Source organism: Planctomycetaceae bacterium, from assembly GCA_041398785.1.
GTDB lineage: Bacteria > Planctomycetota > Planctomycetia > Planctomycetales > Planctomycetaceae > JAWKUA01.
Genome location: JAWKUA010000006.1, coordinates 288356 through 346026 on the forward strand (window position 1 = coordinate 288356; position 57671 = coordinate 346026).

39 protein-coding genes (1 of these 39 cut by a window edge) are annotated in these 57671 nt (G+C 60.8%); 13 read left to right on the plus strand and 26 right to left on the minus strand.

The features are described 5' to 3' along the window. On the minus strand, positions 1-406 hold the 5' portion of the coding sequence (locus R3C19_09600) for an SMP-30/gluconolactonase/LRE family protein (GenBank protein ID MEZ6060604.1). It extends 659 nt beyond the left edge of the window; 406 of the gene's 1065 nt are visible here — the first part of the coding sequence; its start codon is at positions 404-406; the stop codon falls past the left edge of the window. A gap of 330 nt (positions 407-736) precedes the next feature. On the opposite strand from R3C19_09600, the gene R3C19_09605 reads away from it, so the two are divergent. Next, positions 737-1573 (plus strand): SDR family oxidoreductase, encoded by an 837-nt coding sequence (locus R3C19_09605; protein ID MEZ6060605.1) that lies wholly within the window; start codon positions 737-739, stop codon positions 1571-1573. 63 nt (positions 1574-1636) lie between these two features. Here R3C19_09605 and R3C19_09610 read toward each other — a convergent pair whose 3' ends face one another. The 5 genes from R3C19_09610 to R3C19_09630 form a co-directional block, all read right to left on the minus strand. Beyond that, a complete protein-coding gene (locus R3C19_09610; protein MEZ6060606.1) occupies positions 1637-3073 on the minus strand; it encodes an Nramp family divalent metal transporter in 1437 nt (478 codons plus the stop codon). Positions 3074-3144: 71 nt separating this feature from the next. Then, a complete protein-coding gene (locus tag R3C19_09615; GenBank protein MEZ6060607.1) occupies positions 3145-3819 on the minus strand; it encodes an Ldh family oxidoreductase in 675 nt (224 codons plus the stop codon). Then, positions 3738-4256, minus strand: a complete 519-nt coding sequence (locus tag R3C19_09620) for an Ldh family oxidoreductase (protein ID MEZ6060608.1) — start codon at positions 4254-4256, stop codon at positions 3738-3740. Before R3C19_09620 ends, R3C19_09615 begins: the two co-directional genes overlap by 82 nt. Further along, a complete protein-coding gene (locus R3C19_09625) occupies positions 4253-4675 on the minus strand; it encodes a hypothetical protein (GenBank protein MEZ6060609.1) in 423 nt (140 codons plus the stop codon). The genes R3C19_09620 and R3C19_09625 overlap by 4 nt, the downstream gene beginning before the upstream one ends. Further along, positions 4668-5294, minus strand: coding sequence for a hypothetical protein (locus R3C19_09630; GenBank protein MEZ6060610.1), 627 nt, complete (start codon positions 5292-5294; stop codon positions 4668-4670). The genes R3C19_09625 and R3C19_09630 overlap by 8 nt, the downstream gene beginning before the upstream one ends. An 858-nt stretch (positions 5295-6152) precedes the next feature. Here R3C19_09630 and R3C19_09635 point away from each other — a divergent pair. The 4 genes from R3C19_09635 to R3C19_09650 all read left to right on the plus strand — a co-directional run bounded on the left by R3C19_09635 (position 6153) and on the right by R3C19_09650 (position 15124). Beyond that, entirely contained in the window at positions 6153-9092 is a 2940-nt protein-coding gene (locus R3C19_09635) for a DUF1549 and DUF1553 domain-containing protein (GenBank protein ID MEZ6060611.1), read from the plus strand. A 91-nt stretch (positions 9093-9183) separates the two neighbouring features. Next, positions 9184-10620 (plus strand): DUF1501 domain-containing protein, encoded by a 1437-nt coding sequence (locus R3C19_09640; GenBank protein ID MEZ6060612.1) that lies wholly within the window; start codon positions 9184-9186, stop codon positions 10618-10620. Between the two features lie 81 nt (positions 10621-10701). Next, on the plus strand, positions 10702-13725 hold the full coding sequence (locus R3C19_09645) for a DUF1549 and DUF1553 domain-containing protein (GenBank protein MEZ6060613.1): 3024 nt from the start codon (positions 10702-10704) through the stop codon (positions 13723-13725). Positions 13726-13762: 37 nt separating this feature from the next. After that, complete coding sequence (locus R3C19_09650) at positions 13763-15124, plus strand: DUF1501 domain-containing protein (GenBank protein MEZ6060614.1); 1362 nt, start codon at positions 13763-13765, stop codon at positions 15122-15124. A gap of 270 nt (positions 15125-15394) precedes the next feature. Here R3C19_09650 and R3C19_09655 read toward each other — a convergent pair whose 3' ends face one another. Beyond that, positions 15395-16015, minus strand: a complete 621-nt coding sequence (locus R3C19_09655) for a DUF1080 domain-containing protein (GenBank protein MEZ6060615.1) — start codon at positions 16013-16015, stop codon at positions 15395-15397. 270 nt (positions 16016-16285) lie between these two features. Here R3C19_09655 and R3C19_09660 point away from each other — a divergent pair, with 270 nt between their 5' ends. The 4 genes from R3C19_09660 (at position 16286) to R3C19_09675 (ending at position 20612) form a co-directional block, all read left to right on the plus strand. Beyond that, positions 16286-18334, plus strand: coding sequence for a DUF1549 domain-containing protein (locus tag R3C19_09660; GenBank protein ID MEZ6060616.1), 2049 nt, complete (start codon positions 16286-16288; stop codon positions 18332-18334). Continuing rightward, positions 18261-18635 carry a DUF1553 domain-containing protein gene (locus R3C19_09665; protein ID MEZ6060617.1) on the plus strand — a complete coding sequence of 125 codons (375 nt, stop codon included), beginning with the start codon at positions 18261-18263 and terminating at the stop codon, positions 18633-18635. Before R3C19_09660 ends, R3C19_09665 begins: the two co-directional genes overlap by 74 nt. A 40-nt stretch (positions 18636-18675) precedes the next feature. Next, entirely contained in the window at positions 18676-19005 is a 330-nt protein-coding gene (locus tag R3C19_09670) for a DUF1553 domain-containing protein (protein ID MEZ6060618.1), read from the plus strand. Between the two features lie 215 nt (positions 19006-19220). Then, positions 19221-20612, plus strand: a complete 1392-nt coding sequence (locus tag R3C19_09675; GenBank protein ID MEZ6060619.1) for a DUF1501 domain-containing protein — start codon at positions 19221-19223, stop codon at positions 20610-20612. Between the two features lie 30 nt (positions 20613-20642). On the opposite strand, the gene R3C19_09680 is transcribed toward R3C19_09675, so the two are convergent. Continuing rightward, complete coding sequence (locus tag R3C19_09680; protein MEZ6060620.1) at positions 20643-22016, minus strand: DUF1501 domain-containing protein; 1374 nt, start codon at positions 22014-22016, stop codon at positions 20643-20645. 213 nt (positions 22017-22229) lie between these two features. Between R3C19_09680 and R3C19_09685 the strand changes: the two genes are divergently transcribed. Both R3C19_09685 and R3C19_09690 read left to right on the plus strand, forming a co-directional pair. Then, positions 22230-24416 carry a S9 family peptidase gene (locus R3C19_09685; GenBank protein ID MEZ6060621.1) on the plus strand — a complete coding sequence of 729 codons (2187 nt, stop codon included), beginning with the start codon at positions 22230-22232 and terminating at the stop codon, positions 24414-24416. A gap of 280 nt (positions 24417-24696) precedes the next feature. Continuing rightward, complete coding sequence (locus tag R3C19_09690) at positions 24697-26244, plus strand: sulfatase-like hydrolase/transferase (GenBank protein MEZ6060622.1); 1548 nt, start codon at positions 24697-24699, stop codon at positions 26242-26244. A 24-nt stretch (positions 26245-26268) separates the two neighbouring features. On the opposite strand, the gene R3C19_09695 is transcribed toward R3C19_09690, so the two are convergent. The 6 genes from R3C19_09695 to R3C19_09720 all read right to left on the minus strand — a co-directional run bounded on the left by R3C19_09695 (position 26269) and on the right by R3C19_09720 (position 32787). Continuing rightward, positions 26269-27138 carry an alpha/beta hydrolase gene (locus R3C19_09695; GenBank protein MEZ6060623.1) on the minus strand — a complete coding sequence of 290 codons (870 nt, stop codon included), beginning with the start codon at positions 27136-27138 and terminating at the stop codon, positions 26269-26271. 57 nt (positions 27139-27195) lie between these two features. Further along, entirely contained in the window at positions 27196-28284 is a 1089-nt protein-coding gene (locus R3C19_09700; GenBank protein ID MEZ6060624.1) for a serine hydrolase, read from the minus strand. A gap of 256 nt (positions 28285-28540) precedes the next feature. Continuing rightward, complete coding sequence (locus tag R3C19_09705) at positions 28541-29659, minus strand: hypothetical protein (protein ID MEZ6060625.1); 1119 nt, start codon at positions 29657-29659, stop codon at positions 28541-28543. Next, entirely contained in the window at positions 29649-29858 is a 210-nt protein-coding gene (locus tag R3C19_09710; protein MEZ6060626.1) for a hypothetical protein, read from the minus strand. Before R3C19_09710 ends, R3C19_09705 begins: the two co-directional genes overlap by 11 nt. A 393-nt stretch (positions 29859-30251) precedes the next feature. Beyond that, positions 30252-31352 (minus strand): DUF2156 domain-containing protein, encoded by a 1101-nt coding sequence (locus R3C19_09715; GenBank protein ID MEZ6060627.1) that lies wholly within the window; start codon positions 31350-31352, stop codon positions 30252-30254. 367 nt (positions 31353-31719) lie between these two features. Continuing rightward, on the minus strand, positions 31720-32787 hold the full coding sequence (locus R3C19_09720) for a GNAT family N-acetyltransferase (protein ID MEZ6060628.1): 1068 nt from the start codon (positions 32785-32787) through the stop codon (positions 31720-31722). 342 nt (positions 32788-33129) lie between these two features. On the opposite strand from R3C19_09720, the gene R3C19_09725 reads away from it, so the two are divergent. Next, complete coding sequence (locus tag R3C19_09725) at positions 33130-34236, plus strand: sulfotransferase (protein MEZ6060629.1); 1107 nt, start codon at positions 33130-33132, stop codon at positions 34234-34236. A 74-nt stretch (positions 34237-34310) separates the two neighbouring features. Here the strand turns inward: R3C19_09725 and R3C19_09730 are convergent, their stop codons facing one another. Further along, entirely contained in the window at positions 34311-35222 is a 912-nt protein-coding gene (locus R3C19_09730) for an alpha/beta hydrolase (GenBank protein ID MEZ6060630.1), read from the minus strand. Positions 35223-35477: 255 nt separating this feature from the next. Here R3C19_09730 and R3C19_09735 point away from each other — a divergent pair, with 255 nt between their 5' ends. Further along, positions 35478-38378 (plus strand): alpha/beta hydrolase domain-containing protein, encoded by a 2901-nt coding sequence (locus R3C19_09735; GenBank protein ID MEZ6060631.1) that lies wholly within the window; start codon positions 35478-35480, stop codon positions 38376-38378. 189 nt (positions 38379-38567) lie between these two features. On the opposite strand, the gene R3C19_09740 is transcribed toward R3C19_09735, so the two are convergent. The 11 genes from R3C19_09740 to R3C19_09790 all read right to left on the minus strand — a co-directional run bounded on the left by R3C19_09740 (position 38568) and on the right by R3C19_09790 (position 57450). Then, positions 38568-40061 (minus strand): CoA-acylating methylmalonate-semialdehyde dehydrogenase, encoded by a 1494-nt coding sequence (locus R3C19_09740; protein ID MEZ6060632.1) that lies wholly within the window; start codon positions 40059-40061, stop codon positions 38568-38570. A gap of 9 nt (positions 40062-40070) precedes the next feature. After that, positions 40071-41348, minus strand: a complete 1278-nt coding sequence (locus tag R3C19_09745; GenBank protein MEZ6060633.1) for a hydroxyacid-oxoacid transhydrogenase — start codon at positions 41346-41348, stop codon at positions 40071-40073. Between the two features lie 99 nt (positions 41349-41447). Further along, positions 41448-41996 carry a transposase gene (locus R3C19_09750; protein ID MEZ6060634.1) on the minus strand — a complete coding sequence of 183 codons (549 nt, stop codon included), beginning with the start codon at positions 41994-41996 and terminating at the stop codon, positions 41448-41450. A 188-nt stretch (positions 41997-42184) separates the two neighbouring features. Beyond that, positions 42185-43546 (minus strand): MFS transporter, encoded by a 1362-nt coding sequence (locus R3C19_09755; GenBank protein ID MEZ6060635.1) that lies wholly within the window; start codon positions 43544-43546, stop codon positions 42185-42187. Positions 43547-43554: 8 nt separating this feature from the next. Then, complete coding sequence (locus R3C19_09760; protein ID MEZ6060636.1) at positions 43555-45093, minus strand: CoA-transferase; 1539 nt, start codon at positions 45091-45093, stop codon at positions 43555-43557. Next, entirely contained in the window at positions 45090-45842 is a 753-nt protein-coding gene (gene fabG / locus R3C19_09765; GenBank protein MEZ6060637.1) for a 3-oxoacyl-ACP reductase FabG, read from the minus strand. The genes R3C19_09760 and fabG overlap by 4 nt, the downstream gene beginning before the upstream one ends. 31 nt (positions 45843-45873) lie before the next feature. Beyond that, positions 45874-46980 carry a Gfo/Idh/MocA family oxidoreductase gene (locus R3C19_09770; GenBank protein MEZ6060638.1) on the minus strand — a complete coding sequence of 369 codons (1107 nt, stop codon included), beginning with the start codon at positions 46978-46980 and terminating at the stop codon, positions 45874-45876. Positions 46981-47263: 283 nt separating this feature from the next. Further along, positions 47264-48379, minus strand: coding sequence for a prenyltransferase/squalene oxidase repeat-containing protein (locus tag R3C19_09775; protein ID MEZ6060639.1), 1116 nt, complete (start codon positions 48377-48379; stop codon positions 47264-47266). Then, positions 48379-54024, minus strand: coding sequence for a DUF4175 family protein (locus R3C19_09780; GenBank protein ID MEZ6060640.1), 5646 nt, complete (start codon positions 54022-54024; stop codon positions 48379-48381). The genes R3C19_09775 and R3C19_09780 overlap by 1 nt, the downstream gene beginning before the upstream one ends. Positions 54025-54040: 16 nt before the next feature. Continuing rightward, positions 54041-56827: a hypothetical protein gene (locus R3C19_09785; protein ID MEZ6060641.1), complete on the minus strand. Its 2787-nt coding sequence runs from the start codon at positions 56825-56827 to the stop codon at positions 54041-54043. Next, positions 56824-57450, minus strand: a complete 627-nt coding sequence (locus tag R3C19_09790) for a hypothetical protein (protein MEZ6060642.1) — start codon at positions 57448-57450, stop codon at positions 56824-56826. The genes R3C19_09785 and R3C19_09790 overlap by 4 nt, the downstream gene beginning before the upstream one ends. Between the last annotated feature and the right edge of the window lie 221 nt (positions 57451-57671).

The following is a 57671-nucleotide window of genomic DNA, read 5'->3' on the forward strand; positions in this document are numbered from 1 at the left end:
GCGTCACGCGGCGACCGCCGTAATCGGCTCCTTCCGCGGCTAACAGATTCCCGGCGGCGTCGAACTTCAGACCGTTGGACATGCCGCTGGGCGACCGAAAGATCGTGGCCTCCTTTGTCTTCGGATCAAGTTTCCAGATGTTGCCGGCTTCCACATTGCCGAAATCATCACGGCACTTGTGCGAGAATGTGATGTCACTGAAGTACAGCATCCCGTCCGGCGCGACAGCGACACCTTCGCTCAGAGCACAGCAACCGTCGAACAGCAGTTCCAGCTTCGAGTCGGCGGGGACGATGTCGTGCTGCGTCGGCGGCAGATCTGCACGTCCTGCCTGGCCGCAACACAACAGCGCCGCGGGCAGCAGCAACGCAGGCAGCATCACAGAAACATTCCTGATTTTGAACATGGCGAGACTCCCGGTGAGAGACCTGAAGAAAGCGATTTCGCTCGACGACACCGTTTCGGCATTTCGCGACAACATGCTGACCGGCTTCCGCTCGCGCTGCAACCGAACACGGCCGCCCGGATTGTCAGCTGTGTCGTTGAAGTCGAAAGCCGTTCGTTGACGTCCGATGCCGACTTCCGGAAGTCCGGACTCCGTCGGCACTTGCCCGCATGCGCTGCACTGCGTCGCAGACAGCAGCGAATACGTTCCCTTCGTTGACACACTCGGTGGCCGCGAACATTCTGCACGCTGACTCTGGCTTTGAATCTTACTGCAGAAAGTAAATCGCGAATGACGACAGACAGCAGGCCGCTGGCCGAACAGGTCGCATGGGTCACAGGTTCGTCGCGGGGACTGGGTCGCGTGATGGCGGAAGAGCTTGCCCGGCTGGGAGCCTCGGTCGCCGTTCACGGAACTCGCCCCGACAGCCCTGCCACGTTCAACGAAGGCAGCACCATGGACGAACTTGCCGGACAGATCGCAGCGATGTCCGGAAGCCATGTGATGGCGACGTGGGGCGACGTCACCAGTGAGGACGACGTTGAACGAATCGCCGGCGAAATTCGCGCCAGGTGGCGGCAGATCGACATCCTGGTCTGCTGCGCCGGAGGTGATATCGGTGCCGGCGGAACGAGTACCGGACGCGGAGGCAGGCCGGCCGGCGATGACTGCCTGGAAATCTCGCTGGACGACCTGAAGAGCGTGATGGACCGGAATCTGCTGGGCACAATGCTGTGCTGCCGCGCGGTCGCAAAGCCGATGATGACTCGAAAGTCGGGCCGGATCATCACCATCGGCAGCATCGCCGGCTGTGTCGGACGCCCGGCGGGTTCGATCTACGGCGTCGCCAAAGCGGGTGTTCACGCGTGGACGCGGTGCCTGGCCGAACAACTGCGGCCCTTCAACATCCCCGTGAACTGTGTCGCTCCGGGAGGCACGGTCACAGAGCGCTTCCTGCGGATTCACGAAATCGATGACCGGCTGCTGGCGACCGAAGGTACTCTGGACCGCTACGGCCGCCCGGAAGAAATCGCTTCTGTCGTTGGATTCCTGTGTACCGACGCCGCACGATTCGTCAGCGGACAGATCATCCGCGTCGACGGGGCCAGCCAGACGTTTGCGGGCTGAGTTCCGGCCGCGAAAGAGACAATTCGACGGCCAACCCGCCTGACGCATAGTTGCCGTTTGCTGCTATGTGCTCCCGGCAACTGCGGCGATAAAATCGAAGAACGCCTTGCCGCCAATGGCCGTCAGAATCGCGCCGGAAACAACCGTGGCCACCAGCAATGGCGGCTTCATTCTCAGCGGTGCCGGAAGCTGGCGGCGATCCAGCCAGATCATTCCAAAACACCACAGTCCGCAGGTCAGAACTCCGCCGACGAGCGACGGAAAGGTGATCAGCGTGATGGGATTTTCCGTGAGCCACGTCAATGTGATCCCGCCAAGTCCGCAATAAAGCAGCACGTACAGGCGAATTGTTCCGGTCCGCATGTGCCTGACGCGTTCGCTGATCGGACGCAGGCACTCATAAACGGTGCGCGAATAAACTTCATACGCGCCGTAGATCGTCCCCCAGAATGCCATGAAGACACCGATTCGGTACAGGTGCAGCAGCGCCGGATGCAGTCTGGTCAGAAACTGCGCCTGGTGAGTCAGCAGCTCGCCATTCTTCGCGGGGATGATTTGTTGAGGATGCAGGATGGAAGCCCCCAGCACCACGAAACAGACGCTGAAGATAAACACGCAGACAAAACTGGCCGTGACGTCAATGGCCGGTGCCCGCAGCCAGGTCAGTCCGCGCCGGACGTTGTCGGCATCGGAGGAGATTTCGGTCGGCTGATCTGTGACGCTGCTGTCGCCGATGGCTCCCCACGACTTTTCACGCAGACATCCCACGTAGCCGAGGTAGTCGTACGTGCCGCCGCCGATGAAGCCGATGATCGCCGTGGTTTCCACCCATGCCGTTCGATTCGAAAACTCGTCCGGGTACTTCTCCAGCAGCCAGGAGGCGTACGACGGAGCTGCGGGAACGAACAGGCCCTCGATGGCTGCCAGCCAGTCCGGATTCGACGCAATGCACGCGGCTCCGATGCAGATCAGCAGCAATCCGATCACAGCCGTCTGCACTTTTTCCATCACGCCATAACCCTGAATCAGCGTCAGGATGATTGCCACCACCGCGGAGGCCGTGGCCCAGATGCGAGTCCACGTGCGAAAGCCGGGATCGTCCGGCGCAGCGACATGAAACATCTCGTTGATGATTTCGCCCAGCACCAGAGTCAGAAAGGCCAGCAGGAACGGAAAACACCAGGCACACAGAACCAGCAGGAACCACGGAACGGCGCGAGTCGCGCGAGCCCAGTCTTCCATCGGATGCCGACCGGTCAGCGTGATATGGCGGGCGGCCGTATAGACCTGCACACATTTCGTCACGGCCGCAGCCAGCACAGCCCACAGAACCGAATATCCGAAGACTGAACCGCCCCGCGACGCCATCAGTGTTTCGCCGCTGCCGATCGTGACCGACGCCAGCACGGCTCCCGCGCCGAAGTAACGCAGCATCTTCCAGTTGATCCTGCCGGCCAGAGTTTCAGGAACCTCCGGATATTCAAGCGGCGCAATGGGCATCTGATATTCCAATCAGGGATCGGTACTTAACCCGACCAGCGGAGTTTTCGCCGCGGCCGGGCCGTCCATAGTCAGCGTCGGTCGGTCGGGGCGGCTTCGGAACCGGGAATGACGACTTCCGCAGCGCCGGATGCAGCGGAACCAGGCCGGGCAAAACTGTGTTCGACACCAAGCCGCTCACACGTCTCGTGAATCTGCCGCCAGGTCGTTTCGTCCAGCTCAATACCACTGCTCAGACGGCTGGCTTTCGTCCGCTGCTCGATCTCGCCGGGAACCAGAATTTCTCCGTTCGGAGCGACAGTCCGCGAACTCTTTACGAATTCGATGAACCGAGCGACTTCGGGAAAGAACTCTTCGGCGGATCCAAAGCGGCTGCGGTCGATGATGATCGACAGCATGCCGTTGACAACGCGCCAGTTGTTTTTCGGGTTGGTGCAGGAACTGCCCGTCAGCGCCCCGGCCAGCATTTCGATCATCACGGACAAAGCGTAACCCTTGTGTCCGGCAATCGGCAGAATGGAACCCGGTTCGGTGTAGAACGCCGCCGGATCGTCTGTGGGCCGACCGGTGGAATCAATGATGCAGTTGTCAGGGACGCGTTCGCCCTTATTGAGCGCCACGCGGATCTTGCCTTCCGCAATCGTGCAGGCCGACATGTCCAGAATCAGCGGTTCGCCGTTCGTGGGAACACCGGCCGCCATCGGATTCGCGGACAGTCGCCGGTCGATCCCTCCGAACGGAGCCACCAGCATTCCCGCGCGCTGGTGTTGACGAAATGCAGCGACATCATGCCGGCGTCGGCTGCCTGGATCGCCCAGTCTCCGATCCGTCCCAGGTGGCCGGAATTCCGCAGAGCGATCACTGCCACACCGTGCCGGCGGGATTTTTCAATTCCCAGATCAATGGCCTGTTCGCCGATCGTCTGCCCAAGACCAAACTGCCCGTCGACAACTGCGATCGCGTCGCTTTCCGTGACGATCTGAATCGACCTGTTGGCGAAGATCTTGCCGTCGCGCAGCCAGTCGACGTATGACGCAACCCGGATGACGCCGTGCGAATCGTGTCCGACCAGATTCGATTCCACCAGATGCCGGGCAACACGCTGCGCTTCTTCAGTCTGACAGCCGGCGGCCGAAAAAATATCGGCCGTCAAAACTGCCAGATCCTGGTATGAAAGATTCATTCCGAAGCCCCTTCGGTCAATCGCACAAATTTCTGAATCGTGTGACAGCCGGGATCAACCAGGCCCCGGTTTCCGCCAGCGGACATCGTGACTTCGCTGACGTAAAGGTCCCCGCGAGAATCGCACCAGACGTCGTGCGGCGCGAAGAAATCTCCCGCTGCACACGGGTTGTCACCGCCTCCCCATCGGGCCAGCAGTTCGCCCTGCGAGTTGAAAATACTCACCCGGCCTCCCGTCGCATCTTCCGACGGAGCGGACGTTCCGGGCCACATCCCCGCGCGGTAACCCAGTTCCGCGACGCAGACGTTCGCATCGCCGTCGATGAACACCTGGCACGGGCGAGCCACATCGGTCCATTCGCTGATAAACCGGCCATCGTCGGAGAAGATCTGAATTCGGCTGTTCTCCCGGTCAGCCACGTACACAGCGCCCGGCCGCGTCGACGGCGATGCCGTGGGGCACATGAAACTGTCCCGGCTCGTCACCGGCTTCACCCCATGACAGAACCAGCCTGCCATCCGCTGTGAACCGGTGAATTCGCGCGTTGCCGTAGCCATCGGCGACAAACAAGTCGCCGTTCGGAGAAATCGCCAGATTCGTGGGAAAATTGAACGGCGGCCCCGCACGCTGAATCGTGCGGTAGTCGACGGTCGTGGCCCCGGTGTCGGACGACCGCCCGCTGGTTCCCAGCGTCAACAGCAGCCGGCCGTCGGGAGAAAACTTCTTCACGGTGTGATCGAGATCATCGACACAGTACACCGAATCATCAGGCCCGATGGTGATCCCGTGGGCTCGCGCGAAGACACCTTCGCCCCAGGAACTCAGAAAGTCGCCGTCCGGAGAAAAGATGATCACGGGATGGATGCCGCGGTTGAACACGTAGACGCGGTTGTTCGAATCGGTTGCGGCGGCCGTGACTTCGACAAAATCCCAGCCCGACGGAAGCGCAGGCCAATGCGCGGCGACGCGATATCGAAAACCACTCGTGCCGACAACAACATCCGCACTTTCCGACGTGTCAGCAATGCCCGGTTTCATCGTTCGCTCCGCATTTCGGCGACAACGTCCCGTGGTCTTGTCCCATCCCAATCGCCGCGAATGGAAACGCCGACCGCAGCCGGCATCGCAGCCTGTCGTTCACAGCGGGACGCAACAAACATAAAGCGGCTTTCGACGACGGGTCGCGGAACGCATCAACCGGACTTCAACAAGCGGTGCAATCTAATCTGCCCCGCCGCCGGCTGCCACCACCGCGAATTCCACCGACGCGGTGTTGCAAATGCCAACGGGCTCCCGATTCAGCGGCGGCTCGGCGGGAGGGCGAGGCTCCTGCCGAGCCATGCGTGCCAAAGCGCGCCCGATGCGGCAGCGGGCCGGCGGGAGCCTCGCCCTCCCATTGTTGCCATCGGTGTGAATCGGTGAAATCTGTGGTCAGAACCCGCAGACAGACGACCTGCCGCGTATTCGGCACAATCAATCCAGCACGCCCCAGAACGCTTTCCGACGGCTGCGCCGCACAGCTTCTGCGAAGACGTGGTACCCGTGACGAGCGCATGCCCGGCGGACGAGGCTCCTGCCCCTGGATACAGGGCGATTTTTCGGGTGCGGCGGTTTAGTATCGCTTTCCTCTGCACGGAATCGGTGTTTGCCGGCAAAGCGAACGACAGTTCAGAACTGACAATTCCGCGAAAAGGAAAGCGACGACGAGTCGCCGCACTCCAAAGGCGTCGCTTGTTCGAAGACCGGCGCCAGCAGGCTCGCTGGCAGAAAGAGCCCACGGACATTGCACACGGACACATACCCGTCCCGAACACACAGATCCTGATTTCATCGGCGGCGATTGCTGGTAGACTCATGACGATTGAGCGATCGGAAACTGCGGACACGGACCTACTGATGTCGCACAGACGCGCAACTCAAATCGCAATCTTCTGCGCTGCCGTGTTTCTCGCGAACGCCCTGCATGCACAGTCGCAGGACGAGCGACCGTGGCCGTTCTATTCGCCGAAAGCAGCATCGCCGCCGGACGTGCCGTCGGATTGGATTCGAAACGAAATCGACTCGTTTGTCCTGCGTCGGCTGCACGATGCCGGGCTGCGTCCGGCGCCGGAGGCCACTCGTCAGCAGCTGATTCGCCGGCTGTACTTCGACCTCATCGGTCTGCCGCCGGCCCCGGAGGACGTCGACGCATTCGTCAGCGACAAATCGGAACAGGCCTGGGCGGACCTTGTCGACCGGTTGCTGATCGATCCTCGTTTTGGAGAACGATGGGCGCGGCTGTGGCTGGACGTGGCTCGCTATGCCGACACGGCCGGATACGAGGGTGATCCGGATCTGCCCCACGCCTGGCGATACCGCGACTACGTCATCGACGCGTTCAACAGCGACAAGCCGTACGATGAGTTCATCAGGGAACAAATCGCCGGTGACGAATTCGAAGAAATCATGGGAGCCGGTGATTTGCCGGAAACTCCCGCGGAACGCGTTGTGGCGATGACGTTCCTGCGACTCGCTCCGTTCACGGAACCGCGGGGCGATGAATCGCGCCACGAATTGCTGAGCGAGATGACGTCGACCGTCGGTGCCGTGTTCCTTGGACTCACCGTCGGCTGCGCGAAGTGTCACGACCACAAGTACGATGACATCCCCACCAAAGACTTCTACCGCCTGAAGGCATTCTTCTCGACGGTCTCCCTGCCCCGCCCCGAACCGGGCGACGGCTTTCAGATCGGCGGTTCGCTTCCCGCCACGTTTTACCGTGATGGCGAACAGGAATGGGCAGCCGCCCGCCGCACTGCGCTTCAACAGGAAGTGGCCGACGCGAAGCAGCAACTGGAAGAACTCAAAGCGGCACTCACCGACAAGCTGGACGACAAAGCAGGGTTCGGTCTTCAGGCGATGGGCGGTGGTCTCGGGAACAACTACATCTTCGGCCGCACGCCGGTCAGCGACGGCACGCTGCACGCTTCAATCGTGAACTGCGACGCAAACGAATGGGCGTTCTTCACGGACTTTGGTTCGCGAGAACAGACTGGCAGCAATGCCGGCTCCAATCAGGGACAGTGGTTCGGCGATGTTCCGAACGTGCAGCACGTTGCACTGGGGCAGTATTCCGAAGGCACAGGTCGCATCCGCGCTGAGCAGGCGCATCACGTGGGAGCGTTCGCTCACGTGCTGATCTACGACCATCCGCTCAGCGTCGATGAACGGACGGCACTGCAGTCCTGGCTGACAGCGGGATGCACGTGCGATCCGCCGCACAGCGGACTGCGGTTCTGGCTGAATGCAGCTGATCTCGACGGCAATCCGGACACCGACAATCCCGCGACGGGCAGTCAGGTCGCGCGATGGACCGATCGCTGCGGCGGAATCACGTTGTCACAGACAGCACCACAGCTCCAGCCGACATTGACGACAGTCGCCATCGGTGGTGACGGCACCGTCAGCGGTGATGAGCGCCAGGCGGAGATTCCGGCCGTTCGTTTTGATGCCGATTTTCTTGTCGGTGCAGCCGCAGACGCGTCCTTCACGCAGGATCAGTCGGGATCGCTGGTTGTGATCGGCACGGCTGAGCATGCTCACGAAGGCTACGGTTTTGAAGTCGGCGGCGACGGGGCGTTTCTGAGCACATTCATCAATCCCGGCGCGTCGGCACGGACGGATGTGGAATCGCTGCTGACCGCCCAGGACAACGAACTGGTGTCGCCGCAGGATCGGGAACGTTACCGGTGGCTGTCGAACCGCGAACACTTTGTGGCTCAGCACCTGAAGCGCCTGCAGCCCGTGGCGATGTCGGTGCGGCATTCGTATGGTCCGCCGTATGAACCCGGAGTTCCGACATCACGCGTGTTGATTCGCGGCGAATACGACAATCCGGGCGAAGAAGTCCAGGCCGGTTTTCTAAGCTGCATCACGGGCAACGACGAGCCCGCCGAAATTCGCCTCGACCCGTTCAAACGCTGGCCCACTCGCAGCCGACGAATGGCTCTGGCGAACTGGATCGCCAGCGCTGAAAACCCGCTCACCGCGCGCGTGATTGTGAACCGGCTCTGGCACTGGCACTTCAGTCGCGGGATTGTTGCTTCACCCAGCGACTTCGGACAACTCGGCGGCGGTCCATCGCATCCGGAACTGCTCGACTGGCTCGCCCTGCGGCTTGTTCAGAACAACTGGAGCCTGAAAGCCATCCATCGGCTGATCGTGATGTCGGCGGCCTACCGACAGACGTCACTGCGAGTCGATGCGGACTGTTCCCGGATCGATCCGGAAAACTCCCTGCTGTGGCGATTTCGACGACGGCGGCTGGAAGCCGAAGCCGTCCGCGACAGCGTCTTGTCCGTCAGCGGCCGGCTGAATCCCGAACAGTTTGGCCTGCCGATTTTTCCACCGCTGCCGGACGACATCGAAGAACGAGTCAAATACTCAAACAGCAAGTGGGATACGCAGCACGGTCCGGAAGGCCGCAGGCGAAGCATCTACATCTATCAACAGCGGACTCTGACGATGCCGCTGATGCAGTCGTTCGACTCGCTGGTATGCGACGAATCGCGGCCGCTGCGCCGTTCCTCAGTAACTCCGCTTCAGGCGCTGGCGATGTACAATGGCCGGTTCGTCAGCGAAGAAGCAAAACACTTCGCATCACGCGTGCTCCGCGAAGCAGGGGATGATGCCGGCGTTTCAGAACAGATCTCGTACGCGTTTCGGATCGCGCTGGGCCGATCACCGGACTCCACTGAACTGACGGAACTGCGAAGACTGGCAGATGACAGTAAGTCGGGGCTTGCCGCCGTGTGCCGTGTCCTGCTGAACAGCAGCGAGTTTCTGTATGTCGACTAGGAACCCCTAACAAGACCTGCGAGACCTCGGAGGTCTTGTCAGGGGTTCTAAGAACGAGGAACCCGCAGATCATCGTCAGGAACTGACAGGCATGATTCCCACAACGTCCCTGCGACGCACCTTTCTGAAAACGGCGTTCAACGGACTTGGCGCGGTCGCGTTCCATGACCTGCTGCGCGCGGAGGAACGGGCGGCGGCGGCGACTGATCCGCTGGCCGAGCGACTTCCGCATGTGCCTCGGCAAGCACGCCACTGCATCTTTCTGTTCATGCAGGGCGGTGTCAGTCAGCTTGATTCGTTCGAATACAAGCCGGAGCTGACGAAGGTTCATGGAAGTCGGCTGCCCCGCATTCCGGACATTTCCGGCGAACTGCAGGGACGTCTGTCGTTTCCTCACGTCGCAATCGGCAGTCCGTTCAAGTTCCGTCAGTACGGCGAATCGGGACACTGGTTTTCGGAACTGTTTCCGCATCTGGCGCAGCACGCCGACCGGCTTGCGATGGTTCGGGGCATCAAAACGGACAATCAGAATCACGGCCCGTCCACACTGCATGTGACAACGGGAAGCCAGTTTCCCGGAAGCCCGTCCGTCGGTTCATGGGTCAGCTACGGTCTTGGTTCACCAAACCGCAACATGCCCGGATACATCGTCATCCAGGACCCGCGCGGAGCGCCCGTGAATGGTGCCGCGGTGTGGGCCAACGGTTATCTGCCGGCTTCGTACCAGGGAACGCTGCTGCGTTCGACCGGTACGCCGATTCTGAATCTTGCGCGGCCCGATGGTGTGTCCGCCAAACAGCAGCGGCGGGAATTCGATGTGCTGGCATCATTGAATCGGCGACATCACGAAGCCCGGCCCGACGACACGGAACTGGCGGCACGCATCAACGCCTACGAACTTGCGTTTCGCATGCAGTCCGACGCGCCGGAACTGGCGGACCTTTCCGGAGAAACGCAGGCGACACAGCAACTGTACGGTCTGGACAATCCGACGACTTCGGGATTCGGTCGGCAGTGTCTGCTTGCCAGAAGAATGGTCGAAGCGGGAGTCCGCTACACACTGCTGGTCCACGGCGTTCAGATCGGACCGCACAGTTGGGACGATCACGGCAACGTCCGGGACGGGATGAAGCGTCATTCACAGGAAGTCGATCAGCCCGTCGCCGCGCTGTTGACCGATCTTCATGTACGCGGTCTGCTGGAAGACACGCTGGTCGTCTGGGCGTCGGAGATGGGTCGCACTCCTTTTGTAAACGGCGCGATGAGCCGCACGCCTGGCCGCGAACACAATTCCTGGAATCTGGTCATGTGGCTGGCCGGCGGAAACGTCAAAGGCGGCGCGTCAGCCGGTGAAACGGACGACTTCGGGCTGCGTTCCGTCGGCGACGAAATTCCGGTTCGTGACGTCCACGCAACCATCCTGAACCTGATGGGACTCGACGACGATCGGCTGCGGTATCTTCATGCCGGTCGTCTTCGGCAACTGACGGATATCGGCGGCAATGTGCTGCATGATATCATCGCCTGAGACAACCGCGGCAGTCCGCTCGTCAATTCGAACAGGCGAGTGCGGAGCTGCTGATAGTTCTGATTTTGAGCGGCTGATCCCATGATGAAACTGTCAACAACGCTGACGCTTTTCGGAATCTGTCTTTGCTGGGCACTTCCGGCAGCACATGTGGTGTCCAGCGATTCCGAGCATGATGATGCTGCGTCCGACGCAGCCGACTCACCGAGGGACCCGTGGTGCTTTCGACCGATTCCGGACATCGAACAGCTTGATCCGCGAGCCGACACCGGAACCGCGACCCTCGATGTTTCTGTCATCGATCACTACATTCGCCGCGAACTGCAGAAGGTTCCCCTGTCGCCGGCCCCGCGTGCAGAACCGTATCGCCAGGTGCGGCGACTCAGCCTGATGCTGACGGGGCTCCCGCCCGACCCCGAAACCGTGGACGCCTTCGTCGACGACCCGACCGACGAACACTATGCCAGGCTGGTCGATCACTACCTGAATTCACCGCAGTACGGCGAACGCTGGGCACGGCACTGGATGGACGTCGTCCGTTTCGCGGAAACGTGGGGCTACGAATGGAACCATCTGGTGCGCGATGCGTGGCGATATCGCGACTACCTGATTCGTGCGTTCAACAGCGACCTGCCCTATGACCAGTTGATTCGCGAACACATTGCCGGTGACCTGCTGGACGCTCCGCGGGTCAATGAAGACCTGGGCATCAACGAATCACTGATTGGAACGGCGTTCTATCGGTTCGGTGAAACGGGCCACGACGACTGCGTGCTGTATCCGGAAATCAGCCTGGACGTTATGGACAACCAGATCGATACGCTGTCCAAGGCCTTTCAGGCTCTGACGGTATCGTGTTCGCGATGCCACGATCATAAACTCGACGACATTCCTCAGCGCGATTACTACGGGCTGCTGGGAATTCTGGCAAGTTCGCGTCAGGTGATTCGAACGCTTGATCTTCCGCATCGTCAGGACGATCGCAAGGCGAAGCTGGCCGCGTCAAAACGAGAGATCCGGCGAATGCTGAGCGGGTTGTGGATGAACCATGCCGACACGCTCTCAGCGGAACGCCTGAATGAGCTGCTGCGGAATTCTGCGGCGAACGGACACCAGCCCGCCGGCTCCGGCGACATCACGCATCCGCTGTTCGTCTGGCAGAACATGACAAACTCGGCGGGTGAAAGCACCTGGCAGGATCGCTGGAACGAAACTCGCAACACAATGACGGCGGAAAACGACCGGCGCGTCGCGTTCAATCGTAAAAACTATGTGTTGTTCGGCGATTTCTCTGACACGGCCGGCGACTTCAGCAACTGGGGATTCGAAGGACTCGCGGTTGAAGATCACGAATGTTTCACGCCGCATGGCGACTTCAGTGTGCTTCCGGCCGGCCCGCAGGTCATTTCGAATCTTCTGCCGGCGGGTTGTTTTTCGCACGGCCTGTCGCAGAAGCTGAATGCCGTTGTCCGATCACCGCTGCTGCCGGAAGACAGGAAATACGTCAGCTATCAGGCCATGGGACAGCGTCGAAGCGTCTGCCGTACCGTCATCGCCAACTGCACGCTGCCGTATTTCCACACCAACCGGTTTGATTCGGCGAAACTCGCCTGGGCCACGGTTGACCTGACGCACATTCGGAAGTCGCGGCTTGTTCCGCTGCGGTCATGGCTGGAATGGGCAACGGCGCTGGACGATCAGGGTTATCCGCTGCTGAACATGCCGCAGACCGAATATCAGACGATGCTCGACAATCCGCGGTCATGGTTCGGCGTGACGAAAGTGTTCGTCCACGACGTTGAGCAGCCACCGTTTGAAGAACTTCACGCACAACTGAAGGTGTTCGAATCACCGGCTGCCGGTCCCGATGACCTGGCGGTGCGGTATCGCGAGATCCTGAAGAACGCGGTTGCTCGCTGGTCGGCCGGAATGTCGGTCGAGTCCGACGTGTTCTGGCTGAACGCATTCATCGACCTGGAACTGCTCAGTTGCGACAACGATCAGTCAACGGAACTGGCGGAGCTGGTGTCGGAGTATCGGAAGCTTGAAGACCGGATCGAAACGCCCCGGCGAATCGTCGGCATGTCCGACCAGGACAGCGGCTTTGACGTTCCGCTGCTGGATGGCGGCAACGCGGCGACTCCGCAGAAGCGCGTCCATCGCAGTTACCTGACGGCCGTCGAATCACGGATGTCCAGGCATCCCGCGCAGCGCGGCAGTGGCCGCCTGCGCGTGGCGGAACTGGTCGCCGATCCCGAAAACCCGCTGACGGCACGAGTCATGGCTAACCGAATCTGGCATTACCTGTTCGGTGCCGGAATCGTGCGGTCCGTCGATAACTTCGGAAACCTGGGAGACGCGCCCAGTCATCCGGAGTTGCTGGACTATCTCGCGCGGCGACTGATCGATTCCGGCTGGTCCGTGAAGGCACTGATCCGCGAAATCGTGCTCAGCGACACCTTTCGGCAGTCGTCCGTGACATCCGGCGACGGACGGCAGAAGGATCCTGAGAATCGGCTGTTCCACCGCTATCCCTCGCGGCGCATGGAAGCGGAGGTCATCCGTGATTCAATGCTGTGTGTGTCCGGCCGCCTGGACCTGACAATGTTCGGGCCGAGCATTGATCCACACCGCGCCGAGGACATCGACAGCCGCAAGCTGTACTCCGGACCTCTGGACGGCAACGGTCGCCGAAGTCTGTATCTGAAGGTCACGCGAATGGGACCGCCGAAACTGCTGGAACTGTTCAACTTTCCGGATCCGTCCATGACGCGCGGACGTCGCGACAGCACCAACGTGCCCTCACAAGCGCTTGGCCTGATGAATCACCCGTTCGTCCATCAGCAGGCACACGTACACGCCGCGCGTCTGATTGACGAATCCGGTGCGAACATCACCTTCGAATCCGCACTGGACCGGCTGTTCCTGACCTTGTTCAGTCGGCGGCCGACAGAAGTTGAGCGAAACGAATACACACAGTTCTTTGGACAATTGGCAACGGCGCACGGCGATTCCTCCCCGGAAGATGCTCTCCACAATTCGGCCGTTTGGCAGGATCTGATCCATACGCTCTACAATCTCAAGGAATTCACGTATGTCCTCTAAAGTCCGCACCGGGTGTTCGCCGGTTAGCAGGCGGACAATGCTGAAGTTGTCTCTCGGCACGGTGGCAACCGCGGGTGTGACGCCGCGCGTGACGGGTTCGGATTCGTCAGTTCGCATCCCGCATTTTGTCCCGCAGGCAAAGCACGTCATTTTCTGTTTCATGCAGGGTGGAATGTCGCACGTCGACATTTTCGATCCCAAACCCGTGCTTGATGAATATGACGGCCGGAACACGATCAACGACAACATTCAGTCTCAGGGCCCCGGAAGTCGCCAATGGCTGGCCAGTCCCTGGAAGTTTCGTCAGCACGGAGAATCGGGAATTCCGTTCAGCAGCCTGCTGCCTCACCTGGCTGCGTGCGCCGACGACGTGACCATCATCCGTTCGATGCGCGGCGGCCTGCCTCTGCATTCGGTGGGCAATCTGTTCCTGCATTCCGGCCGCAATCGCGCGGGGTTTCCAAGCTGGGGTGCGTGGATCAATTACGGCCTGGGCAGCGAAAACTCAAACCTGCCCGGCCACATCCTGATGCACTACGACGAAGTGCTGCCGGGCGGAATGGAGAACTTCTCGAATGGATTCCTGCCGGCTCAGCACCAGGCGACGCCGCTGCGAGCGGACGGCATTCCGCTCGACAATCTGCAGTCGCGCGACCGGTCCGCCGCTGCACAGCAAATCAAGCTGGAGTTCCTGCAGTCACGTGACCGGACGCTGTCGGAAGAACTCGGAGGTCAGCGGGATATCGACGCGGCCGTGCTTAACTATCAGCTTGCCCGGCGGATGCAGGATCATCTGCCGCGAGCACTCAACATCGAAGCGGAAAGCCGGGCCGTTCAGAAGCTGTACGGTCTGGGGTCGGGAGATCCGCAGAAGGAACGCTACGCCACGCATTGCCTGCGAGCACGGCGGCTGATCGAAGCAGGAGTCCGCTTCATCGAAATCGTCACGCCACCGGGATTCAGCGCCAATGGTTCCTGGGATCAGCACGGCGAACTCAGAAAAGGGCATGGAGCCAACTGCTTCATCGTTGACCAGCCCATCGCCGCTCTGATCCGCGACCTGAAATCGCGCGGACTGTTCGATGAAACGATCATTGTGGTCGCTGGCGAAATGGGCCGGACTCCGCATTCCGCCGGCCGCGACGGGCGAGATCACCACACGTCGTGCTATTCGATTCTTGTTGCCGGCGGCGGATTCCAGCGTGGCTTCGTCTACGGTCGAACTGACGACTTCGGCATGAGCGTCGTCGAAAATCCTGTCACGGTCCATGACCTTCACGCGACCGTTCTGCATCAACTTGGTATCGACCATGAAGCGCTGACCTACCGATTCGGTGGTCGAGACTTCACGCTGCCCGACGTCGAAGGACGCGTCAACGACGACCTGATCAGGGCGTGAACGGAATGCGTTCTCCAGCGCGCACACCAGGCACCGCGCCAACCACCTCTCCCAGCGCAGCGGCAGGGAGAGGTCGCACGAGCGAAGCAATGCGCGGGAGCGAACGCGCAGCCAACGTCGTGCGCTCGCAGTGCAACCAACGCGCGGACTGCCCTCCCCCGAACTTGCTCCGCTCGTTCGACCCCTCACCGCTGGCCTTCGGCCGGGAGGGGTTCAGAGGAGCCACTTGTGCGAACCAGGCGGTCGAAAGGGGGAGCATATGAGGCTGCGTTATGGAAGCGGCATGACTTCGATTTTGCGGATGTTGACTCGGCTGCCGGGGTCATGCTGCTGGAAGGCGAAATGTCCTTCCCGGAAGGTCTGAGCGAAGTCGAGATATTCGTACAACTCGTGACCATCGACCGTCACCTTGATGCGGGTGACGTCTCTGCCGCGCCACACATCGTCGCGGACTTCCAGATCATAGGTGAACCACGTATCCGGCTTCACATGCTGCTCGTAGACATGGCACATGCCGTACAGTGAACCCGTGCGGATCGGGTCGGTATGTGTGCTGTCGATCTGAGCCTCATAGCCATCCGTAAATCCGGGCATGCGAGTTGTGCGGAAGTAAAGCCCGGAGTTCCCGCCGTCGTTGATCCGGATTTCCGCGCGGTAACGGAAGTTCTTGTACGGCCCTTTTGTGCAAACCAGCATGGAGGCAGGCCCGGATCCGCTGATCGCGCCGTCTTTGACCTCCCAGACGCTTTTTTCGTTGCCGACCTTTTCCCAGCCGTCCAGCGTCTTGCCGTCGAACAGGGATATCCATTCAGCATCCTGGGCCAGAGAATGCGTCCCGAGCGACAGAACCAGTGCGGCGACACAACCACGGATGATGCGACGGGCGGACATGGAGAATCTCCTTGTTTCAACGGATAGAAGTTTCAACGGATAGATTTCGGCGGACGAGTTTTGCCAGTCAGATGACCAGGTGCGGATTGTTGCGAAATCAGCGGAATGATGACCGGTCCCGTACAGGCGCGACCACTTTACCAACGTCGCATGGCGATACAATGATGCGATTGTGCCATGCGGAGCCTTCGGAGATCTGGCCGCTTCACAACGCCTGGCTCGAAGGTGACAATGGCAGAAGTTACGAATCACGCTCCCGGAACCCGGAAAATGCCACCCACCTGCCATCCCCGCCAGCGTTTCCTGCGCATCATCCTGATTGCGGCCGCGACAGTGATCTCCGCAGTGAGTACCGCACAGCAGAATTCCGCCGACGACGGGATTGAATTCTTCGAAAAGCGAGTTCGCCCGATCCTTGCGGAACACTGTCTTCACTGTCACGGTCCGGACGAAGCGTCGGGGAATCTGCGACTCGATTCAAAATCCGGCTGGCAGCGCGGCGGCGAGGCCGGTCCGGCGATCGTGCCGGGCGATCCCGCGGCCAGTGCACTGATTCGAGCAGTTTCGTACGAAGATCCGGAACTCAGGATGCCTCCGCCCGATGACGGCGGTCGCCTGAGCGAACAACAGATTCAGGATCTGGTGACGTGGGTTCGAAACGGAGCCACAGATCCTCGCACGGGTCCGCGAGTCGTCACGGATATTGAAGCGGCGGCGCGCGATCACTGGGCGTTTCAGCCGGTTCAGGCCCCCGTCGTTGATTCCACCGACAATCCGATCGATGTGCTGATCGAACGAAAGCTGCTGGAATCAGGCATGGTCCCAACGCAGCCGGCGGATATGAAGACGCTGATTCGCCGTGCTGCTTTCGACCTGATCGGACTTCCTCCCACGATTCAGCAGCTCGCCACGCCCCGCGAACAATTCCCGAAGCTCGTGCAGCAATTGCTGGCGTCGTCGCGATACGGAGAACGCTGGGGCCGGCACTGGCTGGACGTGGCACGCTATTCCGATGCCAAGGACGGTGTGCTGATGTACGGCGACGCCAGAATTCGTCCGTTCGCCTACACCTATCGCGACTACGTCATTCGCGCCTTTAACGATGACAAGCCGTTTGACCGATTCATCCGCGAACAACTTGCCGCCGATCAGTTGGATCTGCCCGAAGACTCACCCGACCTGGCGGCCATGGGGCTGCTGACTCTTGGCAGGATGTTTGACGGCAATCGCCACGACGTTATCGACGACCAGATTGACGTCGTCACTCGCGGATTCCAGGGACTGACCGTCGGCTGCGCCAGATGCCACGATCACAAGTTCGACCCCGTTCCGACGGCCGACTACTACTCGCTGTACGGCGTCTTCGCGAGTTGCGAGGAACCTCTGGAACGACCGCGCATCCAGGACATTTCGGAAGCCGGCACCGCCTTCGAAACAGAATTCAACGCCAAACGAGACGAAGTGCTGGCCGCTCGCCAGGCTCATTATGACGAAGTGCTTCAAGTCGCCCGCGATCGGACTCCCGACTATCTGGTGCAGGTTGCGACAACGGAACCCGATATTTCCGAAACGACGATCTTCTTCCTGTCACTGATCCCGGACCAGCTTCGACCGCAGGTCACCTGGCGATGGCGGCAGTTGATTGCCCGGCGAGCCTGGGCCGACGATTCGGTTTTCGGTCCCTGGCACGACATGATGAACGAACCGGTGCTGCGGCCGGACGAATGGCGGCAAAGCGGCGTCGATCAGCGAATCATCGACGGACTGGTGGCAGCGGAACCGAAGACTCCCGAACAGGTCGCTCGCGCGTATGGCAACATCCTCCGCGACGTCTGGTTGCAGCATGTCGAGGCATCCCGATCGGAGTCGCCCCCGTCGGACTCGGCGGTTGAGAACGACCCGCTGCTGTCTCTGCTGTTGACTCGCTCCGGACCCGTCTGGTTTCCGATTGAAGACACCGCCCGATATCTGGAGCGACAGCAGGCGGACGCATTTCGCGGCCTGGTCAGTCAACTGGACGCAATCGCCGTCAAACACAACGACGCGGCCGCGGCGAGCGATGGTGCTGATGGATTCCGACGTCCTCTGCGACCCGGTGATCTTCCAGCGAGGAGATCCCGGAGCTCGCGGCGCTCCGGTTCCGCGGCGGTTTTTGGCCGCGGTGACCGGCCCCGGACGAAAGCCGTTCTCCAGCGGCAGCGGCCGGCTGGATCTGGCCAATGCAATTGCGTCACGCGACAATCCTCTGACCGCGCGCGTCTGGGTGAATCGCGTCTGGATGCATCACTTTGGAGCGCCGCTTGTCGAAAATCCCGATGATTTCGGGCTGCGGACGCAGCAGCCACTGCAACACGAACTGCTGGAATATCTGGCGGCCTACTTTGTCAGCAACGGCTGGCGAACAAAGCCGCTGCACGAGCTGATTCTGTCGTCGCGCGCCTACCAGCGGGCCTCGATCATTCCTGACGATCAACGCATGGCGATGCAGCGGCAGACAGACCCCGACAATCACTCATGTCTGGCACGCAATCGGCGCCGGCTCGATCTGGAACAGATGCGAGATACCATCCTGCGGTTTCCGGGCGGCTGGATGAAACCATGTACGGCCGGCCGCCGCTGATCACGGACGCAGACAACAACCGCCGAACGGTCTATGCCTCGTGGAACGGCAGAACATTCCGTCGATGATACAGACATTTGATTTTGCCAACGCTGACACATCGACAGCCCGGCGAGTCGTCACGACGGTTCCGCAGCAGGCGCTGTTCGCGATGAACTCAGCGTTCATGACGCAGTCCGCTGCCGCACTTGCCGCCCGACTCGATGCCGGGACCAATTCGCAGCGCGTCGCCCAGGCATATGAGATTGTGCTGGGACGGCAGCCTTCGGACGAAGAGCTGTTGCTGGCTGAAGAGTTCTTAACCACCGCTTCGCTGGAACAGTTTGCTCAGGTGTTGCTGATGAGTAACGAATTGATGTTTGTGGACTGACAAGCTGACGATGATTTCGGCTCAGTCCGATGAGTCCCCTTCCTGCCAACCCCGGATTTCGCGAACGCACTCAACGAACAACCCTCCACACGCGACACGGTCAGGCAACGCCCGACTGTCTGCGCATTAGCACCATTGCAGTGGCGCTTGGCGATCAACTGCACCCTCCTTCGAATGAACCGAACTCCCGCCGAACTGAAAAACGGGCAGCAATCATGAACACGGAATTCTCACGACGTCAACTGCTTCGCGGCATGGGCACAGGGCTGGGCATGGTTGCAATGCCGGCGCTGCTGCGTGCCGCGGACGGGCCGCTGGCAGCGAAAGCTCCACACTTTCCCGCGACGGCAAAGCACATCATCCACATCTATCTGAACGGCGGCCCGTCGCAGGTCGACACCTGGGATCCCAAGCCGGAACTCACACGCTGGGGCGGCAGAAAGTTGCCGACGGGAAACCTGACGACGGAACGCGAAACCGGCGTTGCTCTGCCGTCGCCGTTCCGGTTCCGGCAATACGGAGACAGCGGCCTGTGGTGCAGTGAGATTTTTCACGAAACAGCGTCACAACATGCCGACCGAATCTGCGTGATCCGATCGATGTTCGCCAACACGCCGAATCACGAACAAAGCATGAGACTGATGAATACGGGTGACGAACGTCTGTCGCGGCCCAGCTACGGTTCGTGGCTGACGTACGGGCTTGGCTGCGAGAATCAGAACCTGCCTGGGTTCGTCACGCTGTGTCCCGGACTGCCGGTGGCCGATTCATCCAACTGGCGCAGTTCGTTTCTGCCGGGAATCTTTCAGGGCACCTATCTGGATACGCGCAAGACGGAAATCACCGAACTGCTGGCGAACATTCGCAACGACAGCCTGTCACCGATTCAGCAGCGCCGGCAATTGGATCTCCTGGCACGACTCAATCGGCGTCACCAGCAGCCGCGAAGCGACGACGCCGCTCTGGAAGCAAGGATACAGTCCTTCGAGCTGGCCTTTCGCATGCAGATGCAGGCCACCGACGCGCTGGACATTTCGAAGGAATCAAAAACCACGCATGACCGGTACAGGGCCGATACGGTTCACGGCCGGCAGCTTCTGATGGCGCGGCGGCTGATCGAACGGGGAGTCCGCGTTGTTCAGTGCTACCACGGCGACGTGCAGCCATGGGATTCCCACGGTAATATCGCCGGCGAGCACCGCCGCCTGGGAAATGAAATCGACGGCCCGACCGCCGCGCTGATTTCCGACCTGGCCGACCGCGGGCTGCTGGACGAAACGCTGATCATCTGCGGCGGCGAATTCGGCAGGACTCCGGCGGTCGAAATTCCCATCGGTCAGACCGCTCCGCCGACGGGACGCGATCACAATCACCACGGCTTTTCCGTGTGGCTGGCCGGCGGCGGTGTGAAGGGTGGCATGGCGTACGGAGCGACCGACGAATTCGGTTATCGCGCCGTCGAGAACCGCACTCATGTCCACGACCTGCACGCCACGATGCTGCGACTGATGGGATTTGACCACGAGCATCTGACGTATCGCCACGCCGGTCGCGACTTCCGGCTGACCGATGTGCATGGCAACGTCGTGACCGACATCATCGCCTGATCGCCGACCCCGTTTCCGGACCGGCCGTCGTCAGATGATTTCAGAAATCGGTTCGATGCCTTCGTCGACCAGATACTGCGGCACGCCGCTCTGGTCGAACATCCGGAAGCCGTGGACATCCAGGCCGATGTTGTGATACAGCGTCGCGAAGATTTCCTGGAACTTCACAGGACGCTCCGACGCGTATTCGCCCAGGCGATTGGTCGCCCCCAGAACCTGGCCGGTCTTCATGCCTCCGCCGGCCAGCATCGCACAGGATACCTGAGGCCAGTGGTCGCGGCTGGCGTTCTGATTGATCTTGGGAGTCCGGCCGAACTCACCCCAGACAACCACGGAGACATCTTTGTCGAGACCCCGTTCATGCAGATCCGTGACGAGCGCAGACAGTCCCTGATCCAGCAGCGGAAACTCTTCGCGCGAGCGGGGAAAGTTCATGCCATCGCCGCCGTGCCAGTCCCAGCGGCTGTAGTTCAGCGACACAAAGCGAGCACCGGCTTCAATCAGACGTCGAGCGATGCAGAAGTTTTCGATCATCTTCGGAGCACCGTCGCGCTGAAACGTTTCGTCACTGGTGCCGTAGCGAGCCACGATTTCCGGATCTTCCTTCGACAGGTCCAGGCCATCCGCCAGGGCAGAATTTGTCAGAATCCCCATCGCCTGCTGTGTGTAAACGTCCATGCTGTCCATGACGCCGCGAGTATCCGCGGCCCGGCGGAACTGATCGAAGCCGGACAGCAGTTGCCGACGGTCGCGAAGCCGGTCCAGCGAGATTCCCTGCAGCGTCATCGAATCCGCCGACGTTCGCGGCTTGCGTCCCACAAGATTGAACGGCGTGTGAGCGACGCCCAGAAATCCACCGGTGCCCGGTTCACCCCAGGTACGGTTGCCGGTTTGATACATCAGCGCCACGTTCGGCGGCACGGCGGAATTGACTTCGCCCTGAATCGCCGAAACCCAGGAACCTGCGGCCGGCCAGCCTCCCGGCGGCTTGCGACTGTCGAATCGGCGTCCGGTCATGCACTGATAACAGTCGTGCCGGCCGTCGGCGTCGCAGATCGAACGGACCGGAATGAACTTGTCCATCATCGCCGCCATGCGCGGAAACAATTCGCAGATTTCGATTCCCGGCACGTTCGTGCGGATCGGATTGAACTCACCGCGAATCTCGCTGGGAGCCTCCGGCTTCAGATCCCACAAATCCAGATGAGACGGACCGCCCGGCAGATAGATATTGATGATGCCCTTGTGAGATCTCGGAGCGCTGCCTTCGGCTTCAGCTCGCAGAACCTGAGGCAGCGAGAGACCTCCCATTGCCAGGCCGCCAATCGTCAGGAAGCCCCGACGCGAAATCCCGTCGCAGAAGTTGCCCCGCAAAGATCCGCCACGACCTGTGATCGTCAACATGGTGCCGAGCCCTGTGCAGCCGAGTTCTGTGGATAAGGAAGTGCGGTGGCCATCTTATCCGAACCGACTCAGCAGGATCAATAAGAACGGACCCCGGCGAACGGTCCGGAGGCGTGCCGACGAACCGCGAGACCGTGGAAGTCCTGCTGTTCCTGCCGTATAAGTCACGGCTGCCGACTTCACCGATGTGATCCGAACGTAAGGACTCTTCAGATGACCATCAAGACACTTCTGACCAGCGCATGGATTTGCTTCGTTGCCTGCGCATCAACAGCCTTCGGCCAGGAAACGCGGATGACTCCGGAGCTGCTGTGGAAGCTGGGACGACTCAGCAGTCCGACATTGTCCGCCGACGGAAACCTGGTGGCATACACCGTTCGCCGGTATGACCTGAAGGAGAATTCCGGAAAGAGTACGGTCTATGTCAAAGACCTGGCATCGGGAGGTCAGCGCGAACTGCTGACCGACTGGAGTTCCATTTCCGATCTGCAGTTCGGACCCTCACCCTTCGGCGAACGACTGTTCTTCACGGGCCTGTCGGGAACAGAAGAAAACGCGTCGTCGCAGGTCTGGGCGATGAATCCGATCGACGGTGCTTTGTTGCAGGTCACTGACTTCACCGCGAAAGACTTTCCATGGACGAACGAGAAGGACACGAAAGACGCCACCGACGCCGAATCTTCCGATGACGACGACAGTGAATTCAGCGGAATCGCAAATCTGAAGGTCTCTCCCACCGGACATCACATCGCTTTCACCGCCGATATCAAGCTCGACAAGACCGTGCAGGACCTTTACGAAGACCTGCCGAAAGCCGATGCGAGGATCATCGATTCCCTGATGTTTCGTCACTGGAATGCCTGGCACGATTACAAGTACAGCCACCTGCATGTGGCCGCGATTGGCGACAACGGTCGCTCCGGAAAACCGACGGACCTGATGAAGAATCAGCGAGTCGACTGCCCGGTCCCGCCGTTCGGCGGCAGTGAACAGTTCGCGTGGTCGCCGGACGGACAGGAAATCGCCTATACCGCAAAGGACGTGAAGAACTGGGCCGAATCCACTGACAGCGATGTGTATCTGGTCAGCATTGCCGACCCCGCGTCCGCGAAGAACATCACGGAGGGCATGGAAGGTTATGACAACGACCCGTCGTATTCGCCGGATGGAAGGCTGCTGGCGTTTCATTCGATGCAGCGTGCCGGGTTTGAATCGGACCGCAACCGGATCATGATCTATGACCGCAGCAGTGGTGCCATCACCGAAGCCACGGCAGGACTTGATCAGACGGCTCACGGAGCCCACTGGACTCCCGACAGCAGCGGTATCCTGTTCACTTCGGAACGCAACGGAACCGTTCAGGTCTTTCGCGTGAACCCGTCGGGCGGGGGTGCTCACGAAATCAGCAGCGGACGTTTCGACTGGGAAGCGTACGACGTATTCCCGGCGGGAGATCGCGCGCTCGTCACATTCAGCAGCATGATCCGGCCGAACGAACTGGCGGTGATGTCACTGACTGACGGCAAAGCCACGACAATCTCCGGCATCAACGACGAGATCTATAAAACGCTCGAACTGCCGACAATCCGGGAACGCTGGGTCAAAGCCACTGACGGAAAACAGATTCACACGTGGGTCATTTATCCGCCGGACTTCGACGAGAAAAAGCAATGGCCGATGCTGACGTACTGTCAGGGCGGTCCGCAGGGCCAGATCGGTCAGTGGTTTTCCTATCGGTGGAATTTCCACCTGATGGCGGCCAGCGGCTATGTGGTTGCCGCTCCCAATCGACGCGGCCTGCCGGGCTTCGGTCGGGAATGGAACGACCAGATCAGCGGCGACTGGGGCGGACAGGCCATGCAGGACCTGCTGTCGGTGACGGACGAACTGGCCGCGACCGACTACATCGATGAACGGCGCGTCGGCGCAGTTGGCGCCAGCTTCGGCGGCTACACCGTTTACTGGCTGATGGGCAACGCAGGCGATCGCTTCGCCTGCATGCTGGCCCACTGCGGCGTGTTCAATCTGGAATCCATGTACGGCTCAACCGAAGAACTGTTCTTCGTCAACTGGGATCTGGGCGGTCCGTACTGGAAGGCAGACATGATTCAGCGCGACTATGATCGGTTCTCGCCGCACCGGTTTGTGAAGAACTGGAAGACACCGCTGCTGATTGTTCACGGCGAGAAGGACTTTCGGGTCCCGGTGACTCAGGGCATGGAAGCATTCACCGCCGCACAGATTCAGGGCGTGCCTTCGAAGTTCCTGTACTTTCCGAACGAAGGTCACTGGGTGCTGGGACCACAGAACGGAGTGCTCTGGCACCGAGTGTTCTTCGAATGGCTCGACACATACTGCAAGCCGGCAGCGGCGCAGGGCGTGTCTGCATCTGTTCGATGACGATCGTCTGCCTGACAGCGTGTGCCGTCGCGCATGCTGGTTCGTCGCCCGGGACCTCAGCGTCCGGCGACATGGCAGGCGGCCGACATCGCTCAATTGCGGCGGACCAGTTCAGCGGGCATCCGGGCGCGTTCCGACAGGCGTCCCGGTTCGGCAGACACTTCGGGATGCGTGTTGGCTTCTGCTGAGTTCCGCATGACGATATCTTCGCGGGAGTGGTGCTGAACACAGGCATCGCTCTGACCCGAATTCAATCGCAACACTGCCGGAGGTATTGCAGATGAGTCGCTGGTTCACGCTTCTGACGCTGGTGCTGTCAGCGTCCATGGCAGGCCGTGTCTGTCAGGCCGAACGGCCCAACATTCTGTTCATTTACGCCGACGACCAGTCCTACAAGACTCTGTCGTGCTATCGGGAAGCGCCGGACTGGGTGAACACGCCCAACATCGATGCGCTCGCGCGCGGCGGAGTTCGCTTTGAACGCTGCTATTTCGGAGCGTGGTGCATGCCGTCCCGCGCCAGTTTTCTGACCGGAAGGCTGCAGCACGGAATTCAGACGATGCGAATGGAAGGCACCTATCCGGCCAGCACCTACGATCCCGAACAATGCCCGTTCGTGCCCGCGGAGTTCCGAAAACAGGGTTACCACACGGCACAGATCGGAAAGTGGCATACCGGCGTCGACACCGGTAACGGACGCGACTGGGATCACCAGATCGTCTGGAACCGTCCCGGACATCCGGAGAATGCCGGCAATTACTTCAAAGAGCAGATCGTCACGTTCAACGGTGTCGATCGAAAGGTGGAAGGGTACTCCACGGACAACTACACCGACTGGGCGATCGAATACATCAATGGAAAGCACCGCGACGTCAACAAGCCGTGGTACCTGTGGCTGTGCTACGGCGCCGTCCACGGACCCACAACACCTGCGGAACGACACGAAGGCAAACTTGCCGGAAACCCCGCACCAGTCCCCGCCGATATCTTCGGACCGTGGCCCGACAAACCACGATTTCTGAATACAACGGCGGCCTGGGAACGCGGACCGGACGGCAGCGCGTACCGCCGCAGAAGAGTCGTTGATGCCGCCAGCAACTTCAACACAAATACCGCCGGACAATCCTTCGAAGCCTGGGTCCAGCAGGTGAATGAATGCGCAATGGCAATCGACGAAGGCGTCGGTCGGCTGGTGGCCGCGCTGGAAGCTTCCGGTCAGATTGAAAACACGCTGATCGTCTACACGGCCGATCAGGGCTTTGGCCTGGGGGAACACGGCTTCAACCAGAAAGTCGCCGCCTACGACTCTACCGTCGCCAGTCCGCTGATCATCCGCTATCCGGGAAAACTTCCCGAAGACAAGGTCTGCCGGCACGCGATCAACGCGCCGGATGTGGTCCGGTACTTCTGCAGCGCCGCTGAAGTCACGATTCCGTGGCAGATGCACGGCCGCGACATGCGTCCTCTGCTTCAGAATCCCGAAACGGACGAATGGAATTCCGCGATGCTGATGACGCACACGGCGCGTTCCTACGGCAGCGACACAAACACGATTCCCACCGACGAAGCGCTGACCATCGTCGGTGAGGTTCCGTGGTACGCGCTGCTGCGAGACGGCCGCCACAAGTACATTCGCACGTTTGTGGAAGGCGAAGTCGAAGAGATCTACGACCTGGACGCCGACCCGGAAGAACTGAACAATCTCGCTGTCAGACCGGAAAACCAGGAACTGCTGGTCCGCCTCAGAAATGCGGCGGTCCGGGAGCTTCGGCGAACTGACGCGAAGTTCGTCGATGCCCTGCCGGCGACCGCGGCGATGAAACAGTGACGTTGCGGGCGGACGCTTTGGTTTTCACTTCTTCTGCGCGCCGTCAACGAACTCAAGCAACACCTTCGTCGACGGATCATCGGGAAGACCGAGTTCGTCGTTCAGTCTGTTGTGGTTCGTTTCTCTGGCGCCGGACAGTTTCGCCCAGATCCCGGCTTCCGACAGCACCGCCCCCAGCCGCTGCGCCTGGGCGGAGTTGTCGGGGTGATCGGCAACGTAAAGAATCAGGAACGGAGGAATTCCCTTGTTCGGCGCAACGTGCGTGACGGCGGAAAAGTCGATGTGCTTTTCGGGATTATTGCCGAATTTTTCGCGATGCCCGAACTTCGCCTGTGGCTGACCATGCACGCGGCGGCGAGTCTCCGCGGTGACGATAATCGCCGGAATGTCGTACGTGTCGCCGTCCACCGGCACGCAGCCGCGGATGATGTCCAGTGGCAGGCCCTCCGCCTTCAGGTAACGATCGTCGGTGCAGATTAACGCCGCTAACTGCGCGCCGGCCGAATGACCCATCACCAGCAGGCGATCGGGGTCACCGCCATATTCCGCAATATGATCGTGGACCCACCGCACGGACTTCGCGACATCGCGGATAATCGTTTCCATTTCGACGTCGGGCAATAGTCGGTAGTTCGTGGAGACAAACACGAATCCCCGGTCCATGAACAACTGCGGCTTCAGCCGAACGTCGGACTTGTCCCCGGTCTGCCAGCCACCGCCGTGAATCCAGAACACCACCGGCAGGTTCTTTGCATGATCGGGTGAGTAGACATCCAGCACCTGAAGTTCGCCGGCCGGCTCCGAATACGGAATGTCACGCTGGACGACCTGTGCCTGCACGGTCGTTATGAATCCATATGTGATGACGAAACACAGCAGCGCGAATGGTCTCATACGGAATCGTCCACCAGGAGAGTATTCACAGTCCGTCACGAAACAGCCGCGACGGCATTACCGTTTGGCCTTCAGTCGGGAAGTAACTTCCTTCAGCCTTGCCACTGCCTCAGGATTTTCCGCCAGCGGCTTGTCATGAAACGCCGGCAGCAGTTTGTCCCAGACGACATTCAGCTCGGCCTGCATGTCTCCCGTGTTGGCCGTAATCGCCACGACGGCATCCTGATCGGGAATGACAACGCAGAACTGCCCGTCCTTACCGTCGCCGCGAAAGGCGTTATGACGACAGCGCCAGAACTGAAATCCGTAACCCTGATCCCAGTCACGTTCCGGATCACTGCCGTTGGAAACCTGCTTCGACGTGGCCTGTTCAATCCAGCCGGCCGGTATGAGCTGCCTGCCCTGCCATTTGCCCTTCTGCAGATAAAGCTGACCGAACTTAGCGATGTCTTCCGTGCGCAGAAAAAGTCCGTACCCGCCAATCGAAATCCCCTGCGGACTTTCGTCCCATCGCGGCTTTTCAATTCCAAGCGGTTCGAACAGTCGCGGTGTCAGGTAATCAACCACCGTTTCGCCGGTCACCTTCTGCACGATGGCCGACTGCATATACGTCGCCGGAGTGTTGTACCGGAAGTGAGTTCCCGGCTTGTGAGGTACCGGATGATTCAGAAACGCACGCACCCAGTCCTTCGCTTCTCTCAGGTTCACCTCGTCCTGATGACCGGCCGACATCGTCAGCAGATCCCGGACTCGCATCGCTTTCAGATTTGCGGAAGGCTCGGCCGGAGCTTCATCCGGAAAGAACTTCAACACCGGGTCATCGATGCTCAATCGGCCTTCGGCAACCGCCAGCCCGACGGCGGTTGACGTGAAGCTCTTGCTCAGCGACCACAGCACATGTGCCTTGTCTGCCGATTCCGGTTCCCACCATGCTTCGGCGACAACATGACCGTGACGCACCAGCATAAAACTGTGCATCGAATTGACGTGTTGATCCGCGGCCTCAAGAAATTCCAGAACTCCGGCCGACGACACGCCCTGAGCTTCGGGAGTACTTCGCGGCAAGCCGGACTCCTGACCGACCGCCTGGTCGGAAAGCCATGCAATGACAGGTACCGCCATCAATACGAATCTGACCAGTTTCATGCATCGCGGTCCGTGTGAAAAGGTGCCGGCGATTCCGGCCTGACGCCTGGCACTGACGGAGAAGTTTTGCCGGCCGAACTGCAGGCTCAATCATCGTCGAATCATCACATCCCTGCAATGAGACAGGCGACTCATGTTGCGAACGAAATCCGCGTCAGCGCCTGTTTTCAAAGAACCCCTGTCGCCCGCGGGACGAGCGATGTCAGAACCGCGCGCGAAGGTGTGGGAAGTTGCAGGCAAGGCAGCCGCGATGGATTCACGGCGCTGTTGCTTTGGCGTCCGAATCCACGAAACGGAATGAATACAGTGATGCATTCTTCAAACGAAACTGCAGCCGCAGCGGCTGATTCGGCAGACGCCCGAGATCGGTTGCGGATTTCCAGGCGGCGACCAGATCCGTGTCATCACCCGTCAGGGGCAGGCAGTCGTCGAAGGAGAATCCCGGCAGTGGCGTGTCGTCGGGGCCGAGCACCGCCACCGTGATTTCACCGTCGTCGGCAACCTGCGCGTTGAGCACCAGTCGGCAGTTCTGAGTGTTCGGCACATGCAGCGGCCGCGTCACAAGTTCACCGCCGTCGCGTCCGGCGTCCAGAGACACGAAGCCGTCGCGTCGCAGCACCGCCAGACAGACGGCTCCGGATTTCTCGTCGCCGTCCTGCGGTTTGGCTCGGTACTTGATGCCCGTGTAGTAAAACCACAATTCGTCGTCGCGCAGAACGGGAGAACTGGGGGGCAGCAGTTGCGTGCGGTCCCAGACGTCCGGTCCGACGGGAGATGGGCCGATAAACGGCCGACGGTCGCCCAGCCGTTGCCACTGCCGCAGATCGCGGCTGCAGGCAAGCTGGATCAGGTGAAAGCCATCCGTGTTGTTTTCGTGCTTGCCGGTGGCGTGATATACGGCGGGGAGTCCGATGTAGATTCCTTCGTAGTTGAAGATTCCGATGTTGTAGATGTCGGCGTTGTAGTCTTCGGGACGGTTTTCCACAGGCCGCTGCAGCGACGCGTCGGCGAACCGTTCGGCAATGGCCGATTTTGCAAGCTGCTGATCGGTTTCGTCCGCATGAAACAGCGATCCGGTGTCGTTCCAGTGTATGAAGTCGGAACTGGTCCAGATTGCGTGAGACCTGCCGAACGGCCCGCCTTTCTTCAATGAGGCAATAAATAACCCGTTTGCTTCGTCAAAGCTGAGGTTGGATTCATCGGACGACGGAAGCTCCGCGACATCAGACAGCGACCAGTGCAGACCATCCGGACTGAACATCGGACGCCGGCCGATGGCTCCATAGAACCCCTTGTAGCGTCGCGCGGGATCGGAATCGTGCGGGTCGCGGACGACGTTTTCCACCGCATTCGCCGGCCAGTTGTCACCCGGCACGACGGAAATGAAGTTGTTGTCCGGTGCCTGGGCACTTTCCAGCTGACCGAGTGACGGCTTCGTCCAGCGTGATTCCGTCTTCGCTTTCGGCGTAGGTGGTTCCGGCCAGACCGGGCACGGTTGTCGACGTAATCAGCCACATCTGCCAGACGCGACGTTCCGGGTTCCAGGCAGGAGCACACCGGGTCTGCAGAGACAATTCCCATGGCCGATCCGGACGAATGACGCACCCCGTTTTTCGGGCCGGTGCATTGTGCGCTGCAGCCCAGTCATTCGTTGAACGACATGATCGTCAAGGAACAACTGCCGCTGGTTAACGCAGCATGACGGCATCGGGTTCCGCGGCGGCCGCAATTCCGGCGGCGGCCACGAACGCACCAATGACCACCAGCGCGCGGTGGCACGAACTTCGCCACGTTTGGCATCCCGCGGACTGGCGGTCGTCTCCTGAAGGAACGCAGCTTCCATCGACTTTACACTCCCGTCGCGGACAGGATTTGATATGTCTGGTTCATTATGGTTGCTCGTGAGCAGTGCATTGCGGTCGCTGACCCCGCTGCGGAACGATGGCGGAGCGTGCGGATCATTCGTGTCACGCGCTGACCTTGATTCGCGGCACGGTGCTTGGCGCTGTGGAGTGCTTCCACAGATTGCGAGCAAGGTTGCGGAGATCCGGCCGGACGGCCCCGCTGACCTGAAGAAACGATGTCATCGACCGCAGAGTCGTCGTCGGTGTGACGCAGATGTAGCGATTCTGAAACCGCGGACGAAACCGGCTCTTGAAGTAATCCTGGCCGCGCGCGTTGAACAGGAATTCGAGCCGTTTGTACCACGTCGACAACGTCCACTGCACCAGCCGCCGAGCTGTCGGACTCGAATGTTGCGGAATGTTTCTTCCGGGGACCAGACACAATGACACCTGTCGAACGCCTTCGGCCTGCAACCGGTCGATTGTCTCCCGAAACAGAAACGGCATCACACCGCGAGGAGCGCCGCTGCGGCGACGATAGCTTTCGAACCCCCAGCTCTGACCGGCCTGCATCGGACTGCAGGCAAGAAACGCTTCCGTCCGTCCGGTCCGAATCGATCGCGCGACGAACAGCCGCCGGCGAAACAGAGCCCGTGCGTCGAATTCACCTTCCAGCAGTCTCAGAGGCCGGGAATAAGTCCGCCACGCAAGATCTTCCCGCAGGATCTCCAGCAGATCGTCCGCCAGCCGGTGCTGTTCCGATTGGTCGGCGATCTCCACAACTTCCAGTCCGGCGCGACGGCAGAAGTTTGACTGACGCCGCACCCACTCAAACGGTTTGCCGCGCCAGGTAATGTCACCCAGATCCAGCACCGGTTCTTCGCCGAACTTCGTGACTTCAAACCCCGCGTCGACGAATGCCGGAACATCCTGTTCACGCACGGAATACAGAATCAGTGTCACCCGGCGGCGTTCCGCAACTCGCTTCAGCCATGCAACCGCGTCCCGAATCAGCTCGGTCGGACCCAGAAGCCCGCCGGGAACATGCCAGTAACGCCGGTGCGGAAGGACGCTGACCATCACGCTGCCGCACGCGGAACTGAGAAAGGAACCGTCCGATATCGCGATGTCGTACGATTCCGGTGCGGACCCCCACGTCCACGCGTGCTGTTCCACACGACGCCAGTCTTCCGGTGATATGCTGCGGCGGCACCTGAGCGCCACGTCGGTAGCTGTCCAGTCCGGTCGGCTGGAACTGACGGTGCCCGATACAGAGGGCGATCGAAAAACCGGAGTGACCGTTTGAGTCATCGCAAGACCTTACCTGCCATTTGCCTGCCAATGTTGAGCGTGCGGTAATTCAGAGTATACCGGTTGGCGCTGCACAACATACCTGCCGACCGCGGAAGTTGCGTCGCCAACTAAGAACCCCTCGCAAAACCAATGAGGATCTCATAGGTTTCGTCAGGGGTTCTTAGAAGACTCCGCGCGGACGACACGTCGTCGGTGCTCGCGCAGCATTCGAAGATCCGCCGGACAACTTGAACCAGGCGCCTGTTGTTGATTTCCGCTGGTGTTATTCCCGATTCATTCATCGCCACAGAACGTGCATCCGCCGCAATCGAGGAATCTTTTCCGATTCCTGTGCCCAGTTAACAATCACGTCGGAATCCGCCGGCTTGCAGAACCATCCGCGTGAAAGAAACGTCCCCGCCGGATAGTCGCCGGTTCGCAGCTTCAATGCCAGGACAGCCCCTTCGTCGCGAAGTCGCCACAGAACGGACTTCAGCAATTCGGTGCGTCCGGCTTTCGACAATTCGGAGAGAAACACCAGATCCAGAATTCCCACGCGTTCCACTGTTCGCCCGGCAATCGGAATGCAGTGATACGCAATGCAACCCCGGACCTGCCCCCGCTCTTCCGCCACCAGTGCCTGACTGAACCCTGCCAGCCCCAGGTGCCGTTCCAGCGCGTCCGCGTCCCGGACCAGTCGCAGTTGGCAGTTTCGTGTGGCGACATCGGCCAGTTCCAGACAGCGCGGCACGTCGGAATGTTGGGCCGGGCGAATGATGATCCCGGACCGATTTCGTGGCCGTGACAATCGCAGGAACGGCCCCGCCAGCGAGGTCAGGCGACTTTCGGGAAGATTGACGTTCCACGCCGCCGCCCGCCGTGCGTCGAGCACTCGGACCCAGAAGCCCGCGCGGCCGACAAATGACGTTGCGCTTCGGTCCCGCTGCCGCTTCCAGAAACGCGGTCCCAGCGAGACTCTGGAACCCGTGTATCCAAATCCCAGACGCAGACGCAGATTCTGCTTAAGCAGCGCTGCCTGTGCTGCATCAAACAACAGCGTCGCGACTCCCCGGCCGCGGTGTTCCGGCACAACGCTCAGCCAGCTCGACTGAACACCGGGGCACGGCCGACCGGCGATTTCAAACATCACGGGAAATTGAAGCATGACACCGACAGGCTGGTCGCCTTCGTAAACGGCAATCGAGTTCTCATGGCTGTCCGGTTCGTCCAGCCGCAATTGCCAGCGAAAGTAATCTCCGCTCCAGTGCGGAACCGGCATTTTTCCGGCGTACGTGGATTCCCACGCACCAACGACGAACTTTGCCAGTTCCTCCGGAGTTCCCGCGAATGGTCGAGCTTCATACATTGCCGATGCCGCAGGAGCCCGGAAGGACGAAATCTGACTTGTGAATGGAACTCGGTGCGATCCCGCCCGATGCGAACATTCTCGGCGCATGCCCGTTCGACGGGTAACGGTTCGACGGGTACCAGTCCCACACGCGCCGGCCGGCCCGGCGCGGGACGCGTGCGTTCGATCCTCGCAGTCTGTGGGTCCCGTTTCAAACCCGTTCGAAAAAAAATCCGGGGAACGTTCAGTTCGGATCCCGCGTTCTCCGTACTCGCACGTCTGAAAACACCGCAGTCGCCGCATTATTTCCGGCGGCACTTCGACTCAGTCGTGAGCGGACTTCGAATTCCGCCGAAAGCCATGAAAAACAACGCATTCGTGAAATACTTTGGCCCCGCCTGCCTGGCGGGCATCACGCTGTCCGACTGGATCAGACTGCTCGCGCAAAACCGATGGCGAGTTGCTCCGCGATACTGGGGAAAGGCGGCCTTTATTTCCACCAGCAGTCTGCTGACGTCGATCCTGCGGCCGCTGGAATCGGTCGTGTACCGCAGCCGTCTGCAGCAGTTGCAGCCGGAGGCTCCCATCTTCATCGTGGGATGCTGGCGAAGCGGCACGACACATCTGCACAACCTGCTGTGTCTGGACGAACGCTTCGCCGCGCCAAACATGTATCAGACCATGTATCCCCACACGTTCCTGCTGACGGAAGCGGTGCTGCGGCCGCTGCTCGATGCGATGACGCCGCACAAACGGTTTATGGACAACATGCCTCAGGGATTGCAGGAACCTCATGAAGACGAAATGGCCCTGGCCATCATGACTCTTTGTTCGAACATGCTTAGCTGGGCATTCCCGCGAAATGCCGCCCGCTACGACGTCTACCTGGATTTCGCCGATGCAACCGAACAGGAACTCTCGCTGTGGAAGTCCTGCTTCGATCACTTCGTTCGCAAGATCGCACTCAAGACGAACAAGCGCGTGATTTTGAAGTCTCCCAACCACACCGCTCGCCTGCATTCGCTGCGACAGCTTTATCCGGACGCGAAGTTTCTGCACATTCGCCGACATCCCTGCGACGTGTTTCGGTCGATGTGTCACATGGCCGCACAGGTGCAGCCCGTCTGGGGACTTCAGGTCCTGCCGTCACCACAGATTCCCGATATGGTGATCGACACGTATCGGCGCCTGTACGACGCGTATCGGACTCAATCCGCCGACGTACCGGCGACGCAACTGCATGAGATCGCCTACGACCAATTGATCGCCGATCCGGTGGCGGTTCTGGAACGCGCGTATGACGCTCTGGAACTGGGGGAATTCGCAGCCGTCAAACCGAAGATTGAAGAGTACGCGGCCGCAAACTCCGGCTATCAGCGAAACACCCATGCCGATCTTCCGGACGCCGATCGGGAACGCCTGCGAAGGGAATGGGACCGCTTTTTTCACGACGACGAACGGCAGTGACGCAACCACGAATCTTCGCGGAAACGAACGTGCCGGATTTCATTTCGCAGGGGAGTCCCCGTCACCAGGCTTACTCACGGCTTTGGTTTCAGGTACCGGTCGAAGAATTCCAGGCGAGCGTTTTCGATGTCGGCTTTCACTTCCGGTGATGACTGGCGAAACCCGTGGTCGCCGCCTTCGATGGTCATCAGCGTTGCGTCGACATCCGCGGCCTTCAGCCGATCGACCAGCCAGACAGCCTGCTCGTGCGCCACATAGCTGTCGTTTGTCCCGTGAATGCAAAGCGTCGGCGCGGCATCGGGAGTGACCCAGTACAGCGGGCTGGATTCGATGTGGCGATGACGTTGTTCCTGCAGATTGCCTCCAAGAAACAGAGGCAAAACTTCCGCCGCGTCGACGCTGGCGTCGTACGACTTGGTGAAGTCGCTGGGGCCGTAGAAGTTCACCACACAGGACACGCTGCTGGAAAATTCGGGGTTGCCGCCGTCGCCTTCAAACCGGTCGACGTCGCCGGTGACGCCCAGAAACTGAGCCAGATGGCCTCCGGCTGATCCACCGGTCGTGCCGATGCGATCGGGGTCGATGTGATACCGATCCGCGTTGGCTCGCATCCATCGGACGGCCGCTTTTACGTCGTGGACGGCTGCCGGAAACTGATACTTCGGAGCCAGGCGATACGACACCGTCACGGCCACGTATCCGCGGCGGGCGAGTTCCAGGCACAGGCCGTTGAAGCCTTCCCGACTGCCGGCTCGAAACCCGCCGCCGTGAATGCAGACCACTGCCGGATACGGACCGCTGCCGTCCTTCGGGCGAGCCAGGTTCAACTGCAGGTGCTGGCCGTCCGGATTGGCGTACTCAATGTCCTTTTCGAAAACAACACCGTCCGGAATCGTGTCCTGCGCCGCGACGATCGAAACTTGCAACAGCAGCATCACGGACGCTGCGATTTTCACGGCAGGAATCGGCATTGTTCGGCAGTTCATCACAGACCTCTTTCGTGCAGTTACGCGGCAGTTCGGATCGTGGCAGGATGCCGATCGCAGGCAGAACGATCAGCAGGTTCGCCGCCGGTCTCCCTGCGGACCTTTGCGATCCGGGGGTGAAAACCGCAAGATAACCGCGATTCCTGTCCGACGGTATTCGACGATTGGTGGAGCGATGCGATGTTGCGAATGTGCCGAGTTTGCTTGTGGCTTGTTCTGACTTGTACCGGCGTGATCCCGGTCGCGGTCGCAGAAGTGACCCGCTTCGAAATCCAGCGCCGCGAACCGTTCGCCGGCGGACGACAGTTCGGCAACGTCGGAGCCTACGAACGCATCGTTGGACGGGTCTTCTTTGAAATCGATCCAGCGCTGCCCGGCAATCAGCGGATCATCGACCTGCAGCACGCACCGCAGAACGAAAACGGTCGCGTCGAATTCAGTGCAGATCTGGACCTGCTTTCGCCGAAGGATCTCACGAAGGCTCGCGGTGCGGCGTTGTATGACGTCAACAACCGAGGCAACAAGCTGGCCATTCGGTTCTTCAACGACGGTTCCGGCGGAAACGATCTCAGCGACGCCGGGCACGGCTTTCTGATGAAGCACGGCTGGATCGTCGTGTGGAGCGGCTGGGACGGCGAACTGCTGCCGGGAGACGGCCGACTGCAACTGGATGCTCCGACGGCGTCCGACGAACAACCGATCACGGGACTCGTGCGGTACGAAATCGCGGTTTCCGAACCCGGGCAGACGCGAATCTCCGTCAACCGCGACGCTCACGGCGCCTACCGGCCGACCGACGCGGGCCTGAAGAACGCGACGCTGACGTGGCGTCTAAGACCGAGCGACCCTCGCGTTCTGATCCCGCGTGAACAGTTCCATCTGTACGTTCAGGACATCGAATCGGAACGGCAGGGGCAGTTGCCGCGCGTTGATCTGGAACTTCCGGCCGGATTCCAACCGGGCTATTTGTACGAAGTCATCTACGAAGCTCAGGATCCGCTGGTTCACGGAGTCACGTTCGCGTCGGTACGTGACCTGATGTCGGCGCTCAAACCCGGCACGGGCGACGGCAACCCGCTTCTGTTGAACGGTCAGCCTGTTGTGAGGCGAAATCACGGATTCGGCGTTTCACAAAGCGGTCGCTATCTGCGCGAGTTTCTGTACTCCGGGTTTAACGCCGACGAACAGGGTCGCAAGGTCTTCGACGGTCTGATTCCGCACGTCGCCGGAGGCGGGCTGGGATCGTTCAACCACCGCTTCGCTCAGCCGACGACCTACAACTCGCAGCAGGAATTGCACGAATGGCCGAGCGATCGGTTTCCGTTCACGTACGCGTCGCAGACCGATGCACTGACCGAACAAACGGCGGGAATCCTGGATCAGGCGACAGCGGATGATGTCGCCCCGTACATTCTGCACACGCAGTCGTCGGCCGAATACTGGTCGCGCAGCGGCTCGCTGGCTCACACGGACCCGCTGTCCGAACGCGACGCCGACATTCCCGACAACGTGCGGGTTTTTGCATTCGGCGGAACGCAGCACGGTCCGGCCGGATGGCCACCAGGCAAAGGCGACGGACAGACTGCCGCCAATCCCGGAGACTACCACCCGTTTCTGCGAGCATTGCTGACAGCGCTGGACGAATGGTGCGCCGGCGGAACTTCCGCCCCGCCGAGCGTCTATCCAACGATTGCATCCGGCACGCTGGTTGACTGGCAACAGGCGGGCACCGGCTTTCCCGCGATTCCGGGAATTCGCTACCCGAACGTCATCCAGCAGCCGCCGGTCTTCGATCTCGGCCCGCGCTGGCTGACCGAAGGCATCATTGACTATCAGCCGCCCCGAATCGTCGGGCAGTATCGAGTGCTCGCGGCAAAGACCAACGAAGACGGAAACGAACTCGGCTGTCTGCTGCCGCCCGAAGTTGCTGTTCCGGTCGCCACATTCACCGGCTGGAACCTGCGTGCCGCGTCGTCGGGGGCTCAGAGCGAACTCATCAAGCTGGCCGGGTCGTACATTCCGTTTCCCGTGACGAAGTTTGAACGCGAATGGACGGGCGATCCACGATTGTCGGTGCAGGAACGTTACGCGTCGCTCGACGATTACCGCGACAAGCTTCGGCAGGCATGCGATGAACTGGTTCGCAACCGCTACGTGCTGGCCGAAGACGTCGACCGCATAGTCACGACGCACACCGAACGCGCCCGGCCGCTGTTCGAACAGATCGACAGCGACAGCGTTGTGGAATCCGGACCTGACGAGCTGTTAAACGAAGGAGCCGGTGAAGGTCCGGCATGGCATCCGGAACTCGGCCTGCTGTTCAGCGGACACGGAGGAATCAACCGCCGCGATCATGACGGAAAACTTCACGCCTTTCGCCCCGACGCCGGAACCAACGGCTTGCTGTTCGATCGCACGGGCCGACTGGTTTCGTGCGAACCGAAACTCCGCCGTGTCACGCGCACGGAACTCGACGGGACCATCACGGTGCTCACGGACAACTACAACGGCCGGCGATACAACCAGCCGAACGACCTGACGATCGATTCGAAGGGCCGCATCTACTTCTCCGATCCGAAATACGGCCCGCGCACCGACATGGAAATGCTCGACGCCGATGGTCGCGAAGTCGAAGGCGTCTACTGCATTGACCCGGACGGCTCGGTGACCCGCATCATCACGCACGAAGCCGATCGTCCGAACGGTGTGCTGGTGACTCCGGATGACCGCTTCCTGTTCGTTGCCGATAACAACAATAACACCGTCGGCGGAGCCCATATCCTGTGGCGTTTCGATCTGACTCCGGAAGGCAACATCGTTGCGGATTCGCGAAAGAAAATTCACGACTGGCAGACCGGTCGCGGTCCGGACGGCATGGCTCAGGACATCGACGGCCGGCTGTACGTCGCCGGAGGTCGTGACAAAGCGGTCCCGCCGTTCGAAACCGCCGTGCGTCACAGGGCCGGTGTCTACGTCTTCAGCACTGACGGCCGGCTGATCGACTTCGTCCACATTCCTCGCGACGAAGGGACGAACTGCAGTTTCGGTGGTGAGGACCTGCGCACGCTGTTCATCACCGCCGGTGGTTCGCTGTGGAGCGTCCGGACGAAGTCACCGGGCCGGCTGCTGTTTCCGGCTATGAAGGCTGCAAAGTAGCTGCAGTATTCGTTGTTCGCTTCGCCCTTTGAAACTCGGTCCCAGCTCCTGCCTGGGACCGCATATCCTTGAAGCTCTGCTTCGCATGAGTGGTGCCGGCAACGCCCATCGTACAGTGGTGGAAGCAGAGCTTCCGGGATACGCGTTCCGAAACTGCAGCTTCGGAACGAGAGGGCGAAGTATCGGCGTTCACGATTTCCAGACGGGATCGTGGTGGCTGTCGCCGGAAGGACGCAGCCAGCGCGTCAGCGTGACCTTTTGGCGCGTGTAGAACTGGATGCCTTCCATGCCCTGCACGTGCAGATCACCGAAGAAGGATCCGTTCCAGCCCGTAAACGGAAACCAGGCCATCGGCGCGGGCACTCCCACGTTGATTCCGATCATGCCGGCGTTGCAGTGCTCGCGAAACTGTCGAGCCGCATAGCCGTCTCGCGTGAAGATGGACGCGCCGTTACCGAACGGACTCATCCGGCCGAGTCGCAGAGCGTCATCGAGCGTTCTGGCGCGCACCACCGAAAGCAGCGGTCCGAAGATCTCATCGCGAGCCACCGACATCTCCGGGCTGACGTGGTCGACGACGCTCGGACCCAGGAAGAAACCGCCGCCCGGAAACGAGCGTCTTCCGTCCAGAGCAACGACGGCTCCTTCGCTGCTGGCAGTCTCGACGTACGACGCAACTCGCTCCACATGCTCGCGACGAATCAGCGGACCGAGATCGACGTCCTGAGCTTCGTCGGTCGCACCGACAGTCAGCGATTCGGCGTGCTGTGAAAGCTGCCGGACAACGTCATCCGCTGCTGTGCCCACGGGGATCGCAAGACTGGTCGCCATGCAGCGCTGGCCTCCGCAACCGAACGAAGCCGCAGCCAGCGCCTTCGCCGCCAGTTCCTGATCGGCATCCGGCATCACGACACAGACATTCTTCGCACCGCCGGCTGCCTGAACCCGCTTGCCCGCGGCGGTACCACGCTCATAAATCGATCTGGCGACTTGTGTTGAACCGACAAAGGAAATGGCCGCCACGCGCGGTTCGGCGATCAGCGCGTCAACACACTCCCGGCCACCGTGGAGCACGTTGAACACGCCCCGCGGGCAATCGGCTTCCAGCAGCAACTCACCCAGCCGAACAGCCGACAGCGGAACTTTTTCCGACGGTTTCAGCACGAATGTGTTGCCGCAAACCAGTGCGATCGGAAACATCCACATCGGCACCATGGCGGGAAAGTTGTACGGCGTGATTCCGACGCAGACACCCACCGGATGACGCGACACGTCGGCGTCCACGTCCGCCGCGATGTCGGCCAGTGACTGCCCCGCGAACAGTCCCGGGATGCCGCACGCGAATTCGACCACTTCGATTCCACGCCGCAGTTCCGCGCGAGCTTCCGCGATCGTCTTGCCGTTTTCCTTCGTGATCAGACGGGACAGTTCATCGAAGCTGCGTTCCAGCAGTTCGCGATAACGAAACATCAGTCGCGCGCGATCGACGATCGGAGTGCGGCTCCACGACGGAAGCGCGTTTTCCGCGGCGTCAACTGCAGCTGTGACATCGGCCGAAGCGCACAAGGGCACGCGGGCGATGACATCCCCCGTGGAGGGATTGAAGACGTCGGCAATCTGACTCGCTCGTGCTTCGGTCAGCGAACCGTCGATGAGATTCTGAACATCGGGGACTGAGGACATGATTTCATTTCACCAGATGCGAAGAGACTGCCGGAACAAACACGTCAGATCGGCCTCATCGGCAGGACGCGGGGAAAGTTTCGTCACACGATGCTGCGGCAGAGTGCCGGCGACGAGAGCCGGAATGTCGTCTTCGGTGTAACCCACGTCGCTCAGGCCGTTGGGCATCTGCATCAGCTTCATGAAGTGGATGACTCGGTTCGCCAGGATCTCGCCTGCGTCCTTCTCGTCCGCGCCGCGGATGTCGGCACCTAACGCTTCTGCCGCCTGCAGGTGTCGCCGCGGACACGCGGACGCGGTGAAGCGGACAACGGCCGGTGTGTTCAGAATCACCGACATTCCATGAGGAATCAGCGGATGATCGGTGCGATATCCCGCCGGCCGAAAGTTCTTCACCATTCCCGCGACGGGATACGACATGCCATGCGGCAGATGCACGCCCGCGTTGCCGAAGCCGATTCCGGCGATCGCCGCTGCCAGCAGCATGTTTCCGCGAGCTTCGTTGTCGGTCGTGTCCGCGAAGGCTCGCGGCAGGAATTCCGCCATCACCTTCAGAGCGTGCAGCGACCACAGATCACTGATCGGATTGGCTCCCTGATAGGCCGGCCGATGCAGCGGACCGACTGGCTTCGGGCGCTGGTCAAACGGCAAAGCGGTGAAGGACTCCAGGGCGTGGCTCAGCACGTCCAGTCCGCTGGCGGCGGCAACCTGCGCGGGCAGCGTGCGTGTGTTGTCTGAATCGATGATTCCGAGGGTCGGCTTCAGATAGCGGTGGGCGATTCCGGTCTTGGCCTTCTTTTCCACGTAATCAAAGATCGCCACGCCTGTTGTTTCGCTGCCGGTGCCGGCTGTTGTCGGAACCGCGATCAACGGCTTCAGCGGCCCTGGCACGGGCTGCCCTGCTCCGATGGGAGCATTCACGTAGTGCAGAAATCCGGCTGGCCATGTCGAATACAGGTTCGCCGCCTTGGCCGTGTCGATCGTGCTGCCACCGCCGACAGCAACGAACGCGTCGAAGTTTCCGTCCGCGGCGACAGCGGCAGCATGCTGAAAACTGGCGTCGGTGGGTTCGACGGAGATCTCATCGAAAAGCACGAACTCCCGCCGCTGAGCGTTCAGCGAATCGATGATGACTTCGGCAACGGAACTCGATCGAAGGTTGGGATCGATCAGGACCAAAATCCGTCCGGCCGACAGATCGCGCAGGTCCATGCCGATTTCCGCCGTGCATCCTGCACCGAAACGAATGTTGGAGGCCGCCATCTGAAAGACGTTGTCGCGTTCCATTTCATTCTCCGTTGTTGCCCGGCGGATCACAGGGTGGCCCGACCGCCGTTCACGGCGGTTGGGTGCCGCAGGCACAAGATGGATCATCGTGGGCGTTGATTACAGTTCTGTTGCAAACTGGTCGTCATGTTCCAGCCCGGGCGGCCAGCGAATCGGCAAACCAACAGATCGACGCTCCAGATACCAGTGAGCCGAACTCCATGGCCAGTCGCTGGCTCGTTGCACCAGGCCCGCCCGGACGGGATTCAGGTGCACGTAATCCCGTTTCTCCTCCACCTTCGCGCGTGACCAGATGTTGAAGCCGTAGTAACGTGACTGCCAGATCGGCTCGGACGAGTCGATCTGCGACCAATAATTCGGGAAACGCTCACGCAGCACGGACTTCAACGTTTTAGACGTCAGTTCCTTCCACTGATTCATGAACGGACTGATTTGAAGAGTCTCGGGGAACCACACGAGAGCGTGGACGTGATCGTGCATGATGACGAATCCCAGGCACAGTCCTCTCTGCAGGGTCAGTCGGCTGCCCATGGTTCCAATGACGATCCTTTTCGCCTGATCATGCTGCAAATGTTTCCGACGCTTGTAACAGGAGAAGGTCACGATATGAATGTGTTTGTGTGTATCGTAAACGCGGCGGTCAACCATCCTGCTCAGCCGGAAGGTGTGGCGGGAGTGTCACGAAAGTTGGACCCGCATGATATCACATCCTGTCGCTACGCGACCCGACCGAACAAGTCGGTCGGGCCACCCGGCGAGGTAACCATTTTGGTTAGCCGGAAGCGGTGGCGGGAGCACCACGAAGAATCGGGCCCGCATGATGTCACATCCTGTCGCTACGCGACCCGGCCGAACGAGTCGGTCGAGCCCCCCGGAGATTCGGTGGGAGGCTTTTTGTCTGATCCCGGTTCGTCGAGGTCGTGGTTGAACGTTTCCAGAGTCAGCCAGATCGACGTCAGCGTCACGGCGGCGGTGGCAATCAGGTACATCGAAACCGGCCACGAGCTGCCGTCTGCCCACTTCAGCAGCCACGTCGCGATCAGCGGAGCCAGTCCGCCTGCGAAAGGCGATGCCAGTTGATAACCGATGGACGCTCCGCTGTAGCGAACTCGGGTGCCGAACAGTTCCGAAAAGAAAGCCGCCTGAGGACCATACATCGCCGCGTGACCGATCATGCTGAGCACAATCGCCAGCCAGACAAGAGCGGTCACTCGGGTTTCGATCAGCCAGAAAAACGGAAACGCGAACGCAACCAGAAACATCGCGCCGCACAGATACACGGGCCGTCGACCGACACGATCCGACAACAGCCCGAACGCCGGAATCGCGATCAACTGAAAGCCCGCCGCGATCCAGACTCCCGTCAGCACACCGGACTTCGCAAGTTCCAGCTGTTCTGTCGCGTAGGAAATCACCCACACGCTGAAAATGTAGAAGCACGCGTTTTCGGCGAATCGAGCACCCATCGCCAGCAGCACGTTTTTCTTGTAGTGTCGAAACACGTCCAGAATCGGCAGAGGGCTGACGTCGCGTGTGTGCTGCACGCGAGCGAACAGCGGACTTTCCATCACGCGAACCCGGATGAACATTCCGATTCCCAGCAGCACGATTCCCAGCAGAAACGGAACTCGCCAGCCCCAATTCAGGAACGCCTGTTCGTCCATGCTCGAAAAGACCGCGAAGGTTCCTGTCGCCAGCAGCAGGCCCGCGGGGACTCCCATCTGCACGCAACTGCCGTAAAACCCGCGGCGATTTTTGTGTCCGTGTTCGACCGCCATCAACACGGCTCCGCCCCATTCGCCGCCGACGCCAAACCCCTGAATCAGTCTCAGCAGAGTCAGCAGCGCGGGAGCGGCCACGCCGATGGACTGATAAGTGGGCAGCACGCCGATCAGAAACGTGGCGGTGCCCATCATCATCAGCGTCGTGAACAGCATTGCCTTCCGCCCGATGCGATCACCGAAGTGACCAAACACAATGCCTCCGATCGGACGGGCGAAGAAACCAATGGCGAAGGTTCCAAACGCCGCCATTCGGCCGACGAAGGCGTCTTCGTTGGGAAAGAACAACTGCCCGAATACCAGAGCCGACGCGGTGCCGTAGATGAAGAAGTCGTACCACTCAATCGCGGTGCCGACAAAACTGGCCAGTACGACCTGACGCACGGAATCTGCGGATGGCCGGATGTCATCGCTCATGGAGTTCATCACCGTTCAAACAAATGGGCGGGCATCGGCCGGACGTCACGTATCACGGGACGAAACTCCATCACGTCCAGCACCTGCGTTTGAAGATCGATCCCCGGAGCAGTCTCAATCAGTTGCAGTCCGTCAGAAGTCAGCCGGAACACGCAACGTTCGGTGACAAACAACACGGGTCGACCGGAGTCGGCTGCCAGGCTTCCGCTGAAGGAAACCTGATCCACCTGCGCGACGAACTTCTTTGTCCGTCCTTCGGATTCGATCACGAGCCTGCCGTGTTCGACACGTGTGACGAGACCGCCGGAGGTCATTGTGCCGCAGAAGATCAGCCGCCTGGCATTTTGAGAGATGTTGACGAAGCCGCCGACTCCGGCGAGTCGCGGGCCGAACATGGAAACGTTGACGTTGCCGAAACGATCAATTTGCGCGGCACCCAGCGCGCTGTAGTCCAGTCCGCCGCCGTCGTAGAAGTCGAATTGTGCCGGCTGGTCGATGACGGCCAGCGGATACTCCGACGCGCCAAAGCTCAGGCCGCCTGCCGGCATACCGCCAATCGGACCACTTTCCAGAGTCAGCGTGACCTGATCCAGCAGACCGCGTTCTGCCGCGATACGCGCAACACCTTCGGGCATGCCGATACCCAGATTGGCGATGTCTCCGACTCGAAGCTCGTCACACGCTCGCGCCGCGATGATGCGGCGTTCACTCATTTCCATCGGCGCCGCCGTGACTGACTGACCTTCCTGCGGCGCGGTGCAGTACGCCGAATTCATCTGTTCGGCAAACGTCTGGTCGTGCTGGTGGTCGTCCGCCAGCACAATGCGATCGACCAGAATCCCCGGCACGCGCACGGCCTGCGGCGACGCCGGTTTGTCACTGAACCGTTTCACCTGAGCCAGCACCGTTCCGCCGCTGTTGTGAACGGCCTGCGCAACGGGCAGAACTTCTCCGATGATTGCTTCCTGTTCCATCGACAGATTGCCGAACGGGTCTGCTGTGGTGGCCCGGATCAGCCCGACATTCACTGGAAATGCCTTGTAGAACAGCCAGGTCCGTCCGTTCAGCGTCACGCGTTCCACCAGCGCTTCGGTGGTTTGCGAGTTCAGGCGGCCGCCCTGCTGTTCCGGGTCGATGAAGGTTCCCAGTCCGACGTGTGTGATGCAGCCGGGGCGGCCCGCGGCGATGTCACGAAGCAACTGGCAGATGACTCCCTGCGGGAAGTTGTAGGCTTCGATCTGATTGTCGATGGCCAGCCGGCCCAGTCCGGGAGCCAGCCCCCAATGACCACCGACAACACGCTTCACGAGATCACGATGAGCCAGGTGATTCAGGCCGCGCGACTTTCCGTCACCCTGCCCGGCCGCGTAAACGAGCGTCAGGTTGCGAGGCGTACCGTCGCGAAGAAACCGGCGTTCAAGCGCCGCTGTGAGAGCTTCCGGATGAGCGGCACCGACGAACCCGCCACAGACCACGGTGTCGCCGCTTTGAATCAGCCGCACGGCCTCATCGGCGGAACACTGCTTCCGGCTGCGGACGTCGCTCATCCGAACCAGCCTCCGTTAACGTGCAGAGTCTGGCCGGTGATGTAGCTGGCCAGAGGACTGCACAGAAACAGAACGGCGTTCGCGATTTCGTTTGGTTCGCCGAAACGGTTCAGCGGAATCTGCTTCAGCATTTCAACGCGGGCTTTTTCCGGGATCGATGCGCCCATTTCCGTCAACACAACACCGGGTGCAACGGCGTTGACGGTGATTCGTCGGCGGGCGAGTTCCCGGCTGAGCACTTTCGTCAGCCCGACGACGCCCGCTTTGGAAGCCGAATAATTGGCCTGACCGAAGAAGCCCGTGAACCCGGAGATCGACGCCATGTTGACGATCCGGCCGCCGTCGGACAGACGTTCCACGGCTTCTTTGCAGACGTTGTAGACACCTGTCAGATTCGTCTGCAGCACCGCATTCCATTCGTCGTCGTCCATCTTGCCGAATGACCGGTCGCGCAGAACGGCGGCATTGTTCACGACAATGTCGACCGAACTGAAACGTCCCGTCACGGCGTCAAACATTTCGTTCAGAGACGAACGGCTGCGGACGTCTCCGGCGACGGCCATCGCCTGCGGTCCCAGTTCATCGGCAGTGGCTTCCGCCAATTGCTGATTGATGCCGTCAGCGTCCGGAAGATAGCTGATCGCCACGGCGGCTCCGGCAGCATGCAATGTTCGCGCTGTCGCCTTCCCCAGGCCGCGCCCGCTCCCGGTGACGACGGCCGTCTTTCCCGAAAGGTCGATCGAAATCATGGCGAAGATTCTCGAACAGCGGTGGAACGGCCTACATCAATGACAGAGGATTCACGCGAGTCTGCAGCGGCAAGTCGACGGGACCGGACACGCGGTGCGATTCAAACACCGCCGCGATCATTTCGATGATGGCCCGGCTGTCTTCGGCCGAACATTTCGTGGATCGCTGCTGCTCGATGCTGCCAATCAAATCGACGATCGCCGCGATGTGGCCGCCTTCGTAGGTTCCGTCGGTGCGGGGTTCAGGCTTGCCGATGCCGGCCGAGGTGATCGTTTCCCAGGCCTTTCCCGTCCGTCCGGGAGACCAGCTTGAATCGCGCAGGATGTAGGCCGGAGCCAGGTAACCGCTTTGCATTTCGATGATGCCGCGTGAACCAAATACCTGCAGCCCGAATCGCGACGGGTTACCTCCCATCGCGCGTCGTGAAGCAAAGTGCCCGTAGATTCCGTTTGCAAAACTGTAGCGAGCCTGGACACTGTCACCGGCGAGCAAGCCGATGCCTTCCGCTCCGTCGACAACATCCGCCTTTGTGACGGCGTGACCCTGCTGAGTCACCGTTGCGTGGCACGAAACCGCGTCGCCGCCGGCCAGACTTCGCATCAGGCCAAACACGTGAGATCCCAGGACCCACAGATCTTCGCCGCCGCCGCGATTGTCTTCCTTGCCGCGTCCGCGAATTTCCAGAACGTCGCCAATTTCGCCGCTGCGGATCAGTGACAGCACGGTGTCCAGCACCGGTGAGTACTGGCTGACGTGAGCGATCCCCAGCTTCAGATGCCGCATCTCCATCGCTCGCACAACGTCATCGCATTCGGCCGGAGTCCGGCAGAACGGCTTTTCCATGTAGACGTGGCAGCCATGTTCGGCAGCGGCCATCAGCATGTCATGATGCGCGTCGATCCAGCGGGGGCAGATGGCGACGATGTCCGGCTTTTCGGCAGCCAGCATTTTGCGAAAGTCGGAGTACGCCTGCGGAGCAGCGGTGCGTTTCTGAGCATCCGCACGGCCCTTGTCATCGGGATCGGCAACGGCGGCCACGTGGACGTTTTCCAGTTTGGTGAAAGCAACGTCGACTCCGTGTCCGTAGTCGCCTCGACCGGTGCTGCCGATGATTCCGACACGATAAGTTTTCGACATGGTTTTACTCCCGATTCAGCAATGCCTTCCGCCGATGATCTCACCGTCAACCGATGGGTTGCCCCAGGCCGCAGGTTCACTTCGTGCAAACTGAAAGCGGCGTCGACTCGGTCCGATGCATGAGGGTTCACGGTACCAATTCGCCGTCAATGTTTCGAACGGAACCGGATGGCGCAGACGGCATCCATTTCGAATTTAGAAATCGTCTTAGTGATCCGGAACCACCGCGCGACCGCCGCCGAGTTTGCGTCGCCGCCGTTGGTTGTAACAACTCCGGGCGGAACTACTTCTGGTAGATCGGCAGGTAGTGATACTTCACGGACAGGCTCAGGACTGCCATTGACGTTGCGTAGACTCTTCCGGCGTTGCGTTCTTCGCCATTCGCCGCGTCCCATGAACCATCATCCGACTGCTTTTCCAGAAGCATCTGCTGCACAAGTTGCGCGGCGGTGTCGGCGTGATCTCCGCCTCGCTGATACATGCCCTGAGCGTAGTAGTACGTGCCATACATGCAGAAACGTTCTTCCCACTTCGGCGGATGTGCCAGCAGCCAGTCGGCGGCCCCGGCAACCAGCGGTGAGTCGTATTCGCCGCAGACCTGCATCGCCAGCAGACCGGCAGCCGTCATCGTGTATGTGGGATTACGCTGGCCGGGTTCGTAACAAAACCCGCCGGCTTTATCGGCCGGCAGACCATTGCGATCCAGCGGCGAGGAATACGACCGCTTCAGGTATTCGACGGCGTCATGGATGGCACCTGCCGGAACGTCCAGCCCATCGTTCTTTGCGGATCGCAGAGCCATCAGTTGCCACACGGACGCCGACAGGTCCGAGTCGTCGGCGTCCGGAGTGTAGCGCCAGCCGCCGCGATCATCGACGGGCTTGCGTTCCTTCTGCGAACTCAGGATCAGGTCGATTGCCTTCTGACATTTGTCGTGCAGCAGCCGATCCTGCTCATCACTGGTGCCCATCCCCAGCATTTCCGTCAGCATCAGCGTTGTGATGCCGTGGCCGTACATGCGCGATCCATCGCGCTGGCCGAAATAGCCCTGCTCATCCTGACGATCGTCCTGCAGCACAAAGTCCAGGGCTTTCTTCATGGCCTGCCCGCGCGCGTCCGGATCGGCCGGCTGAATGCCGACGCTGGCCATCGCCATGATCGACAGAGACGTCATCGTTGTGTCGTAACCCTTGTCCGTGATGGAGCCATTCTCCTTCTGCTGCTGCATCAGAAAACTGACGGCTTTGTCGACCGCCGGATCAACACCGTCCTTTTCGAATGCAGCAGCGGCAGACACGTCAACAGAACCTGCCTGATCCTGAGCAGGCGCAAAGTGAGCGCAGCAAATGACGACAAGCAGTGCCGGGATGAGTTTTGGAACGGCTTGCATCGGCATCATCACTGGCTCTTCCGCGATCGTTCGGCAAGGACTTTGAAGTACGTTTCGACGCTTTTGCGGTACTCCGCGGAGACAGCTTCCCGACGACCACGGGTCAGGTCTTCGGCGGCCTGTTCGCGCAGCCGGCCCCACTCTTCCGATCTATCGCGATTCACAGGAACAACGACGAACGTTCCCGTGTCGCCGTCGTAAGCGGGAATGCCCTGCGGCTGGCGTCCCTGATTTCGACTTGCAAACGCCGACTGTTTCCGATCGCGCGCGCGAGCCGATGCGATCTGCCGTTGCTGAGCCTGCATTTCCCGACTGAGTCCCGACATCGCGCTTGACTGACTCGATTGCGCGGACTGCTGCCGGTCAAGTGAATCCAGTGCCTGAGCCAGTTGCCGGCCGGCGGCCGCCTGCTGCGGCGTAAACGACGGCGGCGCCTGCGACGCGGCGGAATCCGGCGACGGTGCCTGGTCGCTGCCTGCCGTTTCACCGGCGGACGCGTCACCGACGGACGCGTCACCCGGCTGCGACTGCGCGAGCGCAGCGGCATTCGCGGCCTGCTGCATCGGCGTCAGGATCTGCGTCAGGGCGTCGGCCTGTTCGGAAATGGCCTGTTCGGAAACCGCCAGTTTCTCATTCGCGGCCAGTGCCGGCAGATTGTCGGATTGCCGGTCAGGCTGCGACGGATCGGGCGCCGTCTGTTCGGCGGCCTGCAGTTGCAAAGTCGCCTGTGTGGCTTCGTTGTCGGCGACGCGATCGACATTCCGGGCCGCCCGGCTGAGTGCTTCCGCCGCAACAGCGTTTTCCAGCCGGCGTTCGTGCCGCGCCGCGCGATTGACATCATCGGCGACCTGACTCGTGTCCTGCGTCACGCGTTCCTGCTGAGCCACCGCTTGTTGCAACTGCCCCTGCGCGGGAGTCATCTCGCTGCCGAATTCGGCGCGTTCTGCAATCTGCCGCGCCTGTTCGGCAAGCTGGTCCGCGGCGGTGATCGCCTGATCGGCGTAGTCTTCCGCGGCCTGGGCAGCCGGGTTGCTGTCATCCAGCGACGGCAGCGGAATCTGATCAAGCTGACTTCGATCCTTCCGTTCGGCGACGGTTCGCTGCGCCGCGACTTCGGCCCGGACGATCGCCTGCTCCAGCTTCTGCTCAGCGTCCGCCAGGCGAGCTTCCGCCTGCTCGACCTGCCGCCTGCGATTGTCGTCATCAGGTTTCTGGTTCAGTTGTTCTTTCGCCTGTTGAACCTGCTGATCGCGATTGTTGACGTTGTTCCGGAAGTTCTGAACCTGCTGTTCGGCCTGCCGTTCCTGATTTTCCCGATGACGAATGAGGTTGTCGGCTTCTCGTTTTCGCTGTTCCAGAAACCGGCCGCGCTGATCTTCCTGCGACTTCTTTGCATTCTGACGAGCCTTGTCGTCGGCGTGAATCTCCTGGCCCTTCGCGGCGGCGGAACCCTGCCGGCCGGACTTGAGCTGCTGCGATGCATCAAAGATCGCTCGCTGCGCTTCCTGCAGCTTGCTTGCGAGATCGGCAAGCAACTCGCCTTCGTTTGCGCTGTTGGCAGCCTGAGCGGCTTCGTTGAGTCTGCGCTGAGCTTCGGAAAACTGCCGTTGAGCTTCGGGCGTTTTTGCCTGAGACGCCGACCAGTGCGCATGGGAGGTCTGGTGTCGCGCCAGTTCCGCGGCGTCACGTCCCAGTTCGCGAAGATCTTCGGCCAGTTGCTGCTTCTTCGCCTGAAACTCTTCGTGCGAGCGTTCATTCGCTCGCTGAATCTCCTGGTCGCGCTGCGCCGCGTCCTGCAGAGCACTGCGGGCTTCCTGAATCGTGTTCCGGGAAATCTCCGACAGCGCATGCTGCATTGCCGGATTCTGCTGAAGCTCGGCCTCCAGTTCGGCCATGCGATCCTTCGGGCTCCGCTGACCGTCGCGAGCCAGTTGTTCAACCGGGTCGAACTTCTGATCCATTTGCCGGGCGATCCCGAGTTCCTGTTCATGCCGCCGCAGCTCCGCGCGGGTTTCGGCGATGTTTTGCCCCTGGCGCATGTGGTCGAAATGTTCGGCAACCAGTTCCAGTGCCTGAGCCGTCTGTTCCTGCTGTTCGGCGGCCGTCGACAGCTCATTGGCCTGCTGTTCAGGAACCGGCGTCTGCTGCGCCGCCTGCATCGCCGCGTTCATGCGTTCGGCGGGCGGCTGAACGAAGGCGATGCTGTCGTCGGCGTCCCGCGCCCGTTCGCGCTGATCGGAATCCTGCAGATCCTGTTGGTTGGCATCTTCAACAAGCGCTTCGAACAGGTCGTCGAGCTGGACATTGATGCGATCCTGTTCCCGCTGCAGCGCCGGCAGATCCGTGTGTTGATCCGGCGGCGATCGGTCTGCCGCGGGATCGGCGGCTTCTGCGGCGGCGATCGTTTGCTGTTCCAGATCCCGAACCTGCCCGGCAAGCTGCTGGGCCATTTCCGGAATCGTCGGAGCGTACTTCGCGATCACCGCGCGAGCTTCCGCCAGGATCGGCTGCAGTTCGTCGTTCAGCGGCTGCAGTCTGTCACGCAGGTCAATCAGGTCAGAACCAGCGGAAACGATCTCGTCGAACGTCCACCGCCGCTGACCGATGCGGCGTCCGATTTCATGCACGGGAGGCGACCAGCGAACCTGATCGATGCGACCCATCAGTTCGTTGTTGATCCCCGCCGCGCGCAGGTGATTCACGGCTTCATCCAGGTTCTTCTGAATCGTGTCCCACTGGCGCGGATGATCGGTGCGTCCCGTGATTTCCTGCGACTGCCAGCGTTCGAGCGGAATCAGAGTATCCAGACAGGAAATCACATCGGCGAAATCATGCCCCGCTTCCAGGACGCGATACGCCGGTGCGATTTCCTTCAGAGCTTCCGGTACGCTGACGACTCCGGGATTTGCGAAGTCTCCGGATTCGTTGGCGCGGAACTGATTCAGCAGCGATGTCACCGCTCGGCTGGTCAGACCTGCGTCCGCCGCAAACTGAGCATCCGCGTCAATGCGGCACTGTGTCAGGTCACGTCGAATCCGAAGCTGTTCCAGACTCTGCCGGTGCTGCCGGTCGATCTCCGCGGCATACCGCAGAACCTGCCGCGTAAGTTCCGTCGCCTGTTCGGAATCCGAAGCCACCGCCGCGGCATCGCGCAACCGAAGTTCTTCCCGTGCGGCATCCGCGACCTGTGACAGAGGCTCGAAAAGACTTCCGGACCGGACATCAAACTCCCGCCGCGCCTGAGTCAGCCGGCCGGGCAGACCACCATCCATCTCAACGATTCGCTGGCGCTGTTCCAGTTCGGTCAGCAGACCTCTGGCGGCCTGCTGAAGTTCCTGCAGCCGGTCTTCGGATTCCATCGCTCCGTCAAGCCTGTCGCGCTGCTGGTGGCACCAATCGAGCAGTTGGCTGACCTGATTTCGCATGTGGTCCGGCAGACGGTCGCGCTGGTCTTCCAGCAGTCGCTCCACGGCCAGCAGGTGGCTGCGGACCAGCGTTTCCTGGCGCAGCAGCCGTGGCCAGGTCTGTGTCGAGCTTTCCACGACCAGCCGCTGCCGGCGCATCAGCGCATCAAAGTCGAACGCGGCGGCGGCCACGATGTTGTGCGAAATGAGCTGCTGGAAATGAATGGCGGCCGTCTTTGCATCGTCCGCCGATCGTTCAAACGCCTGCTGCAACTGGTTGAGATCCGCCTGCATCTGATCCGCGTCTTTAGCGTGCTGCATCGACTGCAGAATTGCCAGCGGCCGGCTGGCATGTTCCTGCCTCATCCGGGCGATCAGGGAACCGGCAAGATAGAGTTCCAGAGCGTCGGCACCCGCGGGCATCGAACGCGTGACGGCGGGAATCCGGTCCAGCAGGTCGCCGGCGGCGTCACGAAGTCTGTTCGAAAGTCCGGCCAGCGTGGTTCGATCCAGAGCCCGCGATTCTTCCGACTGGTCCGGGGAATCCCGCAGCCGGGCGATGATTTCCAGTGCCGCGGAGTTCTGCTGTTCGGCAATCGTCGCCAACTGCACGAAGTGATCGTACACAGCGGCTTTCGTTTCCATGACGGCATGGCGATCCGGATCAAACTCCGGCGCGGAAACAACGATTCGCAGCGGCACGGATTCCCCGCGATTGCCCTGACGGTCCGTTGCCACCAGCCGCGTTGAAACCTGGTCGCCAGTATTCAGGCTCAGCTTCAGAAGATCCCAGTTCCACGCCGAATCGACACGGTAGACGGCTCGTTCGCGCCCTGCGGAATCGGCACGTGTGTCGTCGTCATTGCGGTCGCTGTCGGCCGACGTGACGACCAGCGGAATGACCTGCCATTCGCGGCCGTTGACCGAAATTTCCTGGTCGAGCCGTTCCAGCGGCAGGTCGTCTTCTGCCATTCCGCGCAGGGCCAGAATGTCGTTCGGCGGCAGCAGCAGGTTCATTTCAGTCTGATCGACGAAACCAGCCCGCGGGATCAGGTCCGGAATCGGGCGAATCTCGTAACGCGGCGCAAACACGTTCTCGAAACCCGTTTCGGCGGACACCAGCCGCACTCGGTAAATCCCCGGATCATTCACCGGCACGGTGGCGCTCCAGCGACTGTCGTCGACCTGCTGCAGAGGAATGATGGTCACATCGTCGCCGAATTTCGCGCCGTCGATCCGCAGTTCCGCCGCCGACACCGCCTGGTCGAGTTCCAGCGTCAGGTCTGTCAGCGTTCCTGTCAATGCCACGATGTCGCCGGCGTCTTCGGTGACGGACGTTGTCGGCAGGCCGGAGTATTCAGGAAAACGATAAGTCTTCTGAAACGCAACAACGCGCGGCCGGTTCTTTGCGCGAATCGTGTGGCGCATCGTGATCGCGTCACCGGCCAGGATGCGATATTCGGTGTCGGCCGTGACATGCAGGTTTGCGGCGAATTCGGTTTCAGTCCGGGCGCGCATCGCCTGACGCACGGAAGACCCGTCGTTCGAAAACACTTCCAGCGTGACGTCTTCAACGGTTCCGCCGGAAACTTCAACAACGACCGCCACGGTTTCGTCAGTCGCGACGGTCAGCGAAGTCGGCGTCGGCTGCCGAATGTTGACATGGATTCGCGACACACGTTCGATGTTGGCACCGGGCAGCAACGCGCGAACGGCCAGAATTCGAAACCGCGAATCGGAACCGCTGAGCAAAACACCGACGCCAGCCGCCAGAACCAGTGCCGCGAGCAGCCACCTGGACAGCAGCCGAACAGGCAGAATTCCGGGAACTCGCACACCGGACATCTGTTCCGCCACTCTGCCCTGCAGCAGACTTCGAAACACAGGTGAGTCGTGGATGTCAGCCGGATCGTCGGCAGCAAGCTCAACGGCCGAAAGCAGATTCTCTCGAAGTTCCGGCGCCGCGACTTCGACGTGAGCCGCGATTTCGCGTTCGGCGGGCGATCGAACGAGTCTTCGCAGGCTTGTCAGCCAGACCGCGCCGGCCGTCGCAGCATAAGCCGCAATGCTGAGTCCCCAGCGAACCTGATCGCTGAGCACCCAATACCAATCCGCGACGGCAACGACCGCCATCCCGGCCAGGAACGCAACGATCGCGGTGCAGAAGCCTCTCACCAGAAGCAGGTGAAGTCGGCGACGGCCGATGCGCTGCAGCTTGTCGGCAACGGTCGGGTCCAGTCGGATGCTCATGAAAAAGCCTCACGCACTACAACAGCCCCGCGCGCTTGCGCAGGAACCATTCCAGTGAAAGCAGAATAACAATCGCCGCAAACCACCAATAGCTTTGCCACAGAGCGGTGTCCGATTCCACGATGTGGCCGCTGCTGAACGGACGCAGCAGGTCCGGCAACTGATCGGCCTGTTCCTCGCGCAGAAAGACGCCGCCGGATGCGTCCGCCAGTTGCCGCAGCAGCGGTTCGTTGCAGGCAGTTTCGTTCCGTTCTCCGGTTTCCGGCGGCAGCACCACAAACTGCGCGCGAGCCTTCAGCGCCTGTTCGGTGAATCCGGACGCCCTCACGGACACTTCGTAGTCGCCTTCCGACAGCGCTCCCGAACGTCCGCGGTAAAGCCCGGGAACATCGGGGTCGGGAGTCAGTCCGGCGGATTCGACAACGCGACCGTCCTTCCACACCAGCGCGTCCACGGTCGCGGCGACGACCGGCTTTCCGTCGACGCCAGTCAGCCGGACGCGAATGTCAGCGGAGTCACCGTTCGAATAACTCACGGCCCCGGCATCAATCGCCGCGTACTCATCACTGGAAGCGAAGGGCCGCGGCATCACTAAGGTCGCAAGCTGATTCCAGATCCGCTGGTGGTACGTGTCGGCCGCCCGATAGCGCCATCGCCAGGTTTCGTCGAACGCCAGATACAGAACTCGCCCCGCGCCGATGCGCTGTGTCACGATCGCCGGAGTCGCGCTTCCGTGGATTACAGCTTCGGCCAGCACTTCGGCTCCTGGTTGAGCCGACACACTGGCGATCACGTGCGGCGGCGGCAACTGCGCCCAGAATTCCCGATTGGCCGCGTCGTCCGTTTCGACGGACAGCGCAGGTTCCCGGGCTCCCTGATCCGTCAGCCGCAGTTGTTCAGGCATTGCTGACGACGGTTCCGGAAGCCACTCAACAGGCAGCAGCGGCGCCAGTGTCCGGTCCGCGAACGCCGCCAACTGTTTCCGCTGACCATCGACAAACACAACACCGCCGCCGCGCAGTTCGACGAATTCGCGAAGCCACTGCAGTTCGTGTTCGGCAAACGCTTCGGCAGGAACTTCGCCGAAGATGATCAGATCGTAATCGAACAAGGCGTCGCGGGATTCCGGAAACATGTCGTTCCCGTCCCCGCGCGGCAGCGTTGCGGCACCGCCGGATTCGGTAATGATCGCGTCGACGTCCCACTGACTGTCTCGATCAAACACATTCCGCAGGTAGCGAGTTTCCCAGCGAGATCGGCCGTCGAGGATCAGCATCCGGTGATTCTCCGTAATCGCGGCGAATCGCAGCGTGCGCTGGTTGTTGCCCGAGTCGGCCTCATCCTGCAGCGGTCTGATCGACGCGGTCATCGCCAGCGGAAGTGAATGCTGCCGGACCTCGCCGGCCAGTCGGTCACTGAGCCGCTGCACGATTTCCTCAATGCCGAATTCAAAGGCGATGCGTCGCTCGCCACTGCCATCCGTCAGCAGTTGCTGCTCCCACAGGACGTCACCGTCGTGTTCAATCTGCACGACTGTCGGCTGCCCGGCGGGCATTCGATCCTGAATGATGATCGACCCGCGGACACGATCCTTTCGGAAAACCAGTTGAGGATGTTCCAGCCCCGTGACGGACAAGTCCGGAGCCGCCACATCCGCGCCCATCGCGACGGGAAAGAAGGCGATGCCCTGGCCGCCGAGAATGCGAGCCGTGGGCAGTGGTGACGGACCGGCGTTGTGCTGTCCGTCAGTAAGCAGCACTACCGCCGTCGTGCGTCCGGCGAATTCGACAGCGCCGCCATCATTGCCGACCGAAGATCTGCTGACGGATGATGTCTGCGTTGCCGTAATGCCGCTGATCAGATCCGAGACGGGCGCATCTGCGGTCTCGGAGAATTCGCGCGGCACTTCAGCGGTAATCTGACTATCCAGCATCAGAACCGCCTGCTGATTGTGCAGCGCGAAAACTTCCACGTTGTGAAACCGCTTCAGGTTGTCAAACAAAGCTTTGGAGCCTTCCAACAGCAGTTGTTCGCATCGTCGCCAGCGAGTTGTTTCGTCCGCCATCGCCAGCGCCGCTTTCACGGATGCATCGCCGGAATCAACCAGGTTTCGAACTTCCCTGCGAAACGTCTGTCGGATGCGGTCTTCGACCGACCGAGTGGTTTCACACGCCGCCAGAAGCTGTGCCATGTCGGCCTCGGTGGCGTTCTGATTGGCTGGACGCACGATCGCCTGAAGCAGGCTGATCGATTGCATTCCATTGGACTCATCGTCCGCCGAATCGTGCTGTTCCGATTCCGGAAATTCGTTAGCGACTTCGGTCGCGGAATTGAGGACTTCCAGCAGATCGTCACGCAGCTTCATGATGTCGTCGGCGGAAACTTGTTCGGCCCGGAGTTCCAACAGCGTTCGTTCGCGAACGTCGTGAATCTGGTTCGCGAGCTGATGCAGGCGGGAATCAATGCGGCCTCGCTCCAGCCAGCCGTGCGACTGCGCGATCAGCAGCTTTCGCTCATCGGTCAGGTGACGGTCAACAAGGTCCATGCTCTGCGACGCGTCAACGTAGATCTTCACGCGGCCGGGTTCTCCGATGACCTTTCGATGATGCAGCACGGGACCCGTCAGCAGCAGCAGCGCCAGAACAAAGGCCAGCGACCTGAGCGCGGGCAGCAGCCATCGAAGGTTCGCCGGCAGATCGAAGCTTTCCCGACGGTAATATCGCCACGACAGTCCGGCGGCCAGCGCAGCCAGCAGCAGCCCGATCCAGACCGGCACGTCTCCGACAAATCGCAGGCTCGTCATGTGCGAACCCTTGAAAAGCGCTGCTGCAGAACGAGTTCCAGAAACATGAACACCAGCAGCGCAATCAGCACCAGCTTCCAGATTTCTCTGCCGTGTCGGCGCAGTCTGTCACGCTCCAGAAACTCCCTTGCCGAAGAAGCAAGCTCCGCGTGCAGACTTTCGGCCAGCGAACTCAGCCGAGACTCATCCATCACGGAAAGGTCGGATTCTTCGCGCGATGTCGAAGCGACGAAGTGAATCGTGCCGCCATCGGAAGCACTCAGCGCGTACTGTCCCGGTTGATTGGTGTGTTCGAACCGAGCGACCAGGCGATTGCCCTCGGGCACGGCTCGCAGCGTTCGGCGCCCACCCGAAGGCGTCACGATTGACAGCGGATGGTCCGCGGCGGCGGCATCCTTGGCGGCGTCAAACAGGACCACAACAGGTTCGCCGGTACGAATGTTTCTCGGCGGTGCCAGCGGTTTGCCCAGCGTTGTCACAAGCTGCTGCATCAACGGCACGAAGAAGGGCCGGAGAGGCAAATCCGACCAGTCAGCGTCGCAGGCGGTCGCCATCTGCACGACGACGCCTTCGCCCCGCGAGCCTTCCAGCAGGAACGGATCACCACTGTCCAGACTCGCCATGACCAGCGGCGAACCCGCTGTCCGGACATCGTCCGCGGTGGATGTTCCTTCCGCGGGAACCAGTGGAAACCATCGACGAATCTCGGCCGTCGACAGATCACCGTTCGACGGTTGAAAACTGCAGCCGGATGGTCAAAATACTGAGCGACCACGTGAGCGCTTTTTCCGTCGATCATTCCCTGCGGCGATCCGAATGCTGCCGGCAGCAACCGCTTTCCGTG

Excerpts from the sequence above, each read along its gene's own strand:
- R3C19_09605 (MEZ6060605.1), top strand. The coding sequence starts at position 737 with ATGACGACAGACAGCAGGCCGCTGGCCGAACAGGTCGCATGGGTCACA.
- R3C19_09610 (MEZ6060606.1), bottom strand. The coding sequence starts at position 3,073 with ATGCCCATTGCGCCGCTTGAATATCCGGAGGTTCCTGAAACTCTGGCC.
- R3C19_09620 (MEZ6060608.1), bottom strand. The coding sequence starts at position 4,256 with ATGAATCTTTCATACCAGGATCTGGCAGTTTTGACGGCCGATATTTTT.
- R3C19_09630 (MEZ6060610.1), bottom strand. The coding sequence starts at position 5,294 with ATGAAACCGGGCATTGCTGACACGTCGGAAAGTGCGGATGTTGTTGTC.
- R3C19_09635 (MEZ6060611.1), top strand. The coding sequence starts at position 6,153 with ATGTCGCACAGACGCGCAACTCAAATCGCAATCTTCTGCGCTGCCGTG.
- R3C19_09640 (MEZ6060612.1), top strand. The coding sequence starts at position 9,184 with ATGATTCCCACAACGTCCCTGCGACGCACCTTTCTGAAAACGGCGTTC.
- R3C19_09645 (MEZ6060613.1), top strand. The coding sequence starts at position 10,702 with ATGATGAAACTGTCAACAACGCTGACGCTTTTCGGAATCTGTCTTTGC.
- R3C19_09650 (MEZ6060614.1), top strand. The coding sequence starts at position 13,763 with ATGCTGAAGTTGTCTCTCGGCACGGTGGCAACCGCGGGTGTGACGCCG.
- R3C19_09655 (MEZ6060615.1), bottom strand. The coding sequence starts at position 16,015 with ATGTCCGCCCGTCGCATCATCCGTGGTTGTGTCGCCGCACTGGTTCTG.
- R3C19_09660 (MEZ6060616.1), top strand. The coding sequence starts at position 16,286 with ATGCCACCCACCTGCCATCCCCGCCAGCGTTTCCTGCGCATCATCCTG.
- R3C19_09675 (MEZ6060619.1), top strand. The coding sequence starts at position 19,221 with ATGAACACGGAATTCTCACGACGTCAACTGCTTCGCGGCATGGGCACA.
- R3C19_09680 (MEZ6060620.1), bottom strand. The coding sequence starts at position 22,016 with ATGTTGACGATCACAGGTCGTGGCGGATCTTTGCGGGGCAACTTCTGC.
- R3C19_09685 (MEZ6060621.1), top strand. The coding sequence starts at position 22,230 with ATGACCATCAAGACACTTCTGACCAGCGCATGGATTTGCTTCGTTGCC.
- R3C19_09690 (MEZ6060622.1), top strand. The coding sequence starts at position 24,697 with ATGAGTCGCTGGTTCACGCTTCTGACGCTGGTGCTGTCAGCGTCCATG.
- R3C19_09695 (MEZ6060623.1), bottom strand. The coding sequence starts at position 27,138 with ATGAGACCATTCGCGCTGCTGTGTTTCGTCATCACATATGGATTCATA.
- R3C19_09700 (MEZ6060624.1), bottom strand. The coding sequence starts at position 28,284 with ATGAAACTGGTCAGATTCGTATTGATGGCGGTACCTGTCATTGCATGG.
- R3C19_09720 (MEZ6060628.1), bottom strand. The coding sequence starts at position 32,787 with ATGTATGAAGCTCGACCATTCGCGGGAACTCCGGAGGAACTGGCAAAG.
- R3C19_09725 (MEZ6060629.1), top strand. The coding sequence starts at position 33,130 with ATGAAAAACAACGCATTCGTGAAATACTTTGGCCCCGCCTGCCTGGCG.
- R3C19_09730 (MEZ6060630.1), bottom strand. The coding sequence starts at position 35,222 with ATGAACTGCCGAACAATGCCGATTCCTGCCGTGAAAATCGCAGCGTCC.
- R3C19_09740 (MEZ6060632.1), bottom strand. The coding sequence starts at position 40,061 with ATGTCCTCAGTCCCCGATGTTCAGAATCTCATCGACGGTTCGCTGACC.
- R3C19_09745 (MEZ6060633.1), bottom strand. The coding sequence starts at position 41,348 with ATGGAACGCGACAACGTCTTTCAGATGGCGGCCTCCAACATTCGTTTC.
- R3C19_09750 (MEZ6060634.1), bottom strand. The coding sequence starts at position 41,996 with ATGGTTGACCGCCGCGTTTACGATACACACAAACACATTCATATCGTG.
- R3C19_09755 (MEZ6060635.1), bottom strand. The coding sequence starts at position 43,546 with ATGAGCGATGACATCCGGCCATCCGCAGATTCCGTGCGTCAGGTCGTA.
- R3C19_09760 (MEZ6060636.1), bottom strand. The coding sequence starts at position 45,093 with ATGAGCGACGTCCGCAGCCGGAAGCAGTGTTCCGCCGATGAGGCCGTG.
- fabG (MEZ6060637.1), bottom strand. The coding sequence starts at position 45,842 with ATGATTTCGATCGACCTTTCGGGAAAGACGGCCGTCGTCACCGGGAGC.
- R3C19_09770 (MEZ6060638.1), bottom strand. The coding sequence starts at position 46,980 with ATGTCGAAAACTTATCGTGTCGGAATCATCGGCAGCACCGGTCGAGGC.
- R3C19_09775 (MEZ6060639.1), bottom strand. The coding sequence starts at position 48,379 with ATGATGCCGATGCAAGCCGTTCCAAAACTCATCCCGGCACTGCTTGTC.
- R3C19_09780 (MEZ6060640.1), bottom strand. The coding sequence starts at position 54,024 with ATGAGCATCCGACTGGACCCGACCGTTGCCGACAAGCTGCAGCGCATC.
- R3C19_09785 (MEZ6060641.1), bottom strand. The coding sequence starts at position 56,827 with ATGACGAGCCTGCGATTTGTCGGAGACGTGCCGGTCTGGATCGGGCTG.
- R3C19_09790 (MEZ6060642.1), bottom strand. The coding sequence starts at position 57,450 with ATGGCGAGTCTGGACAGTGGTGATCCGTTCCTGCTGGAAGGCTCGCGG.